The sequence below is a fragment of the Brevibacillus reuszeri genome (genome assembly GCF_001187725.1).
In the GTDB taxonomy this organism is placed as follows: domain Bacteria; phylum Bacillota; class Bacilli; order Brevibacillales; family Brevibacillaceae; genus Brevibacillus; species Brevibacillus reuszeri.
Genome location: NZ_LGIQ01000009.1, coordinates 2,126,205 through 2,183,875, shown reverse-complemented (window position 1 = coordinate 2,183,875; position 57,671 = coordinate 2,126,205). Strand labels below are relative to the sequence as shown.

Here is a 57,671-nt window from a genome sequence, read left to right as displayed (position 1 = left end):
TCCAAATAACCATTTCCTCGCACAGGCGGGACAAGTGCGTCATGATCAACGAGGAATCTGCCAAAAATTCCACGATAAAGTCACGATCACTTACCGCATCCATGCTGTTTTGATAGATGCCGTCGAATTGCAGCATTTCCGCCACAAACGTACGATCGATCGGGAAGGTAGTACCAGCCAATGCTCCTGCGCCCAGCGGCAAAACATTCACCCGTTTCCAAGTTTCTGTCATGCGCTCGATGTCGCGCTGCAGCATGGATACATACGCCATCAAGTGATAGCCAAATAATACTGGCTGTGCACGTTGCAGATGCGTATAACCAGGCATAACCGTGTCCAGATGTTGATTGGCCTGCTCAATTAATGCTTCCTGCAAATACATCGCTAGCTGGATGATCTCCATCAGCTTTTCTCTGAGGTACAGGTGCATATCGAGTGCAACCTGATCGTTGCGGCTGCGGCCGGTGTGGAGCTTGCCCCCTACCGGTCCGATTTCCTCAATCAGCATCTTTTCAATATTCATATGAACATCTTCGTGAGCAACCAGGAACTCTGCCTGCCCACGTTCGATTTTATCTTTTACCTTCTTCAGACCCGCAATGATCTGTCTTACTTCCTCCATCGGTACGATGCCGCACTTACCCAGCATAGCTACATGTGCTAGGCTACCGACGATGTCTTGTCGCCACATTTTCTGGTCGAAAGAAATAGAAGCAGTATACTCTTCTACGAGCTGATTCGTCGGCTTCGTGAAGCGTCCTCCCCAGAGTTTCATTGCTTGATCGCATCCTTTTCATCCAAAATCTTGATGTCGGTGTTCATGTTTTCGTGCAGAACACCTTCATTTACTTGCGCGTATACCTTGGTTGGCAGACCCCACAGCTTGATGAAGCCAAGCGCTGCTTTATGATCGAACTGGTCGCCTGCATTGTAGGTTGCCAGCTCATGGCTGTAGAGCGAGGAAGCGGATTTGCGGCCTACGACGATCGCATGTCCTTTGTGCAGCTTCACGCGTACTACGCCTGTTACGTGTTTTTGTGTCTCTTCGATGAATGCTTGAACCGCATTACGAATTGGCGAGAACCACAGTCCTTCGTAGATCACTTGCGCCAATTTTTGCTCCACGATTGGCTTGAACACAGCTACTTCACGCGGTTGCGTCAAGAATTCCAGCTCACGGTGAGCCAAAATCAATGTAGTTGCAGCAGGTGTTTCGTATACTTCACGGGATTTGATACCAACCAGGCGGTTTTCTACGTGGTCGATACGGCCTACACCGTGGTTACCAGCGATTTTGTTCAGCTTCAAAATGAGCTCGGACAATGATAGCTCTTCACCGTTCAGTGCAGTTGGCTTCCCTTGTACAAACGCGATTTCGATCTCTTCTGCCTGATCAGGCGCATCTGCGATGGACTTGGTCAGATCGTAAGCACCTTCTGGTGGCGCTGCCCATGGATCTTCCAGTACGCCGCACTCGCAGCTTCTGCCCCACAGGTTTTGGTCAATACTGTATGGATTGTCGAGGTCGATCGGAATTGGAATGTTGTTCTTTTTCGCATATTCGATCTCTTCATCGCGCGTCCAGCCCCACTCACGAACAGGTGCCACGATTTTGATATCTGGGTTCAATGCTGTGAAAGAAACGTCGAAGCGTACTTGGTCGTTTCCTTTTCCTGTGCAGCCGTGCGCAACCGCAACAGCGCCTTCTTTTTCAGCGATTTCAACCAATACGCGAGAAATCAGGTAACGCGACAGAGCGGATACCAATGGATATTTGCCTTCGTACATCGCGTTTGCTTTCAATGCTGGCAGAACGAACTCCTCAGCAAATGCTTCTTTTGCATCCACTACGATAGATTTCAAAGCACCTACTTGCAGCGCCTTTTTCTGAACGAAGTCGAGGTCTTTTCCTTCCCCTACATCCAGTGCTACTGCGATGACATCAAAGTTGTATGTTTCCTGGAGCCATTTGATTGCTACAGATGTATCTAAACCGCCCGAATAGGCCAAAACAATTTTATCTTTTGCCATTATTCTCTCTCCCCGTTTCGAAGTATCTCTTATGTGAGTAATTATACAAACGGATTAATAAAAATACAACCCCTTTTCTTTGTTCTTTGTTTTATTTTCAAAGACAATTTCAGGCAAGCAAAAATAGAAAAAAGCCGAACAAGAGCATCGTCCTATCCGGCTACCGTTCGTATTCATTTTAGTGACCTGCGTAACTCACTTGTGGTACAAATTCCGCGCCCTTATGCTTGCGAATCCAGTCCAGCTCAGCTACAGCCAAGCGCTCGAAATTCTCTGCAATATGAATATCTCCCTGTGCTCTCCAATCGGCAATGATCGGGTACATCTTTTGATAAAAACCGTTGATGAACCACATATCAAACAGCAAATCGGGATGTATAAGACCGTTTTTATGCAACACACCCACCATCTCAAAGAAGCCATACAAGGCAACAAAATGGGTATAGCCCTCGCTCCCTTTTGGGAAACGGGTCCAAAACGCTTCTGGATTGATCGATTCCGATGAAAGCTCTCTGCCAAACCACACTTTTGCGGCACGCAAGCGCTCTGATTCAAACTGGTCATACAATTTAAGAATCATTTCTGCATCCTGATAGGTAGGTACCATCTTTGTTACACCTCTTCAAAAAAATGGAATGTACAAGTAGTATGGATGCTTTTCACCCTAGTTGCAAGCGAACAGAGCCACTTTTCTTATGAGAAAAAAAGATGCTACACTATGAATAGAGATGGCTCCCTATCGGATTGTCTTCATAAATCAAGAGCAGGAGGATTTTCATGAAGCAAATCTATCTGGTACGACACTGTCAAGCTACTGGTCAAGAAGCCAAGGCACCCCTGACAGAATTCGGTACCAAGCAAGCCGAGCAATTGGTTTCGTTCTTCGAAGGTATTTCGATAGATCGAATTGTTTCTAGCCCCTTTCATCGGGCGATTGCCACGATTCAACCTGTTGCTGCCAAGCGAGGCATCTCAGTTGAGCTCGATCAACGCCTGGAGGAGCGCGTATTGTCTTCGCAGCATATGGAGGATTGGCTCGATCGCTTGCGAGATACGTTTCAAGATCTCTCCCTCTGTTTCGAGGGTGGTGAGTCCAGCTTGACGGCTATGCAAAGAGCGAATGACGTATTGAACGAGCTTCTTTCTAGCGTAGCCCAGCATATTGTCATCGTTTCCCATGGGGGCTTGCTCAGTCTGCTCATGAAATCCATTGATGATCGATTTGGCTTTTCGGAGTGGCAGCAGCTGAGTAATCCCGATGTCTTTTTGTTAACCTGCGCGGATACAGAGCGTCAGCTGAAACGAATATGGGCTTAGCCCTTCTCTTACGCAAAATAAAAACAGTTACTAGGAAAGGGACACCTCTAATGGGTCGCCTCCTGTAACTGTTTTTTTGCGTTTGTTTCTTGTCCGATAATGCTTTCTAATTCCCCTCGTGGCAGTCTCTCCACGAGCTCGATAAAATGACCTGCCAGCACTGGATCAAACTGGGTACCGGAACCGCGTCTGATTTCCTGCAATGCTTCTTCTACTGGCAACCCTTTTCGATACGGCCTGTCCGCCACCATGGCATCGAATGCATCTGAGATCGCCAAGATTTTTGCCATCAACGGAATCTCATTGCCAACGAGTCCATCCGGATACCCTCTTCCGTCAATTCGCTCATGGTGAGAGCGTATGGCTGGAAGCAATTCATTAAACATGCCTGCCTGTAAAATAATCTCGTATCCAATCACCGTATGCTGTTTGATCTTGTCGTATTCCTCTGGTGTTAATTTTCCTTTTTTATTGAGAATCTCATCTTCTATGCCGATTTTACCTATGTCGTGCAAGATTCCACCAACGTAAATCTCTTCTACTTTATCAGCCGGCAATCCAATTTCCTTGGCTATCTCTCTTCCCCAATGAGCTACCCGCTGAGAGTGGCCGCTCGTATAGCGATCTCGGGCGTCAATTGAAGCGGCCATTGCAGTAAGGAATTTGTGATTGAAGGTTTTTACTTCCTCCATGTTTTGCGCGAGCTTGTGCATGCTCTCATAATATTGACGCAAAACAACACTAATAATGAGGAAGATCGCTACCAGCGGGATTAGTGAAAGAATCCCGTAAGCATCTACAAGTCTTGCTCCCAGTCCACCTACCACAAGCAGCATGATATACGTGGCGGACCCGTTTTTGAGCATATTCGATATCGCATTTACCATTGATACTTTTCCGTAATAGGAAACCAGAATCGCACAAAGCAATGTATTCACACTAAAGTATGTAAAGGCAACGAATAGATCCGAGATTGGCCACGGTATGTGATAGCCGCTTAAGCTGGTTTGAATCCAGCCTACAATCAATACCGTACAGAGCATTTGCCCTGCATTTGCAAGCGCTCTCGTTATAGATGAACGAAACAGTACGCCTAAGATCAGAGCCTCCAGTAAACAGGACCAGATCGCAATCCAGCTGCCCCAAAGGATTAAGCCTGACAAGATCACTGCATTATTCAAGGTTAAGGTTGCATTCGGAGTCTTGAACGGCGTAAACGAACAAACGATTGTCAGGAGAGTAAAAGCCACCAAAACAGGAATGTTATTTTTTACTTCCCACTGAGGCAGCACTAAGAAAACCACGAAAAAAACGAGTGCGGGAAAACCTAGATATATAATTAACTGTTTGAATATCTGATCACTTTGAATGTTTAACCGCATAGTTTTTTCCTTCTCTCAGCCTTATTAGAGATATGGGTTTATTCAGCAGGCGCTGCACCAATAAGAAGGTTCCCAGCATAATAAATATATCACCGATACTAATTACACGAGGAATGATAAACGGCTTGAATATGATGTCTGCCAGAAAAGATAGTTTTGTTTCTGCAGTAAGCGCGATGTGTTTGAAATCGGTACCATTTATTAACGCGTCAATTGGATAGGACAGTTTACTCGCCTGTTCCAAATCAACCGGCATCTTCCCGCCATTCGCCCAGATAACGAGTGCGTTTAACAGCCAGCCGATCATAAAAATTCGCATATCCTCATGTTGGCGATTGCTGATGAAAAAAACAAGGACAAACAAATAGGACAAGCATACGAAAAAGCCTGACCAGCTTGGAATGAGCTGCGAACAGAATTGCAAGGCAACACTGACAATCAGGGTCCAAATAAAGTAGAACTTGGGGAAACTACTAATCTTGCCTCTTCGGATTAAGGCTATCGCAAATGACAGAACTACAACGTCGGTCATACAAGCCCTCCCAATAATAGTGAAAAAACACCACTAAAGAGCGGTGTTTTTCCGCAATGCCACTTATATTCTACCAAGAAGTCCAGTTTGCAGAAGTAGCTGCTACGATCGCTGCCACCATCATAATTGCTGCAACCCATTTTTTCATAATTTATTTCCCCTCCTTTATTTATAGTGGAGAAAGCTGGCTTCGCTACTGTCCAAAATACCAGAGGCCAAGCGACCAGATACAGCCCCTGTTCTTCTTTCCTTTCTCCAATACGAAAAAGGGCGGATTCGCTACTGGCTCCATACGGACCAAGCGACCAAATAAAGTCCGTACTTCTTTGCTACTTTCATACCTATATTTTACACATAAGTGACAAAATTCGGCAATCATAGTTTCATAGTCTATTCGATTTAATTCACAGTAGTCCTAAATAACTAGAACTATGTTCACACCAGCGCAGCCAGAATAGCTTTTTGCGCGTGGAGACGGTTTTCCGCTTGATCAAAAATGACGGAGCGAGATCCATCGATTACCCCTGCCGTTACTTCTTCTCCGCGATGAGCTGGCAGGCAGTGCAGGAAGAGGTAGTCGCTATCTGCATGACTCACCAGATTCTCATTTACTTGATATTCGGCAAAAGCCTTCAAACGAATTTCGTTCTCCTCCTCAAAGCCCATGCTGGTCCAAACATCTGTATAAACAGCATCAGCGCCTGCTACTGCTTCGATCGGATCGGTTGTTGCCATCATGCTTCCGCCGCTCTTTTTCGCGTATTCACTTGCTGTAGCGAAAATCGCTGCGTCCATTTCATAGCCTGCTGGTGTAGCGACACGTACATCCATTCCCAACAAGACTGCTGCCAACACGAGCGAGTTTGCCACGTTGTTTCCATCGCCGACATACGCCAGCTTGATGCCTTTCAATCTGCCCTTGTGCTCCCAGATTGTCAGCATGTCAGCCATCGCCTGGCACGGATGGTACAGATCGGTCAAACCATTAATGATTGGAATCGATGCGTGCTCAGCCAGCTCCTCCACATACGAATGGGAGAATGTGCGAATCATGATTGCATCTACGTAACGGGAAAGAACCTTTGCCGTGTCGCTGATCGGCTCACCGCGTCCAAGCTGCAGCTCTTTTCCACTCATAAACATACCCAGGCCACCCAGCTGGTGCATCCCTACCTCGAAGGAGACACGTGTACGGGTAGATGCCTTGTCAAAAATCATGCCGAGCGTCTTGCCCTGCAAAGGCTGGAACGGCTGCCCCAGCTTTTGCAATTGCTTGATATGTGCCGCCAGATGAAGCAGCTCCATCAGTTCTTCTCCAGAGAATTCATCGACACGCAGAAAATCTTTTCCTTTATGCTTGTTGAGCGGTAAGTTTTGAAAGTGTTCCAATATCTTCACAGGCTGCATGCGAGCCACCTCTTTTCTTCATAATGGACTTCACGTACAAATCGAATGTATCAACGGCAAAAAATTGCTGAACTCCCTGCTGGACCATCCGACTGCGCAAAGCAAAGCCGGTACGTCCCGGGCGATTTCCTTTGGTTGCAGTGACTAAGGCAAAGGCAGCCTTTTCTTTTTGCAAAAGCTCAATAAATCCTTGCTCTTCCGTAATCACATGACTAACTTCTACTCCGTTGTTTCTCAGCCAGTCAGCCGTACCTTGGGTTGCTGCCAGAGCAGCTCCGTCGTCTTGCAGCTGTGCCATAGTTTGAGCCAGCTCATCCTGTTTGTCGCCATCTGCGAGGGACACTATGACCAGACCGCCCTTTTGCCAATCCCCGTAAAGATTATCCTTAAAGGCGAATGCCTTGCCTGCCGCCTCTTCTAACGTTCTTCCAAGGCCAAGCACTTCACCGGTTGATTTCATCTCCGGTCCGAGGACAGGGTCGACTCCATTCAGCTTCACTGTCGAAAATACAGGTGCTTTTACAACAGAGAAAGGAATGTCAGGCAGAAGCCCGGTGCCATAGCCCATAGCAGACAGCTTTTCTCCCAATTGGGCCCGCACTGCCAGCTGAACCATTGGAATTCCTGTTACTTTGCTCGTGATTGGTACGGTACGCGAAGCACGTGGGTTTACTTCCAGTACATAAACGGTATTGCCGCTAATGACAAACTGGATATTGATAAGACCGACAGCTCCCATTTCATGAGCAATCGCTTCTGTGTAGCTGGCGATCTTTTGCTTGATTTCTTCGGTTAATTTGGGTGCCGGAAACAACGCCACGCTATCTCCAGAGTGAATTCCCGCTTTCTCTACATGCTGGAAAATACCTGGGATAATGACCGACTCTCCATCGCATACTGCATCGACTTCTGCCTCTCCGCCTGGTACATATTTGTCGACCAAGAGCGGGAAAAATGCGCTGCTTTCCGGATGATTCAGCCAATCGTTGATCGTTGCCGTAAGCTCCTCGATATTGTGAACGACTACCATGCCTTGACCACCAATCACGTACGATGGGCGCATCAGTACAGGAAAGCCAATCTCTTCTGCAATCGTGGTAGCGTCCTCTAGAGAGGTAACCCCTTTACCCGGGATGTGCGGGATGCCCAGCTTGCGCAGCATCGCATAGAACAACTCGCGATCCTCTGCTCGCTCAATCGCGGCAAGCGAAGTACCCATGACTTTAAGCCCTGCACTCTCCAGCTTTGCAGCGAGGTTGATCGCGGTTTGTCCACCGAACTGCACCATGACGCCTTCCACCTGCTCACGCTCAGCAATATGCAGTACATCCTCCACATGAAGCGGCTCGAAATACAGGTGATCCGCTGTTTCATAGTCGGTACTGACTGTTTCCGGATTGTTATTCACCACAACAGCAGCAATTCCACTCGCTTGCAAGGACTTCGCCGCATGTACCGAGCAATAGTCGAACTCGATCCCTTGTCCGATGCGGATGGGGCCAGAGCCAAGCACAAGCACCTTGCGTCCTTCTAATGACTCTACTTCATCTACTCCCTGCCAATCCGAGTAGTAATATGGCGTTTGCGCATCGAATTCAGCGGCGCATGTATCTACAATTTTATAAGTCGGGGTAACCCCTGCCTGCTGACGCATTGCCTTGACCGCAGACGGTGTGCTGCCTATTAAAGAAGCAATCGTTTCATCCGCGAAGCCGCGTTTCTTTGCTTCCAACAGCAGTTCAGGCGATAACTCCTCCGCGGTGCTTTTGGCCAGCTCGACTTCCAGATCAACGATTTTGCGCAAGCTGCGCAGGAAAAACGGATCCACGCCAGTCAGGCTATGCAGTTCCTTTTCCGTGAAGCCCCTGCGAATCGCTTCAGCAAATACAAACAAGCGAATATCTGTCGCATCTTGCAATGCTTGGGTAAGCTCTTCACGAGTCCAATCTGCAAGCTCCGGACGAGACAGATGCGTGCAGCCCTGCTCCAGGGAGCGAACAGCTTTCAGAAGTCCCGCTTCGAGATTGCGCGCAATGGACATAACCTCGCCAGTCGCTTTCATTTGCGTGCCTAGCTTGCGATCTGCGAGTGGGAATTTATCGAATGGGAAGCGTGGAATTTTCACCACGATATAATCAAGTGCAGGCTCAAAGCTTGCATACGTATAGCCTGTAATCGGGTTTAATACCTCGTCTAATCCGTAGCCCAGAGCCAGCTTGGCAGCGATACGAGCAATTGGATATCCGGTAGCCTTGGAAGCCAGCGCACTGGAGCGGCTCACCCGCGGGTTTACTTCAATCAAAACGTAACGATCGGACAATGGATCAAGAGCAAACTGAATGTTACAGCCGCCCACTACACCCAGCGAACGAATAACCTTTGTCGATACGCTGCGCAGCATTTGATATTGACGGTCCGTTAGCGTTTGGGATGGTGCAACGACGATACTGTCTCCGGTATGAATGCCTACCGGATCAAGATTTTCCATGTTACACACGATGATGCATGTATCATTGGCGTCACGCATGACCTCATACTCGATTTCCTTCCAGCCTTTGACACTGCGTTCGATCAATACCTGACCGATTGGGCTTGCTGCAATACCGCCAGCTGCGACTTTGCGCAGGGACGCTTCATCCCCAGCAATCCCGCCACCAGCACCACCCAGCGTATACGCCGGACGCACGATGACCGGATAACCAATCGAATTGGCAAATGCAATCGCAGCTTCCACAGATTCTACTGTGTCACTCTCGGGTACCGGCTCTCCGATTTGTTGCATCAATTGCTTGAACAGCTCACGGTCTTCCCCGTTTTGAATCGCTTCGAGCGGTGTTCCCAACAATTGAACGCTGTATTTTTCCAGAACACCTGCTTCCGCCAAAGAGACAGCAAGATTCAGTCCTGTTTGACCACCTAATGTCGGGAGGAGACCATCCGGGCGCTCTTTTGCGATAATCGCTGTCACGGACTCCACCGTGAGCGGCTCCAAGTACACTTTGTCCGCTACCTGCTCATCTGTCATGATCGTGGCAGGGTTGTTGTTCACCAGTACCACCTGCACGCCCGCTTCCTTTAAGGAAAGGCATGCCTGAGCACCTGCATAATCAAATTCTGCAGCCTGGCCAATGACGATCGGCCCCGAACCGATAACCAATACTTTATGGATGTGTGGCAATTTAGGCATATGTTTTCGCTCCTACTTCACGCATAGACTGGATAAATTGGTGAAAAATGTGGGAAGTGTCACTAGGTCCAGGATGTGCTTCCGGATGGTACTGCACACTGAAAACAGGCAAGCTTTTGTGGGTAAGCCCCTCTACCGAGCCATCGTTAACATTTCTGTAGGACACATTCAGTTCAGATTGTTCCAGCGACTCCTCTTTCACTACATATCCGTGATTTTGTGAGGTCATATATACTTTGCCTGTCTCCAGATCTTTGACAGGATGATTTCCACCGCGATGGCCATAAGCCAATTTTTCCGTTTTTCCTCCGTACATCAGAGCAAGCACCTGATGTCCCAAACAAATTCCCAGCGTCGGATATTGTTCAGCCGCTTTGCGCCACTCGCTGCAATAGGCAAGCAAATGCTCCGGATCGCCAGGGCCATTGGAGAACATTAAGCCATCTGGTGAAAGCGACTTAATCTGCTCGATTGACGTATCGAAAGGAACGACCGTGACACGGCATCCCAGTGCCAGCAGTGCATCCACGATGGACTGCTTCATTCCCAGATCGACCAAGACAACGTGTTCGCCTGTTCCCGGATAACGCTCAATTCTCTGACTCGACACCTCCGCGACCAGCGACTTTTTCGCATGCTTGTTACGCAGTGACACGACTTCTTCGGCTTGCATAGGCTGATCGGAAATAACACCAAACAAGGGACCGTTTTGACGAACACGCTTTGTTATTGTTCGTGTATCAATGCCAGCCAAGATAGGAAAACCAAATTCCTCGGCTGCCTCTGCCAAGGTTTTTGTAGATTCATAGTGGCTCGGTTCCAGGCACAGCTCGCTGACGATCATTCCGGTAAGAGCTGGCTTTTGCGCTTCAAAATCTTTTGGGTTGATTCCGTAGTTCCCAATCAAGGGATATGTGAAGGTAACGATTTGACCTGCAAAGGATGGATCAGACATGACTTCCTGATAGCCAGTCATTCCTGTAGTAAATACGACTTCTCCAAATCCGTTCACCGGAGCTCCGTACAGCGTTCCAGTAAAAACTTCGCCGGACTCCAGCGTGAGATAACCTGTTCCAAATGCTTTCTCTTCTCTATTCATCTATGAAGCCACTCCTCTCCAATGGGAAAAAAACATAGATATATGGCGACGTCATGTGAATAAATCATTCACATATATCCGTTTCTTATTGCAAATCTATGCAACTCTGTGTATTAATATACATTCAATATTATAAAAATGCAACGAGTTTTTTGAACAGATCAACTCGTTGCATTTTTCCAATGTGTACAATTTTTACATTACTGCGTGGACAATGCCTCACGGAGTACTGCGATGGCGTGCTTTACTTCCTCCTCTGTCGTTACAAAGGAAGGCAGGAGTCTGACTACCTGTGGCCCAGCCATGAGGAGAATCACTCCCTTTTCACGTGCATACGCCACAGCGTCGGCTGCTGGTATCGTCAGCTCTACGCCAAGCAGCAAGCCTTTCCCGCGAATCGTGGAAACCTTGTCCGGGTGCTCTGCCTTAAGCTGCTCCAGCTCCTTCATCAAAAGTGAATGAATATGAGCAACTTTGTTGAGAATATTTTCTTCTTCCATTGTTTCCAGGGTAGCGATTCCTGCTGTTGCAGCAAGCGGATTTCCCCCAAAGGTCGTACCATGCGTACCTGGCGCGAATGCTTCTGCAACTTCCTTGGTTGCAACGACGGCTCCGATCGGGAAGCCGCTTCCCAAACCTTTTGCCAGCGAGATCGCATCTGGCTTCACATCGTATTGCTGAAAAGCAAACCAGGTGCCGGTCCGGCCGACTCCCGTTTGAATCTCATCGACGAGCAGCAGGAGACCATGGGCATCACATAATTCACGCAAGGCTTTTACCCAAGCCTCTTCAGCAGGATGTACTCCGCCTTCCCCTTGAACCAATTCCAGCATAATCGCGCATGTCTTATCGGTGATTGCTGCCTGGACTGCTGCCAAGTCATTGTAAGGAACAGTCACGAAGCCTTGAGGCAATGGAGAGAAGCCGTCCTTTACCTTGTCCTGCCCGGTTGCTGTCAGCGTAGCCAGCGTACGACCATGGAACGATTGCTCAAAGGTGATGATCTCGTAGCGGTCATTTCCTTTTATTTTTTGCGCGTATCTGCGGGCCAGCTTGATTAATCCTTCGTTCGCTTCAGCACCGCTATTGCAGAAAAAGGCTTGGTCCAGTCCGGATAAACGGCTCAGCTTTTCTGCAAGTACACCCTGCTGTGGAACATGCACGAGATTCGAGCAATGCCACAATGTGTCCAGCTGCTCATGCAGCTTGGCTGTTACTTTTGGGGGTACGTGTCCCAGGGAAGTAACCGCAATACCCGAGGTAAAATCCAAATACTGTTTTCCAGTATCATCCCATACCTGGTTGCCTTGTCCTTTTACCAAGCTGATGGGCCATCTTGCATAGTTATTCATGAGATGCATAGGAGCTGTTACTGTGCTCATCTTTTTCCCTCCTTATAGGGCTTGATTTACATTCATTGTTACGGTTGTACCGACCGCTTCCCCGTTGCATACCGATACGAGGTCGCTGGCATTGCCCCGGCATATGACGACCTGCTCCACACCTTGATTCAAGGCATCCAGCGCTGCTTGCACCTTCGGAATCATGCCACCAGTAATAATCTTTGCTGCGATCATCTCTTTGATCTCGCCAGTACTTGTCTGCTCCACTACTGCCTTCGTACCATCCGCTTGTGGACGCATGATTCCAGGTACATCCGTCACCATAATCAGCTTTTCGGCAGACAATGCAGCAGCAATCGCTCCGGCAGCTACATCGGCATTGATGTTATACGACTGCGTCGCATCTGCACTGACAGCCAGTGGAGCGATGACTGGCACGAAGCCCTGATTCAGGATCGCTTTTGGAATAGTCGTGTCTGCTTTCGTGATTTCCCCTACCCATCCCAGCGGCTTGGCTGTTTTTTCGGCCAAAAGCGTTTGTCCGTCAATTCCGCTAACGCCCCACGCCTTTGCCCCTGCTTGTGTCAAACGACGTACCAACGCTTTGTTGATACTGCCGCATAGCACCATTTCGACGACACGCAATGTATCTTCACAAGTAACACGCAGTCCGTTTACAAATTGGGGTGTGATCTGGACCTGGTCGAGCATGCTATTGATCGCAGGTCCGCCTCCATGAACGATCACGAGCTGTTTACCTTCTTCTTGCAGCTTGGCTATTGCCCCAAAAAACTCATGTGGCAGCTGATCCATCGTGCTGCCACCGCATTTGATGACGATGATTCCTTGCATCCGTACTCCCCCTCTTACGGAAATGCCGGTACGAGCGGCAAACCAGCATTTTCAGGCAGTTGGAACATGACGTTCATATTTTGGATCGCTTGACCTGCGGCGCCTTTTACGACGTTGTCGATAACGGACAGAAGTATCACACGGCCTGTACGCGTATCGACATGAGCAGAAATATCACAATAGTTGGAGCCATACACCTCTTTTGTATGAGGGTTACTTCCTACAGGACGCACCCGAACAAACGGTTTATCTGCATACGTGGATGTATACAGCTCTTGAATTTGCTCTGCCGTCACATCAGCTGTTAATTGTCCGTATGCCGTTACCAGAATTCCTCTCGTCATCGGTACCAGATGCGGTGTAAACTGCACAATCGCGGATTGACCACTTTGTCTAAACAGCTCTTGTTCAATTTCCGGTGTATGCTGATGCTTCGATACTTTGTAGGCATGGATGCTTTCGTTGATTTCACTGTAATGAACCCCGAGGGATACTCCGCGTCCCGCACCGGATACACCTGACTTCGCATCGATGATCCAGCTGTTCGGCTGTACCCATCCGCTTTTTGACAGAGGAAGTGTAGCAAGCAATGCCGCAGTAGGATAGCATCCAGGATTGGCGATCAGCTGTGCACCAGCTACCTCTTCGTGATTCCATTCTGTCAGTCCATAGACTGCTTTTTGTACCCATTCCGCTGGGGCTGGCTCGCGCTTGTACCACGTTTTATAAGCTTCTCCGCTCTCCAAACGGAAATCACCGGACAAATCGATCACCTTGACTCCTTGCTCCATCAGTTGTGGTGTTAATTCAGCACTTACACCAGCCGGAGTAGCCAAGAAAATGACATCATTGTCTGCGCCCATCTTGACTGGGTCAATCGCAGTAAGCAGCGGCAACCCCAATCCGGTTACATGCGGAAACGTTTTCTCCAATGCCTCTCCCTCAGATGAGCTTGAATATAAATTCGCAATTTGCGCATGAGGATGTCCTGCCAAGAAGCGGATTAATTCTGCTCCGCCATAACCTGTAGCTCCAACGATTCCGACCCGAACCATGCCCCTCTCTCCTTTTCCAACGTTCTGTATTTTTATACATGAATAATAATAAAAATTCATACAGAATACAACCTTAAAAATTTTCGTCACGACTTTTGAGCACGCAAAAAAGCGCCCGATCTGCTCGGGCGCTCTTGTGTATTACCTGCTTATTTTTTATCCGCCAGCCACGCAGCCAATGTTTCGGCGTCGGCACCTTTTACCAGTCCAGGTGGCATTGCACCCTTTCCTTTATCCAACACTTCCAGGATTTGATCCTTGTTCAACTGGCTACCAATCTTTTGGAGATTAGGGCCAACTGCACCCTCCAGTGTTTGACCGTGACAGGCTGCACAAGTGTTTTTGAATAGCGCTTCTGCAGTTGCTGTGTCATAGCTGCCGGATGGAGCAGTAGTCGATGGCGTTTCCGTAGAAGGTGTTTCAGTCGAAGGCTTGTTAGCTGGTGGTTGCGCGGTCTTTCCGCCTCCACAGGCACTTAGCGAGAACACGAGTACAGCCGCCATTATTGCAAATGGAAAACGTTTCATGGCTGTTCCCTCCTTTTTCGGATATTTCTTAGCTAAGTATGCCACCTGTGCAGGTTTATCATTCCTGCGCGAAATGGAAATTAGTTCAAGGGAAGTTCTAGCGGACTCCACTCACGCAGCTCCAATGTACGTGCTCCCTCGACTATTACTGGGTCAGCCTCTGCCAATTTACGGGCTTCCTCCTGCGACTCCGCCTTGTAAATAACAAGACCGCCCTGTTTATCAGTGAATGGACCTGCCATCAATACTTTTCCTTGCTTGTACAGATCGTTTACATACTCCAGGTGAGCTGGTCTTACCTTTGCATTTAATTCCTGATCAATAATCGTCAAAAATGCAGCGTAAAGCATACGTCCCTCTCCTTTTATGTAGCTTGTTTGAATGAAGTATATCACATTTTTCCATCGGACCTTTTCAACGAATTCCAGACACAAAAAACGGCATGAAATATCATGCCGTCTTCAAGCTTTGCCTCAAGTATATTAGCGATTAATTTGTGCTCGCAGGTAGGCATCAATAAAGGTGTCGATTTCCCCGTCCATGACTGCCTGAACGTTCCCTACCTCGACATTCGTCCGGTGATCCTTTACCAGGCTATACGGGTGGAAGACATACGAGCGAATCTGACTTCCCCATGCGATGTCTTTTTGTTCGCCTTGGATCGCCGCCAGCGTTTTCTCCTGCTCCTCCCGTTTGCGCTCAAACAGTCGCGCTGTTAGCATTTTCATAGCCCGCTCCCTGTTTTTGATCTGCGAGCGCTCTGTTTGGCAGGTCACTACAATACCCGAAGGCAAGTGCGTAATCCGGACTGCGGAGTCTGTCGTGTTGATGTGCTGACCACCCGCTCCACTTGAGCGGTAGGTGTCAATTTTGAGGTCCTCCGTGCGAATATCTACAGCCGTATCATCCTCAATTTCCGGCAGGACGTTGCAGGAAACAAATGAGGTATGACGGCGTCCTGAAGCGTCGAACGGAGAAATCCGAACAAGTCGATGAACCCCTTTTTCTGTTTTAAGATAGCCGTATGCATTATACCCCTTGATCAGAAGCGTCACACTTTTTACGCCCGCTTCGTCCCCAGGCAAATAATCCAAGGTCTCCACCTTGAAGCCCTTGGCATCGCCCCAGCGTGTATACATACGCAAAAGCATGGACGCCCAATCCTGGGACTCGGTTCCTCCTGCACCTGGATGCAGTTCGAGGATCGCATTGTTCTTGTCGTATTGATCGCTCAGGAGCAGCTCCAGCTCAAAGCTCTCGAACGATTTTTTCAGCTCTTGGGTACTGTCATACACATCTTGAATAAGAGAGCTGTCGCCTTCTTCGATGACTAGCTCCAGCATGAGCTGAAGATCTTCATATTGAGAATCGAGCTTTCCCATTGTATCGACGAGGTTTCTGATTACGTTCAGCTCACTGATCGTTTTCTGGGCTGCATCGTTGTCATCCCAAAAGTCGGGAGCGAGCATACGCTCCTCCAGTTCTCCGATCCTCTCCTCTTTTACAGGGAGGTCAAAGAGACCCCCTGATATCTGCTAAACGTTTAGCCATACTGGACATCTCTTGTTTGATGTCCGCAATATCGATTAATGCCATGCTGCGAATCACCTTCTCTTTACGTAAGCTTACGTTTTATTGTAACGTAATTTGCCAGATGCGCAACCTGACGTACGTTTTCTCGCTGTAAATGGGGATTCGCCCTCGACTATGTTCTCGCTTACGTTACTGTTTCCCTTGGTGGTGATAACGAGTTTTTCACGTATCGGATATCACGGGGTTGTTTGCTTTCCGCCTGCGGAAATGGAAACAGCATTGCTTTTGTCTGAGGAGCATTTTTGATTCTCTGACGAATCGGTCGCATCGTTCTCACTTGTTTTGCAGCTCGTTTGCCTTTTTGACCAACTGATCGTCCTGCTTGTGTGATAAGCAGCTTGGGGTGAGCGATGGCTCCGGACTCCCAATTTGGCTCCGGAATTTCCTGTATCACTCTCTCCTCATAGAAGACGGCATCCTGTGCAGTAAAAAGGTCTGCTTGCTCTTCGCCTGTCTCCTCACTGATTACTTGTATGTTTTTATTTTCTTTTCCTTTTCTCAAAACGGCTTTTAAAGTAGCCGCGATACACTCCAGCATATTTTGTGCTTGTATGCCCATCACGTTGACTGACGTTTTCATTTTATTCATCCCTCGTCTCCGTGTATTTGGTAGTGTGCCCTGGTAAAAAGTGTTGTACCTATGATTCTATGGATTTTTCAAAACATTTCCACCTGAATCGTTCGATAGCTTTTTCCAGTGTTAGACAAATAGATCTATCAGATCGGACGAGGAACAAGGGATTGGGACGAACGCTGTCTAGCGAGTAGGAATCCACAAGAAAAAAACATTCCTCTCGTACCGAATTTGACGATACAAGAGGAATGCTTATGGTTCGTACGTATTTGATATTTAGTTGCGCTTGTTTTGACGACGACGCTCCTGCTCCTTGGCACGGCGTTGTGCGCGGTTTTTCGGATCAGCGTCACCAGAGGTTTCCGGATCAGGACGATCGGATGGTCCGGATGTTTGCAGGTCTTCTGGATTGATGCCTTGGCCTCGGATTACATCCTGGCGCTCCAGGTTTTGGCTCACTTCTGCTTTCATGATGTACATCGCAACTTCCTCTTGTACAGCAGCCAGCATAGCCTGGTACATCTCATATCCTTCAAACTGGTATTCGCGCAATGGATCGTTTTGAGCGTAAGCACGCAGGTGAATACCTTGACGCAATTGCTCCATCGCATCAATATGATCCATCCATTTGCTGTCGACAGCACGCAGGATAACTACTTTTTCAAACTCGCGAATCATCTCGCCAATTTGTTCTTCGCGCTGTTTGTATTGTTTCAGAACTTCATCTTTCAGAAGCTGTTCGATTTCCTCGGCTTCTTTGCCTTTCAGCATCTTAACCGTAATGGTTTCTTCATGCAGGAACGATTGGTTTGCTGCATCCGCCAATGCTTGCAGATTCCAATCCTCTGGCACATCCTCTTTTGGACAATGAGCAGCTACATTACGCTCAAGCACAGTGTTGATCATGCCCAGTGCCACTTCGCTGAGGTTTTCCTGTTCCAGAATGTCACGACGCTGCTTGTAAATAACCAGACGCTGCTGGTTCATCACATCGTCGTACTGGAGGACGCCTTTACGTGCATCGAAGTTGGAGCCTTCCACTCGTTTTTGTGCGGATTCGACAGCACGGGTAACCAGACGGCTCTCGATTGGCATATCTTCTTCCATACCCAGACGATCCATCATGTTCATGATATTGTCTGCTCCGAAACGGCGCATCAGCTCATCCTGCATCGAGAGGAAGAATTGCGAAGAACCTGGGTCCCCTTGACGACCGGCACGTCCGCGCAGCTGATTGTCGATGCGTCGGCTCTCATGGCGCTCTGTACCGATAATATGCAGACCGCCCAAATTAGCGACACCTTCGCCCAGCTGAATATCCGTACCACGACCTGCCATATTTGTTGCAATCGTAACCGCTCCGTATTGACCTGCGCGAGCTACAATCTCCGCCTCACGCTCATGCTGCTTCGCATTCAATACGTTATGCGGCACGCCTTTTTGCTTCAGCATTTGCGCCAGTCGCTCGGAGTTTTCGATCGAAATCGTACCCACCAAGATCGGCTGCCCTTTTTTGTGACGCTCAACGATATCATTCACAACAGCCCGATACTTTGCTGCCTCTGTTTTAAAGACAAGGTCAGGAGCATCAGCACGAGCAACAGGCTTATTGGTTGGGATAACCACAACATCAAGTCCGTAAATCTTTTTGAATTCCTCTTCTTCCGTTTTTGCCGTACCAGTCATACCGGACAGCTTTTGGTACATACGGAAGTAGTTTTGCAGCGTAATCGTAGCAAGGGTCATGCTCTCGCTTTGAACGCGCAGACCTTCTTTTGCCTCGATCGCTTGGTGCAAGCCATCGCTGTAGCGGCGTCCGACCATCAGACGACCGGTAAATTCGTCAACAATGACGACTTCGCCTTCCTGCACCACGTAGTCCACATCAAGTTTAAACAGAACCTGCGCTTTCAAAGCAGCAGTGATGTGATGGTTAAGTGTTGTATGAGCCGCATCGTACAGGTTTTCGATATTGAAAGCCTGCTCGACTTTACCAATTCCGTCATCTGTCAGGTTGACGATTTTCAACTTTTCATCGATGGTAAAGTCTTTTTCCAGTTCCAGACGCTTCACAAAATGAGAGCAAATGTAGTACAGCTCCGTCGATTTGTTCGCCGATCCGGAAATGATCAATGGCGTACGCGCTTCGTCGATCAGGATACTGTCGACCTCGTCAATGATCGCGTAGAAAAGCGGACGTTGTACCATTTGTTCTTTATACAGCACCATATTGTCACGCAGATAGTCGAAGCCAAACTCATTGTTTGTACCATACGTGATGTCACAAGCGTATGCTTCGCGTTTTTCTTCTGCGCTCAAACCGTTTTTGTTCAAGCCGACAGTCAGACCAAGGAAATTGTACAATTGTCCCATGATCGTCGAGTCGCGCTCTGCCAAGTATTCGTTCACGGTTACGACGTGAACCCCTTTGCCTTGCAAAGCGTTGAGGTAGGTTGCCAGTGTTGCTACCAGCGTTTTCCCCTCACCTGTTTTCATCTCAGAAATACGGCCTTCCTGTAAAACCATACCACCGATCAGCTGCACGTCGAAATGTCGCATGCCCAGAACCCGTTTAGATGCTTCGCGTACTACGGCAAACGCTTCATTCAGGATTTTGTCCAGATCTTCCCCTTTTTCCAGGCGGGCTTTAAACTCAGTCGTTTTTTCCCGCAGCTGTTCGTCAGAGAGCGCAGCTATGCCAGTTTCCAGCGCATTGATGGCTTCTACGCGCCTAAACAGTTTTTTGACCTCGCGTTCGTTGCTGTCGCCAAATATCTTTTTAACGAGTCCTAACATGAGGACACCCCTTCCATATGCTCCCAAACAAAGATAATGACTACTCCGTAAGAGAGGGTTCCACATATCCCTAAGGAGATATTGATTGCGAATAAAAAAATAATACTTTCTAAAAAGCTATTTTATCAAAAGAAGCCTCACATACACAAGTAAAGGGAGTTGCCAATAGCAACTCCCTAGTCTTATACGAGTGATAGGCTATAAAGTTTCGTTATTTGGGCTCAATTAATCCGTAGCGTCCGTCATTGCGGCGATACACCACGCTCACATCATTGGTGTCACTGTTCTGGAAGACAAAGAAGCTATGTCCTAGCATATCCATTTGCATGACGGCTTCCTGTGCATCCATCGGCTTGAGATCAAATCGTTTCGTTCGGACGATGTTAATATCTACATCTTCCTCATCCGTGTCTGCCATCATGACAGCAACGGGCGTGCTCTCACGCTGCCCTACCTTGCCTGTGGCATCGATTCGCAGCTTGCGCATCAGCTTTGTTTTGTGCTTGCGGATCTGACGCTCGAGCTTTTCTGCTACCAGATCAATGGCAGCATACATGTCCTCATTTGTTTCTTCGGCGCGAAGGATCACTCCGTTTAGCGGGATCGTGACCTCGATCGTGCCTTCACCTCGATGTACCTGCATAGTAACTTGTACATCGGCTGGCTGCCCAGTTTCAAAATATTTTTCGAGACGGCCGACTTTCTTTTCCACATACTCTCTAAGTGCTGCGGTGACTTGAATGTTTTCTCCACGAATGTTAAATTTCATGGTTCCAACCTCCTTCCGTCTATATATAAATATTCGGCACGTTTGTAAATAATCCTCCTTCTTATCTACAAAAAATCTTTACAATTTTTATATAATCCAACAAATAGCGACAGAATATTACCAATACTTGTCGTCTAAATGCACCTAGTTTAAAGATTTCTATGACGAAAGTCAGCTCAGCACATCTTTGATTGCTTTTTATTTTTGGTTTTTTGTGGAAACTGATATAATGCTTGTAAGAAACAAGAGTATAGACGTCAGTACAGCAGGAAACGTACCATGTAAAACCGTAAAGTGTTATTTGGAGGAACAATAGAAATGAGGTGAACAATGCAAGCTTTAACTGTTAAGATTCGCATATTTCCAAATCAACCAGATGTTCTCCGGCAATTAGGACAAGAGTATATTCAGATAGTCAATAAACTAACTGAACAGGCTGAACAACATGGTACCTTTCCAAAGGTGACTACCAAAGATGTCGAAACCCTTCTACCATCTGCTGTATGCAATCAAGCCATTCGTGACGCCAAAAATATATACAGAAAAATCAAGAAATTGAGCACTCGTCCGATTCTAAAGAAACCTGTATACTTCGTTAACAATCAAAACTATACGATATCCGAAAATATAGTCGCTTTCCCTATCGTTGTAGATGGAAAGACCAAAAAAACAGCATTCCATGCTATTACTACTAGCCGAGACATGGTACTACTCGGAAAAGCCAAGACCGGCTTGATGCGAGTCGTTGAAAAGTCAGGTAAATGGTACGCCCAAATTTCATTAGAAGTACCAACAGCCGAATCAAACAACGAAAATGTCATGGGAATTGATCTTGGATTGAAAGTGCCTGCTGTATCTGTGACTTCTACTGGAAAAACACGTTTCTTTGGGAATGGCAGACAGAACAAGTACACACGCAGAAAGTATCAACAGCGAAGGCGTAAATTAGGAAAACTCAAAAAGATGTCTGCTATTCTGAAATTTGGCAATAAAGAACAACGGTGGATGAAAGATCAAAACCATAAGATCAGCCGTCAAATTGTCAATACAGCTATTCAAGAAAATGTATCGCTAATTAAGTTGGAACGATTAACAAATATTCGCAAGACGGCAAGAACAAGCCGTAAAAACGCTAAAAACCTGTACAGTTGGACTTTCTATCAGCTTCAGCAGTTCATCTCCTACAAAGCTAACCTTGTCGGTATTCGTGTAAGTGAAGTCAATCCTGCGTACACATCCCAAATATGTCCTGCATGTGGTGGGAAGAACAAAGTAAGAGATAGAAAGTACGAATGTTCATGCGGCTTCAATGCTCATCGTGATTTGGTTGGAGCAATCAACATCTTAAACCAACCTTTGGTAGATGGTAATAGTCTGCCAGCCTAGTCAGCTTTATGCTCTGGACTAGGATGGGCTGATGAGACAGCCTTGAGCTTGGGGGAACTACGGATAGTAGAAATACACTTCCGACTACCACCCAAGGATCCCACTTATGTCGAAAGGATCAGTTTATTCCTTTAACGTGGGAGTCTCAATAGTTTCCCTATGCTATAATAGATGCTAGTCAATCCAATATATTTAGCATGCCAACACTCGCACAGGAGGAATCCTCATGGCCGAGGTGAAACCTTCCCATTTAATCATCGGAACTACACTCGCACAAGATGTATACAACGAGTATGGCCTGCTACTATTGCCCGCTGGAGCGATTCTGCATCAGAGTGACATCCGCCTACTGGAATCCCATAAAGTGATGGCCGTTCAAGTAGCTGCAGCTCCATCGACTATTGACATGCCCTCGCCTGTATTACACTGGAGCGAAACTGAAGCAGCACGCCAATATGTAGATGCTGTTCAGAAGACTGGGCACTTGTTTAGACAGATTGCCTCCGGGACGATCCCTCCGCTGAATCGATTTAACGAAGCTTTTTATCCTTTACTCGATCAAGTTTTACAACGCTTCGGATTTCTCCAATTTATTTATTTAAAAGAAGGAACGGACAACTACACGTATCGTCATTCCCTCCATGTTGGCATTATTTCAGCCTTAATTGGCAAGCTGTTAGGTAGGTCTCATGAAGATATTTACTTTCTGGGACAGGCGGGTCTTTTGCATGACATTGGAAAAATGAAGATTGCAGATGAACTGCTGTCCAAGCCTACGCACTTAACCGACGAGGAATACTCGATCATGAAGCTTCATGCAGAGTACGGCAGCCAGCTGCTCCTCTCTATGGAAGGCGCAAATGAACAGCTTGCTTTGTGCGCGCTGCTACATCACGAGCGACTGGACGGTACCGGTTATCCTGAACGGCGGACAAAAGAGACGATTCCTTTTGAATGCCAAATCATTAGTGTCGCCGATGTTTTTGATGCGATCTGCACCGATCGTGTTTATCGCAAGGGCTCTTCTCCTTTTGAAGCAGCAAGCGTTCTATGGGAGCTCGCGTGCAATGGCAAATTAAACCCGTTAATCGTATCGCACTTTATCCAGTATATTGTTCTATTATATGTCGGTTCTAGCGCACTTCTCAGCAATGGCGATCAAGTCGAAGTAATCATGATTCATACCGATGAGCCAATGCGCCCGCTCGTACGTCGGGGAGAAGAATTCCTCGACCTTCGCGAGCATCGTTCCCTCCGCATTCATAAAATGATTAGCTAACATAACAAAATCCCCCTGTACCCAGTAAAAGCTGGGCAAGGGGGATTTTTATACAGATAGGAATTCATGAAACTCCGACTCAGTATAAGTTCAACCGCGGTACTGCCAAAAGGCATGTCGCAGCTGGAATTTCCCATTGTTCTACAGTTTGACGACATTGGCTGCCTGTGGACCGCGATCACCTTCCACAATATCAAACTCTACCGATTGTCCCTCATCCAACGAACGGAATCCATCAGTCTGAATGGCTGAGAAGTGAACAAAAACATCGTCGCCACCCTCGCGTTCAATAAAACCAAACCCTTTTTCTGCGTTAAACCATTTTACTTTGCCTTGCATGAAACAGCACAACCCTTTCTTTTTTAGGAAATCAGGATAAGTATCCCGTGTATTCACACATAGCTTGCCCAAAATCATCACGAAATTCCATTACCTTGTAGAATATTTTTTTTCTAGTCCCCTCACTACGATCCGTGACAGGAACAAGGTCAGTACCAAATATACCGCCGCCTCGGTCAGATATGGAGGATATCGTTCAAACGTACTTTTCGCCACATTCATGGCTGCATAGTTTAATTCTTGAGTGGCTATAACGGCACACAAGGAAGAATCTTTTAAAAGGGCAATAAACTCGTTTCCAATCGCAGGCAGCATACGCGTAAACGCCTGTGGAAGTACAATCAAGCGCATCGACAAGCCTTTGCTCATGCCAAGCGACCTTGCCGCCTCCATCTGTCCTGGATCAATCGATTGAATACCCGCACGAAATATTTCCGCTATGTACGCTGCTGCATTCAGGGATAAAGCGACAAAACCGGAATAGATCGCATCCGGATTCGGCTGTCCCGGGAATATGAATTCCCAAATGGACGGTATCACCGCAAAGTGGATGAGCAAAATCTGAACCAGCATCGGTGTCCCTCGAAACAGCTCTACATAAATGGAGCAAATCCATCTCAAGTAGCGTTTGCTCGACATTTTGCCCAAGCTGATGAACAGACCGAGCAATGTTCCACAGACAGTGGCTACCGCTGTTAGTAAAATCGTATTAATAACGCCTCGAATAAACAATTCGCGATAATCATAGATGACACTCCAATCCAAAGGTAGCTCCTCCTTTCGCTTATTCCTGCTGACCACCTTAGAAAACCGGCCTACGCCAACATGTTGGCGAGCCGATAGACGAGCATATAGCCGACCTGCTAGAAATTCCAACTATGCCTATCCATAGCACAAACACCGGGTACGCCCTAGAGACGTACCCGGATCACGAATCGTCCTACTTATTACCGAAGTACTTGTCATGGATTTCTTGCAGCTTTCCATTTTCCTTGATCTTTTTCAGACCATCGTTAATCTTGGTCATCGCATCTGTGTTACCCTTTTTGACCATGATGCCGTAGAATTCTTTTTCAAAGGAATCGTCCTTGATCAGCTTGAATTTCTTGTTCTGTATTTTCTTCACGTAGTATTGGAGAACGCCGTTGTCGCCCACGACCGCATCTACCCGGCCATTAAAGAAGTCATCCACGGATGACGGCATGTCATCATACCCCTTCAAGCCTTCGTAGGTTTCTCCAAATGCTTTTTTGACGACTTCTTCACCTGTTGTTGCAGCCTGCACCCCGATCTTCTTGCCTTTCAAATCAGCCAGGGTCTGTACAGGCGAATCCTCGGCTACCAGAATCAGCTGGTTGGCTTCGAAATAAGGTTCAGAAAAGTCGTACTTTTCTTTGCGCTTTTCGGTAATCGTGATAGACGAAATCCCAATATCGACGGTTCCTTTGTCCAGACCATCAAATAACGGGTCCCAGCCAGTGTTTTTCCACTCCACCTTAAATCCGCCCGCTTCAGCCACGGCATTCATCACATCAATGTCATGCCCGCTGATCTTGTCTGCTTCCAGCATTTGAAATGGAGGGTATGCGGCGTCTGTACCAATTACATAGACCTTGTCCCCTGATCCTGTCGCTGCTGGCTGACCACCCGATCCACAGGCTGAGAGCATAAGTCCCATCCCCACGGTCAGCGCAAGCGAGGTGTACCACTTTTTCCCGAGCTTCATTTGAAAATCCCCCTTGTTTCTATCTCTTTTTATCTGTGTTTGCCCCCAACAATGTCCACAAGAAAATCACGGGTTTTTTGCGTTCTCCACAGAGTTATCCACATTATCCACATGACGTTGTGCACAAGCTGGGAATAACTATTTCCTGCTCTCCATGCCTTCTCAAGCCCTTTTTCGCAAAAGGACAAAGGTTTGGCCAGAACAGGAATTTGCCTAAAAAAGAAAGATTCTTACATGTAAGATATATTTCGATCTTACATAGAAGAATCCTTCTTCAAAACCATATTATTATCAGAAAAATGGGAATTATTCTTTTTCCGCCAAAATAATTACCTCTACACGACGATTGCGCGCTTGGTTTTCCTCGTTGGAATTATCCACAAGTGGCTTGTTTTCCCCAAGGCCAGCGACAGTAAAGCGTGTCGCAGGTAAAGAATATCCATCAACCATTTCCCGCATTACCGCAATAGCGCGTCCCGAGGATAGCTCCCAGTTGGACTTGAATGCACTGTGCTTAATCGGCACATCATCCGTGTAGCCCTCAATTCGCACCATATGACCATATCGCTGTAGTACCCCCGCAATCGTCCCAACGACCTTTTTGCCCTGCGCTTGCAGCTCAGCTGAACCGCTGGAAAACAAGATACTCTCCGGCAAACGAATGCGCAAGCCCTCTTCTGTTTCCTCATAGTCCAGATTCAATTCAGCCAAGGCAGAGGACAGCTGCGTCCGCACCGTGTCCATATCGCGCTCACCCTTATCAGCTGCGCCTGTTGGTGGTTTTGGTAGACTTGGAGATTCGGTCGTATTCTCTTCCTCTGCTGTCCCCAAGAGTGCTTTTTGGCGCGCTTCCAGCTGATGAACCTCGCGCTGCAGCTCCAGCTTTTGCAGATTTAACAGATCCAGGCTTTCATGCACCTGCTGCATAGCCGCTTGCTGCTGTACCGCTTCCTTTTTCGCTTCCTCACGCTGCGACTGAATGTTAGAGGTATACGTCGCCGCGATAATAATCACGATAACAAACAAGAGCGTAATTAAGTCACTGTAGCTGAGCAGCCAGCTTTTCTCCAGCTCCTTTTCGTCATACAGCCGGTCATCATGCATAACGGTCCTGCCTTTCAATCGTTCCCTTCATACTGCCTGCTTCTTTAATAAGCACCAGCTTCTGGTCACCTGGCAGGAACGAGTTCAGTTTTTCAAACAACAGGCGTGGCGTTTCCATCCGCTGCAAACCGACACACCCCTCAACGTAAAGGCGCTTTTCAAACATTTCCCGGTCATACAGGTCCATCATCCGGTAGTAGCATGGCAGAGCAAACAGGTTGGCTAAAAGAGCGCCATAGAGCGTCGCCACAACAGCCGCACTCAGGCTATGACCCGTCTGCGTGAAATCAGAGAGGGAGCGCAACACGCCTGTCATGCCAAGGAGCGTACCGACCAGCCCCATTCCAGGTGCGAGCAAGCTAATAAGGCGAAAGAAGCCGGCTGCTTGCTGGTAGCGATACTGCTCGCCCTTGAGCTCGTTCTCCAGAATCATGCGCAGCTCATCCTCTGGAACGCCCTCGATCGCGAGCAAGCTGCCACGCTGCACGAATGAATCGCGTTCACTTTGCAGCTCCTTTTCGAGCGCGATATAGCCCTGCTCTTTCTGGACGAGCGCGTAGTAATAGAAGCGCTTGATCGTTTCCTCTACATTGCTTTCCCGTCCGTGGATCAAGAGGCGGATCATCTTTTTCAGATCCAGATGCTTGCGCTTGATCGCGTAGGAGATTACTACGGCCAGCGCTACCAGCTCGATGGCGGTAATGTTTAGAAGATCAGCGAGGTTGCCGTTTAAGTATACCGCGTGGATGAAGATGAGGAGGACGGCTCCGATTAGGAGGAGCGAGCGGCGTTTTGTGGACAATGTTGTCACCTTCCTAGTCTTTCGAAAAGATGTACTTAGTATAGCAGATGGTGGGAATGAGAGTAGTGAGTCTGGATAATGTTGGTGTAGGATTGTATCCAAAATGTCGATAAAGAAAGAGTACTCTCAATCTAATAAAGAGGTGACATCCATGAATGCAATCCAATTGCAACAAGCGGTGACGATTAGCCTGACAAAACAAGTACAGGAAACTGCACAAGCTCAAGCTGCTACCATGTTGGAAGATTTCGCGAAGACGCAGCAAAATATTCAGGCGGCGCAGGCTGGGCATCCAACGTTGGGGAAGGTTTTAGATGTGAAAATTTAGCTTTACGGGCCGGGTTTTTCCGGCTTTTTTAATAGAAATAAATAGGAGTGTTTTCTGTGGCAAAAGATTATCAAGTAAATTGGTCAGCACACCCTAATATTTACAATAACTACAGTGAACGTTCATTTAATGTATACTTTTCAGAGCCTGATTCTGGTGTTAATTCTGAGACGGGGTTGTTATTACTTATTCCTGGCTTTGATGGTCATGCTAACTCTAACGTCTATCAAAAAATGCGAAGAGTTTTTGCAGATCAATACAATTTAGTAACTGTACAGTGCGATTATTTTGGGCAAGAATTCATGCAGAGCTATAGATCACCTCACATTAACATTTCTCCCCAAGATGTGGCATCTGTGTTTCAGCCAAATGAGATCGATTTGATTTTTAAAGAAGGTTTTAATTCCGCTCATTTTTTAGACATAGCCAGTAAGTATAAAATTTGGGTAAAGGCATATGAAGTTTTAAACGAAAGTAATGAAAATTTTAATGATATGGGACTGATGCAAGCGTTAGATAACATTACAGCGATTTGCTATGTAATCCAAATTTTAAAAGATAACAATCTTGAGTTTAATACTAATAAAATTATTGTTTATGGCCAATCTCACGGAGCATATTTAAGCTATTTATGTAATGCATTTGCCCCAACCCTGTTTAAGCTACTTATTGATAACTCAGCTTGGTTATTCCCTGATTATTTGTTAAATGAAAGGTATTTAAAACACGAAATAGGTGATATGTTTTTAGACATTTCATTTACATACATGGCATCGAAACTAGATAATGATTCCGAAATTCTCCACTTACCAACACTGTATAAAAGTTTTAATAATCTTTGTCACATTCAATCATTTCATGGAACAACTGACAGTCTAATAAGCCATATAAAAAAACGGCAGTTTTGTAATACACTTGCAAATTGTATGTACCATGAAATCAGTGAAGACAAACTTGACGGTTCCGCATTCCAATCAACCAATCACGGCTTAAATTCAGACTTCCTAGAGTTATTTCATTTCGTTCTTAATAATAAGCATTTTGAAAAATCTACTGATTTACAATTAAATCCTATCCAAATACTAACGGAGAGTCATCATTATCATTTTGATTACAGCTCAGGCGTTCCCGCACTATACATATATAACACCTGATAAGGGCAAAACGGCTTGTGACGATACCTGTCATCAGCCGCTTTGTCTTTTTAAAAATTCTAAAATCATTTACTTTTTATGATCTAAAAATGCCCCATAGGCATTAGGGCCGTTTTCGTTGTATGTGTCCATTGCCTGTTTACTGCGTTGGATATTATTGAGTTGAGTCTGAACGGCTCCTTTGCGATCATCCATCTTAGAAACTAAGCGTTGGTTTATTTCGTGTACCTGCCTAAGTATATCTAAATTAGACTCTGTTATAGTTGTATCATCCATTCCCATTTGTTGCATTTGTTCAATCAATTTTTCACGTTCATCAAGAATAGCTAACCACTCATCAGAGTCCGATGCGTCTTGGAGCACTTTTTGCTCAAGACGCATCGTATGTTGCAGTAATTGTTGCAAAAGAACATCTGGTGATTTTTCCATTACTTCAGCCCTCATCCTTGGTTTTTCGCCAAGATCATTGCTTCTTTCCACGTATCACGAAACTGAATGAAATACTCCTCAACCTCAGTAAGAATCGTGATCTCTTTTTGAATATTAGCTTCTATCATACGATGAAGCATATAATCGTACATCTTGACCAACTCTTTTGAGAGGGGGATGTCATTATTCAACGTAGACATCAACTCGTACAAAATGTTTTGTACTTTTATGCTGGCCTCATGAGCCTTCGCTACATTTTTTTCTTCCGTAGCTATTTTCGCCTGTTTAATAAATTTGAGTGCCCCATTATACAACATGAGAGTGAGCTCGCCAGGAGTAGCGGTTGTTACCTGATTAGATTGATACGTCTGAGCAGCATTTTGTAACATCTGCATCACTCCCTATTATTTTTGCCCTAACATTTGAGCAAACCACGAGCCCTGGGACTGGGCTTTGGACATTGCTTTTTCCATAGCGGTGAACTGCTTCCAGTAGCGGTCTTCAATTGTTTTTAAACGGTCTTCCCAGCGACCAATGTCGTCTTCCGTTTGTTTGAGTTGCTTGCCAAGCACGCTTTCAGTGAATACAGAACCTGTTGACCCAGCTTCCTTGGTCACTTTGTCCATGACCTTATTCACTTCGCCATAGAGTCGTTCAAATACACCACTCTCTTTGTACTTCGTAGCAGCGTTGCTCTCGCTACTGTAGTTGGTGAACAGCTTAAGCACATCGTCACCATTATTGCGAATCGCATCACGAAGCTTCGTTTCATCGATATACAATTTCCCATTTTCCGTGTAAGCATTTTTACCTGGAGGTGGACCACCGATCCCAATCTCAGAGAGCGTATCGAAAGCTTTATTTACTCCTGCGACTTGTAGTGGTGTACTTAGTGCCCGTCTTAATTCAGTTAATCCGCTCGTTAAAATTGGATCACGCAACAAAATGCCGCTTTTCGCCATCGTGTCCATTTTTTCGGCTGTTTTTTCAGGAAGTGCTTCCTTTTCTTCATCCAATAAAGGTCTATAAGATTTATACTTTGGCTCTGATATTTTTTTATTCATTACATCGATAATCGCATTATACTTATCGACGAAATCTTTAACGCTTTTAAAAATCGAATCTTCGTCGGTTTTTGTATTGATAACAACTGGAGTAGTAGTCGGTTGTTTTAAGATGAAATCAATTCCGTCAAAAGTGAACGTATTAGACTTGGACGTATATTCAACACCATTGATTTTGAATTTGGCGTCAGCACCGCCTGATGCCGGAGAAGATGTGGAATTACCTATTTTGAAAATATTTCCTGCATTATCCGTTGAGAAACTAAATGCTTGTTCATCTGTTGACGTCATAACTAATTTTCCATTAAAAATGCTCGCCTTAATACCTATGTTAGAGCTGTTAATTTTGCCAATCGTTGTCTCAATAGACTCATCTTGCATAACATCTATGTTTACTGTTTCAGAGCCCTTATTCAGTGTCAATTTAAATTGTGAATCGTTTTTCGTGGAAACCGGACTGAACTCAGCCTTTGGAGGTGTACCTGCCACTGCTAGCTTTTCTACTTCAACTGTATACGAAGACAACGCAGGTCTACCCTTTGCATTAACGGAAACAATACTGTCATTATCAGAAGAAGCCACTTGTTTGTTAAAGGTGCTAGACAAGCGGAGAGTTTTCAAAGAATTCTGCAGGTCAGCCAATAGTGTATTCATCTCTCTATAGGCATCGCGCTTCCATTCAATTGCATATTTACTACGTTGCAAACGGTTGATTGGCTCTCGCTGTGCTTTCATTATATCTTTGACCATTTTCTCCGTGTCCATCCCTGATGCCATACCGCTAATACGTAAACCCATGTTCTTAACCCCCTATCTTTTTTCGTCCACAAGCAGACCGATCATTTCCTGCATCTGAGCTACCATATCCATCATTTTCTTTGATGGAATTTCTCGGACCACTGTGTTGTCATGATCGCTGATGATCTGGACATAGTATTCATTCAGCTTGTCATGCAAGGTAAACTTGAGATGTGTTGTACTCGACTGCATGAATTTGTTTAGACTTTCAATTTCGCGCTCCAAGTCTGCACGTGTGTGTTTTCTCTCTGACTGGTATCCTGCGACTTGAGAATCTCCGGTTTGGGTTGTAGGCTTGTTCTCCATTCCTTGAAGCTTTTCTGTATAGAGTACTTTAGCATTCCCAGTTAAATTGCTCCCTTGGATGCTCACACTTTCTCCTCCTCTACTGGTTCCCTTTACCATTAGTATCGGAAAAAAATCTCAAGGTGTTTACATATCTTAAGCATGCCATTTCTTTTCGTTCAAAATGGCTTCTGCAACGATAAAATCATAGTGTGAGTCTATATCTAACGAGCGTTCTTTCGGCATGGCAAAGCCTATTGTTTCCTCATGTAAAAATGAGCGTGTCTTCTGTAGCCAAGATGATCTCGCCACATAAACCGCCCCATTTAAAACAAATACATCGGGTGTATCTTGTCTTCTAAGAACTGGCTGTTCGGAGCTGAGCACTGGCTTTATACACTTTTCTTCAGAAAGATGATACATCCAGTACGGAGATTTATCTGTCAGTGTTACAGATATGCATGCATTAGCCTTTTGACTTAAACATTGCTCGATGCATCCATCTATATCTCCTGTATTGCGAAGTGGCGATGTCGGCTGTAGCAACATCACATAATCATAACCATGAAGCACCGACATTGCGTGAAGAATGGGTTCAATCCCAGGTGTATTGTCCTGAGCAAGTTCTTCCGGTCGAAAAAAAGGAACCTCGCATCCCCACTGTCTAGCTACATCTGCTATTTCCTCGTCATCAGTAGAAACTACCAGACGATCAATATAGGAAGATTTTTTTGCTGCTTCAATTGTCCAGGCGATCAGAGGTTTTCCCGATAGATTCCGGAGGTTCTTTCTAGGGACTCCCTTGGAACCGCCTCGCGCAGGTATGATCGCAAGCACTGATTTATTTTGTATCATCCAAATACCTCCGCAAACTCAATATTAGCTCTCTCATAATCAGCTATCCTCCCAATATCTAGCCAATATTCTCGTATCGGGAAGGCAATCGTTTCCAAGTTTGTTTTCATCAAATTATCAAATAAACTTGGCATGTCAAAATATTGGTTATGAGGGATAGTATCGAGTACATCTGGACTGAGCACATAAATTCCGGCATTAACGAAGAATCGCTGAGTTGGTTTTTCTTCAATGGAGGTGAGTCGATGTTTATCCAATCTGACGACACCATAAGGAACCTGATGATCATATTCTCTAACACACATCGTCGCTTGGGCTTGATACGCTTTATGGAAATCGAGCAACTGCTCAAAATTCACTTTGGTTAATAAATCTCCGTTCATCACAAAAAACGGTTCTGCTGGTATTTCTGGTAATAGACTCAGTGCCCCTGCAGTTCCCAATGAATCCTGTTCCTGCAAATAACGGATTGATATCCCCCATTTTGAGCCATCTCCAAAATACTCACGAATCATTTCCGCTTTATACTTCACGGATATGTAAAATCGATGAAAACCTTGATCAATAAAACTTTGCAAAATCGTTTCCAACAACGGTTTATTACCGACTTTGAGAAGTGGTTTGGGACAATCATGTGTTAGTGGATGAAGTCTTGTACCTAATCCACCTGCCATTAGCACCACCCAATTGTCTTTCCGTTTGGGCCGCAACAGTTCATTTAGTACCTCAACGTGAATGATCCGCCCCTCTTCGTCAACAATCGGAATCTGATGAATCTTCTTGATCTTCATTAGCGCCAAAATATTTTCACGTGTCTCATACGGTGAAGCAACCGTTGGAAACGAATTCATGATCATAGAAATCGGATCTTGAAGAGCCTTGCCTTTTAACAATCCTCTACGGATATCTCCATCGGTTACAGTCCCTAAAAGCCTATCGTTCTCATCTGCTACCAAAGCAATTTGACGGGCATTCTTATCAATGATTTCCAACGTATGAAGGATCGGCGTATTCGGTGATACCAACAGATTTCTCCAGTCCATCATTCGTCACACCTTCCTGACACTAATTTCTACATATTTCGTGCGGGGACACCTGCTACTTTTGAATCGGCTGGTACGTCTTTCACAACAACAGCCCCTGCCGCTACCATGCTGTTTCTACCAATCGTTAGCCCTTGAATGACGACTGCTCCCGTCCCTACATGGGTATCATCCTCTATAATGATTCCGCCAGATAAAGTGACACCTGGAGCGATATGGACATGCTTCCCAATACTAGTATCATGATCAACCGCAGCTCGAGTATTGATGATGGAGTTACTGCCAGTTCTAACCCCTGCCTGAATGACTGCTCCCGCCATAATTTGTACACCTTCATCGAGAATGGCATTTGTTGAAACAATGGCAGATGGGTGAATGACATTTGCAAAAGAAAAGCCTTTTTCCTTCCAGAAATGAAATAACCTTTTTCTTCTTGTATTGTTACAGACCGATCCCAGACCGTTAACCAACAAAATATCTTCTGGCGAGTACGTGTTGACAATCTCGTCGTTACCCAACCAGGAAATGCCCAAGATAGTAGACTCGGTTAGAGGATCTGTAAATCCAATGATTTCCTGATTACGTAACTGTAAAACTTCCATGACAACCTTGGCGTGGCCGCCGCCACCTAACACGATGATCGGCTTCATGATCGAATCACTTCATCCGCCTCGTAATCTCGGTCTGCTTCTTTTCCGATCCATTCCCAATACAACATAGGGGAAAGTCCTGTTCCAGGTCGTTTTGTTGTTAAATTACTGTGATTAAATCGTTCTCCTTTTTGAATACTGCGTGCAGCTACCAAACTTTTACGAGCAATCGACTTGTTTTTATGCTCCGACAGTGTGGGGAACTTCAATTTTGAACCTAAAGCCATCTCTACCTGTCGAATCGCTTGAATCATTTGCTTTAATTCAGTCGGCTCTAATGATGCCATGTGATCTGGCCCAGGCAAATTTTTATCTAAGGTAAAATGCTTTTCTATTACCTTTGCGCCACGAGCTACCGCAGCAATAGGGACAGCAATTCCATCCGTATGATCAGATAACCCTACAGGCAATCCAAAAGCAGTAGCCAATGTATCCATTGCCCTTAAGTTAACGTCCTCGTAAGGGGCAGGATACTCCGTTGTACATTGAAGAAGCGTAACTTTCTGTCGTAATACTTGTTGCGCTTCAAAACTAGAGTATGTTTCCATAAACTTCGAAAGAGAAGGAACCTCCTCAATCCCCAAATACCCATAAGAGAGAACACTTAGTGCTCCTTCTATTTCACTTAAATTAGACATACCCGTGGAAAGAAAGATAGGAAGATTTGTCTGAGCCGCCTTCAAAAGCAGAGGAGCATTCGTGATCTCACCCGATGGAATCTTTAATTGATCTACCCTAATTTCACTAACAAGCATATCAATGCTCTCTAAATCAAACGGTGTTGAAAGGAACTGAATATTACTATTTCGGCAACAATCCACAAGTTCTTCATGCATCATTCGACTCAATTCCAGTTTTTTGACCATCTCTAACTGGGACTCTTCATTACTTGTTCTTTTCTTCTGATAATCAGCCTTATCTGCGTACTTACTAATAATGCTCTCTGCCTTGAAGGTTTGAAATTTTACCGCATCCGCGCCAGCCTCGGCAGCGTTATACACTAACTCTTTTGCCATTTCCAACGATCCATTATGATTAACGCCTGCTTCGGCGATGATAAATGTTCTAGACATTACTACACCTCCAAAGAAAGGTCATAAAAAGATTTTTTGAGTAATAGTGAGAGATCTACTTCTTTCAATACTTTTTTTACTTTCCCAGATACATAGTCCTCTCCATACGGCGAATGTATTTTTTGAAGTTGTCTATGAAACTCATGAGAAAGTGCCATTTTAATTGCATCGCAAATAGATTCTTTTGTCTCCATGCAATCAATAACGGAAGCGGCTTGTATCCTTCCTTTTTGTCGATCCCCGAGATTCACTGTCGGCTTTCTAAAGTAAGGAACTTCCAGAATTCCACTAGACGAATTACCAATAACCACATCTACATGCTGAATTGCACTCAAATAACGCAATTGTCCGAGCGAAACAAAAGACTTGCATGTTGAAGGACGTTGATAGACATATTCATCTATCATTTTTGAAATAGTGCGTCCTTCCATATCTGCATTTGGCTTCGTAAAAATACACGTCGCATTGGGAAATTCGTCTAATGCATGGAACAATTCTTTTATCGCTGTCTCTGAGTGACCTTTTTCCAAAGTTACCGGATGATAAGTTATCAGAAAACTCGGCCTCTTTAGTGAAAAGTTAATAGATCGCTCAATTGTTGGACGATCCATCAAGTCCATCTTTCTAATATTATCTAGACCAATAGCACCCACAGTATATACTCGTTCAGGTTGTTCACCCATTTGAATGACTCGATTTCTATATGTTTCTGTTGAGACAAAATGTAAATGAGACATCTTCGTTACTGAATGTCTGATTGCTTCGTCAATTACGCCTTCTGTGGTTTCACCCCCATGCAAATGAGCAAGCGGAATACGGGCGACCATCGCTGCCTGAGCCGCTGCTAATATTTCGAATCGATCCCCCAGGACTACTACGATATTTGGTGCTAATCTATCAAAAACCCCGGCGAATCCGATCGTCCCCAACCCGAGAGAAGTTGCAATCCCCACAGAAGTATCGCTTGAAAGAAGCATCTCAACTTTTTCATCAATGACAAAACCATCTTGTTCAATCAACTGATAGGTGAGCCCATATTCCGGTGACAAATGCATGCCTGTAACAACTATTTGCAGTTGCAATTCAGGATCATCCTGAATCTCTCTCATTAACCAATATAAAAGTCCATACTCCGCCCGCGTCCCTGTCACCACACATATTTTACGTTTCGACATGCACTGCCCCCAAACTAGCGCTACTTGGGATGTTAATAATACAGCTTTCCAATTGCTTAGCAACAGATAAATCCATCCGTGGTGTAGCTGCATACATGGGAAGATCGCTTAACAATTTCCAAACTGGTCTAGTCATTATTCCCTGCTCATTCGTTGCTTGTAGGATGTCGTCACGAAGATGACTCCATTTTGGCGACAACATAATGGCATTCAGCCAGTAATTACTAGAACCAAAATCCGGCTCTGTTACAAAGGAAACGCCATCAACTTTGGAAAATACCTTGTGGTAACGAGCAGCCAGTGCTCTTTTCCGAGTCAAGAAATCCGGCAATTGCTCTAATTGAGCACACCCCAAAGCAGCATTGATATTTGGCATGCGATAGTTATAACCGACTTGGTCATGCACAAACTCCCAGTTGTGCGGTTTTTTAGCTGTAGTAGTCAGATGCTTTGCCCATTTTCCCAACTCTTCATCGTTGGTTAAAATCGCTCCACCCCCACCAGTTGTCATTATTTTATTCCCATTAAAGCTAAGTGCTGTAGCTCGTCCCCAATTGCCTGTATGGCGCCCTTTATAATACGATCCTAGTGATTCTGCGGCATCCTCTATTAGCTCCAAATGATAGCGTTGGCACACGTCAACGAGAGTATCCAACTCAACAGGGTGACCGAATGTGTGCATTGGTACAACAGCTTTTATTCTTCTACCGGTTTGTTTGTTGTAACAGCTATTATTCCGTACCTCAGTAATCTCTAGTAAATAGTCTGCCAGTTTATTTGGGTCTAAACCTAGCGTTTCTACCGAACTATCTACAAAATGAGGGATCGCCTGACAATAGGAAATGGCGTTAGCAGATGCAATAAAGGTAAGTGTCGGCACAATCACCTCGTCATCGCTTTCAACTCCAACTAATTTGAGACAAATATGCAAAGCGGCTGTGCCATTAACAACGGCTACAGCGCGCTTTACACCTGTATACTCACTAAGCATTTCTTCAAAACGATCTACATATTTCCCAACTGATGAGACCCAGCCAGTATCTAGACATTCTTTTACATAGGACCATTCATTCCCTTGAAAGCTTGGTTCATGCAAAGCTACAAAGTCTTTGTTAGAAGGAGCAACTCTTTTTAAGACAGATACAATCTCTTCCATTATGAACGGCTGTTTCATAAGTTATAAATCCCCGCTTTATAATGACTTAGATTGGATGGATTCGTAAACCATTCAATTGTTTCTCCTAATCCACGCTTAAATCCCTCTATGTTGCCATACATGGGCTCCCAACCAAGTAATTGTTTCGCCTTTGAATTATCTGCCCATAAGCGTTCTACTTCACTCTTCTCAGGGCGAAGACGCTGGTCTTCCGTTTCAATGCTGATCTTTTGTCCCATCAACTCAGCAATGAGTTCAACGGTTTGCCCAATCGATACCTCATAGTTACTGCCGATATTGATTACCTCGCCTATGGAATGGTCTGATTCTGCAACAGCTAAAAATCCATTCACAGTATCTTTTACATAATTAAAATCACGAGTCGGATGAAGTGACCCAAGTTTGATTGATTGCTGTCCACTAGCTATCTGTGTAATGATAGTAGGGATAACTGCTCTAGCAGATTGCCGAGGACCGTAAGTATTGAATGGCCGTATCACTGACACAGGAAGTCCAAACGAACTATAAAAAGACATTGCCATTTGATCAGCGCCTATCTTGCTCGCAGAATAAGGAGATTGACCTTGGAGAGGGTGCTCTTCTGTTATTGGAACGAAACGGGCTGTCCCATATACTTCGCTCGTCGAGGTATGCACAACCTTCTCCACATTCAGTTCGCGAGCTGCCTGAAGGATATTCAAGGTTCCTTTGATATTCGTATCCACATAGGTATCAGGAGAGTGATACGAAAAGGGAATGGCGATCAGAGCTGCTAAATGCAAGACGATATCGCAATCCTGCATTGCCTTTTTGACACCATGAGGATCACGAATATCACCAGTGAACACCTCCAACTCGTTTACAATTTCATTTGGAACTGTATCTAACCATCCCCAGGAATTAAATGAATTGTAACAGACAAAAGCTTTGACATTGCTCCCGCTCTTCACCAATTCTTCTGTTAAGTGGGATCCAATAAAGCCATCTGCCCCAGTAACCATAATTCTTTTATTCTTTAATCCCGTTATGTTATTTCCCATTGTCACTACCTTCTTCCAAAACCTGTGTGTGTATGCTCTCGAGCAAAGGCTTCATCATTTGAGTTTGTGCCCTACACTGGGTCAGATAATTTGAGAAAAATTCCAAGACTCTTTCCGCCTTTTCAACGGGATCTTTAAGAAAGCGAGCCTCTTCAAATGATTTCATTACCACGTCAAAATCGAGATGATTCATGATTTGAATAAAAAACCAATAAAAATTATTTGCCTGTAATTTATCAAATTTACGGTCAAATTTATTGAACAGTTTTTCAAGCTCTCGTTTATTTGATCTCATTATAGAACTCTTCATCTGATCGAACAGTCTAAAAAAACTTTTATAGATACTTTCCAGCTTCTCACACTCTTCAATCAATGTATCAGATTTACTAGAGAAGAAATCCCTACTATATTTGACAGAGTAACGATCAACCCATTCATGTTCAACAATATTTTTTTCTTCTAGCCTCTCCTCGATCACTCTGTCCATCGGGATATATGTGGTGCCAGCTATATGAGCTCCACCCTTGGTCGTATTAATCACTTCCACCTCGGAAAAGGAATGGATAAATGACTCCATTTCCTTTCTGAAAGAGTCGTATGCTTTTATCGTATACATATCGTTTCCTTCGACATCCTTCACGATATGTGCTTTCTTCATGAGTTCTTCATTTACGTATACGTTATCTACGCTACCCGATGCATAATAACGATCTTTTGTATACCCCAGATTCTGACCAACCAGTATGATTGGATTACACCCAAGTCGATATAATAATTGCAACGTAATGATAGCAATTGATTCGGCGGAATGCACAACTTCCAAGTTTTTTCCATCTGTTCTCTCTAAATAAAATGGATTCACAAAGTCTCGATCTACCAAGTAATGAAGCAATGGTCCAGGATAATTTTGAATCGTCTCAAAACCTACCGTACTTCCGTAAATAAGAGGGATAGAGTCGATTCGTTTATCTTTAATTCTTTGAAAAACTTTTGCATTATTTACACTTGGGTCATAGGTGCATGCTCCATCTGGATAAATATTCCTTTCCAATAAAGCATTTATTGCTGAACCCACTGAAAAGATATATGCCAAACCGTTTTCTTTAATATAACGCAAATTTTCATATTCATAATCCAAAGATGGCCCAGCCGCCACTAGTATAGCTGGCTTACCCTTAAAAGAAGTAGTGTCCTCATGAAGAATATTAGGAGTTTGATAAATAGTTGGCAAGTTCATAATTCCGCTAATCACCGTGCGCTTTGAAAAAGACATCGCAGCATAGTTATACTTTCTACGCTCAAAGATGGCGTCAGAAAAACGATTCATAAAATCTTTTGTTTGCTCGTCAAATATCCGTTCATATGCAGGCAATATAACGAGCAGCACATCTTCCTTAACTCTACTAACAAAATGCATTAGATTATCTTGAGAGCCAGCTTCGTCTTCAGAATAGAAATACTGGAGGTTACTTGCAACCATTTCCTCTGTTGATACCATTGACATATATTGTTTTAGGATGGAGATATTTGGCTCGTACATGGAATATTTTTTTTGAGGATATCTTCGTGTAAATTCCTTGATGTGATATCCGAGACCAATGCCATAAAAAAATACTTGGCTATACTTCTCTAAATCTTTGATCGTATCTACCCAACGTGACGCTTCCCCTTGTGGGTCATACTTGCTGTGAAGATAATTCCAACCGTTTGGTGTATGAATAAGCAAAGTAGCCTGACCTTTGGCATTCGATTCTAATTTCACTTCTTCATCTGATAGAACTAATCCTGTCTTATTCATGATCGTAGAAATTGAAAATTCTTTAGTTATTTTCCCACGAAGAGTATAGTCAATTAACAACATTATTTTCTACCTCTTTTTTTGGCTTCAATACTTTTCCAACTGCGTGCTCAATATCTGTGAAACGGGGAAGTATTTCATATTTCAATATATCCCCGACTAACACCAAATCATTCTGGAATACTGCACCCTCCAATAATTTCACTTCTGATGAAATGTTGAATTTCTGCATCATATGATCGTTCTTTTCACTTGAGCCATTGTTTGCAAAAAACATGGCGACGTTTTCAATCCATTGAATCCCTTCTAACAGGTCGGAAATCCCGTTCCAAGCACTAGTATCGGGATTTATGTAAAACTTCTCTGATAACCGCTCTAGTTCCGGGATCGCTCGAGTGACATATTCCTCAATAGAGCAGAGTAAATTCTCTTTAAACTGCTCTTCGCTGATTGCTTTGATCTCGACAATTTCAACAGTTTCCCTGCCTGTAAACAAGTTCTCCAGGGGATCTTCGTAAATCTCTATACCATCTATGGTAATATGACTATATACTAGTCCTTTATCGGCAATCAGTGTATAAGCATGATTAAAAATATCGGTTATTTGGCTGATATTTGGTCCGTCATAAAGAATTTCATTAAACAGCATAATTCTCATTTGTATTGCCTCCATACCACATGATTTAATATATATATCGGCATGTAAAGGCCATTCTGTTATATGAACAAAGACGGAAAAAAGCATGAACCTCTGGTAAGAAGCTCATGCTTTTTTCATACATTATTGAATTAACGGAGCAATTGCAGAACACCTTGTGGCAATTGGTTAGCTTGAGCCAACATTGCTTGAGATGCTTGAGTCAAGATGTTGTTTTTCGTGAATTGCATCTGCTCTTTCGCCATATCTACGTCGCGGATACGGGATTCAGCAGCAGTCAGGTTCTCAGAAGTTACGTTCAGGTTGTTGATAGTGTTTTCCAGACGGTTTTGGTTCGCACCCAAGTAAGAGCGCGCACGGCTCACACTGTTAATGATGCTGTCAATGCTCACCAACACGCTGCTAGCACCAGTTGCAGTACTAACATCAAATCCGCTCATGGCGGTATTTGCAGAAGTCAAGTTGAACTTAGTAGCATCCAAAGACAGTTTTTGACCTGCTTCTTGACCGATTTGCAAAACGATTGAGTTGGCACTCGCACCAGAACCATTAAGCAAACTAATACCATTAAATTTAGTGTTGCTCATGATGTTGGATGTTTCTTTTCTCAACTCAACAATTTCTTCTTGCAGACGCGCACGGTCATTAGCGGCATTGTAAGTATCGTTAGCGGATTGAGTAGCCAGTTCTTTTACACGAACCAACATGTTGTTAACCGTTTGCAGGGCACCCTCAGCCGTTTGAATCAAAGAAATACCATCTTGAGCATTACGGGAAGCTTGTTCCATACCGCGGATTTGAGCACGCATACGCTCAGAGATAGAGAGACCAGCAGCATCGTCAGCCGCACGGTTGATGCGGTAGCCAGAAGACAGTTTTTCTACGTTTTTACCCAGGTTACCACCGTTTACACCCAGTTGACGGTGGGTGTTGATAGCGGACATATTGTGTTGGATAATCATGTACAATTCCTCCTTGAGATATCGACAGTCACGTCCCTGTGACTGTTGCTAATTTTTGAGACTCATCGCAATCGCGCGCTTGCGATTTTGTCCCTACATTTTTATTATCGGAATCTCGTTATCTGGTTGTTAGCATTTTTAGAGTTTTTTCTTCTTTTTTCTGCAAAAAAACAAAACGAGGAGAATTGGTCCAACTTTATCGGGGAGTGGATGGATTCTATGTCATAAAACCCCTCTGCATTTGAAAGATACATTAGGTTCTATAATCATGAACGATTCCAGAAAAAATCAAGCCAGTGTGCTCCGGTAGAGTACCGATACACACTGGCTGCTTTTTTAGTTCTATCTACTTGACAGGAGTAAGATCACGATCGATCATCTTCCCGTTTCTTATTCATTTGCATCAACTGTTTTACAGCCTGCCAGTCTATCTGTTTAGTCGTAGCCAGCTTATTCTCCTCCTGAATGGCATCGTAAATTTCTTTGCGATACACATCCAGATTCCTTGGCGCATCAATCCCAATCCTCACCTGATCCCCGTCAACTGAAATAATCTTAATTTCAATGGTGTCACCAATTATGATGGATTCATTTTTCTTACGAGAAAGGACCAGCATTTGAACACCACCTACTCTACATCCGCAGCTTGTTGCTCGAACAATGGCTGACGGATTGAATACGAATCTTCCTGCAAAATTACCTGTTTACTCATTCGGTTGGTGAGATTAATTACGATAGGGGCTTTTAGGTTAATAGTTGCTTCATTTTTCCCCCGAATAGTAACGATAGAAAAAATAGCTACAGATGATTCTTCTTCTAGATGCAGCGCGTCTTGTGATACCTCGGGGAGTGTAAACTTGTAGTCAGGATAGAAAGAAAAAGGATTTACTACCAAAAAGCCGACATCCTTTTCTTCCGTCGACTGAATCAGATAAAAGGGACTTTCCTCTTCCTGCATCAACTGAAAAAACTGCAAATGAGAAAAACCCGGGATGCCATCTTCGAAAAATAGCTTGCCCAATTCCACTTGTTGACTTGCGTTCATTTTTTCCCCTCGCTTACATCATTTGATCCAGTTGACCGCCTACCGCTTCTATTTTCAAACTATTATATTGTATCATATACGGCTCCACCTTGCCTGGAGTATATGAAAACTCTGGAGGCCTTGTAACAGGATCTATACTCATCCCGTTGCGCTGAACGCTAATCACGACAGGCTTGAGTTCAATGCTGATCTCGACCCCTTCATCAGTAGAAGCAGCCGGAGGAGTGTACCCTCCCTCAAGGGCTCGCAGGCCTTTTTCCCTGCCTATAGAGGCAATGACATTTTCTTTTGTATAGATTCGCATTAATCGATCGCCTTCTTGGCTCTTTTCCGCGATCGCCTGAAGAGCTTTCTGCTTGCCGTAATCAGCAGAGCTGTCGCTAAATTGCACATTGGTCATGATTCCAATATTAGCACGAGCCTGACTGGAATCGATCTGTAATATCGTACGGGCTTGCTCGATATTCAATATCGCCGGTACCTGGCGTAAGTTCATTTCTGCTTGTGGTTGTTTGATTTCATGGACTGGCTTGTTGATGTTGAGACCCAACTGAGCAAATGTGCTCTCCATCCGAATTTGCGGGATTTGCATCTTGTTACTTCCCTCCTCTTTTCTAACGCAGGAAGTCCAGCAGAGTCGGTTGAATAATACGCGCACCAGAACCTAATGCAGCAGAGTGCACACTTTCTTGTGTTTTCAAATTGGTCATGACTTTTGCCATATCAGCATCTTCGTTTTTGGACATCAAGCCCGTAATGCTTACCTCTGATGTATTCAAGCGCTCTGCAATCAGTTCTACCCGATTGACGCTTGCCCCTAACGTTGCACGTTCAGCCAGGAGCTTGTCAAATTGATTATTCATCGCTGTCTGGAATTGCGTTGCTGATCTACCGTTACTTAATTCCGTAATGATGCCATTCAGTAATGTGAAGATATTATTGGCGTTATCTGGGTAGTTAAATATGTTCTGCGCATTCGTATTCGAAGTTACAAACACATTTTGACTTACTTCCAAATTAATTGGAGAGCTGTTTGTACTGACGAAGTCTCCTGCTCCACCTTTAGCAGTTGCATCAAAAGGCGCCTTGTCCGTATCCGTACCAGCAAAAATATACTTCCCATTGATTTGTTGGTTCGCTAATGTCCCCATGTGCATTTTTAATTCTTGTACTTCTGACGCCATCGTCTTCAAGTCATCTGGTGAAACGGCCCCATCTCCGGAGTACACAAGAAGTTCCTTCACTCGCTTCAAGATACTACCCATTTCATCCATTGTACTATCCGTCATATTCATCCAAGACTGCGCCTCATCCACATTCCTCTTATACTGATCATTCTCCATCAAGGAAGAACGATAAAACATTCCACGAGCCGCTACTACCGGATCCTCTGAAGGTTTGGAAATCTTCTTCCCAGAAGACAACTGATCCTGCAACCCATCCATATGACGCATCGACTTATGCAAATTCCGCAACATATTACTATTCAACATATTTTGCGTTACACGTACTGCCACAATCTATCCCCTCCTATTAGCGTCCAACAATGCCCATGCCATTGATGATTTTGTCCAGAATTTCATCCACGCTTGTCATGACACGTGCAGATGCGTTGTAGGCATGCTGGAATTTCACCATTTCTGCCATTTCGTCATCGATCGATACACCTGAAACCGATTGGCGTTGGTTATCTACCGTACCAACCAGCATCTCGGAGTTCAACTGGTTACGTTCTGCTTCCTGAGCATCCACACCCAATTGGCTGATCGTGTAGCGGTAGTAGTTATCCAAAGTCGAGCTTTCGGGCAAATCGTTCGGACCTGTACCCGCAGCCAGAACCTTGAATTTAATAGAAGCAATCGCCAGTGCGCTCTCGTTGTTTCCTACTGGCGTACCACCGGCTTCTGGCTTCGCTGCCGCAATTGCATCCAGACTTTTCAAAATTTCCGGATTGATCGAGATGGTTCCCGCACCTTTTGGATAATCTCCGTTAGCAGCAAGAGAGCTTGAATCCACAAAGAACGGCAGTCCTTGGGCAGTACCATTTTTAATATCTGTCAGACTAACACCTTGTCTGTGCAGATCGTTGATTTCCTTAGTCAAATTAACAGCCAAAACATCCAGGCGTTTCAGCATATTCGGTACGATCTGATCACGCGATTGAAGCACACCCGCCATGTATCCAGTCGTTGGGACAAATTGAGCTCCGCCCAGTGTCATATCACTAAGTCCAGTAGCGGGATTTTGCTGAGTGGCAACTGGCTGCGAAGTCACTCCTGTGACAAAATCTCGTCCTTCAATGGTTACGTTAACCATACCTGCAGTAGTTTGTGTGACTCTGGTTTCAACCAATTTGGAGAGTTTGTCTAGCAGGACATCTCGCTGATCGTACAGATCATTTGGCTGATAGCCGTGTGGTACCACGTTCGAGATCTGATTGTTCAAGTTCGCAAGTTGCTGTCCGAGCGAGTTGATTTCCAACGCCTTCACGTTGACCACGTTATCCAAGTCTGTGCGAACCTCTTGAATATGATTAGTCAGTGTATTAAACGTATCGGCAACCGCCTTGCTTCGTTCCCGCACAACGGCACGAGCCGATGTATCTGTTGGGTCTTTGGCAAGGTCTTGCCATGCTTGCCACATTTGGTCCATTACTTTTTGCAAACCAGTGTCGGAGGGCTCGTTCATGATACCTTCCAGCTTTTCCAATGTCTCAAGACGACCTTCCCAGTATCCTTGGCGCTTGTATTCATTGCGATACTGGATATCCAAAAACTCTTCACGTAAGCGCTGGATGCTTACCGCTTGCACACCCGTTCCAAGCAGTCCCGGTTCGATGCCCGCCTGCAAGCCTACATACGGCAACCCAGTCGTAGCCTGCATGTTCACCCGCTGACGAGTGTATCCTTCTGTATTCGCATTTGAAATATTATGTCCGGTCGTATTGAGTGCAGATTGTTGGGCAAACAATCCGCGTTTACTCACTTCAAGTCCATGAAAAGTAGAGCGCATATCGACACCTCTTTACGCTTTTTTGTTGAAAAATGTTCGGTTCGCTTGTCGATACGTGTCCGCTGCCGGTTTGCCATAAATGAAATCGTCCTCTGGCGTATCCGTGATCAGATCAAGCGTCATGTTTACAAATGAAAGGGATTGCTTCAGCAGCTGCTGGTTCAACTCGTTCGCATCGCGCAGCTCACTGACGATTCGGCTAAGCTCGTTGCGATAGGATGTGAGCCGCAGCTTCTCTTCCGCACTGGTCGTCAACTTGATCAGCTCAGCCAGCGTGCCCTCTTGCAGGGTCAAGCCCTTATCAGCAGTTAGCTCTCTTACCGCATTCATGCGGGCTGTTTCTACTGCTGTGACACCCTTGATCAGCTTTTGTTCCTGGTGGGTAATGGCCACCAGCTCATCCACATCCCCTTTTACTAGCACATCCTTCTTTTGCATGGCTAATGTATACAAGGCTTTGTGCATTTGGATCAAATTGTCGAGCAGATCGTAGAGTGTTTGCATATTTTCAAGTTCTCCTCATTTTCCCTAGAGAGGTTGTTTATAGGGGATGTTCCAAAACCCCGGGAACATCCACTTTTATATCTTTTTCCAGAAGGACAAAAGCTTCTCGGCAATCTTTTCACTGGAGACGCGATAGCTGCCTTCCTCCACTTGCTTTTTCAGTTGATCCACTTTTTCTCTGCGTTGCGGGGAATTCGGATCTTCTACCTGTCTTTGCATTTCCAACGCTTCTGTAGAAATGTCTACTTTGTCTTTCCCCATTGGGATCTTACCGCTCTTTCCGACAGGCGTATTCCCTGACTTGTTATAAGCATTGATCATCCCTATACGGTTGGGCTCGTTAATGCGCATGTGCTAACCATCCTCTCAAACCACCGGACATTTTATTGGTTACTGGCTGGTCTGCTCGACCCGCTTTGACAACGTTTTACCGTTCATCTAAACATAAAAAAGCCGATGATACCTTCTAGTAGTATCATCGGCAAATTCGCTGCTCTCGATTAGTTTTTTTGAGCAAAACTATTCGTCACTATTCTGCTTTCTTCGATAGGCAGCAGCTTCCGCCAAGCGTGCACGACTGTCCGCTTCCAATCGCTGATCAACGTCAAGCTGCTGATTGATTTCGTGTTTTAGGCCCTTCATGCAGGATTCACACATATTGCCTGTCCGAATCATAAAACCACAAACTTCACACGGATAACCAAGGTTTGGATTTCCTTCAATAGAGATCCGGCCTTCTCTAATAAATTTGGTAATTTGCTTTACACTCACGCCAGTTTCTTCGCTCACGACGTGAATATTTGATCCGCGATTTTCACGTTTACGCAGAAATTTGGCGCATTTCTCATATTCTTGTTCCACTATTTGACTGCACTTGGGGCAAATGTCGCGGACTACTTGTACAAAAAGAGCATCACACCGCGAGCAATTTGCGAGTTTACCCAGAGACATAAACGACAACCCCTTTGCTCATTCGAAAAGTTCGCACCGATTCCAGACTGTTGTTTGCTTCCATGATAACGCAATTTTACCAACCTGGCTATCGGTATATTGTCAAGGAGTAAATTTCACAAAGTGCCCCCAAATGTGCTCGTAGAACACTTGCACATGAACGCAGTGTTGATCCTGTTGTAAAAATATCATCCACAAGCAAGATTTTATACGGCTGATGGCATGAATTGTGTAAAGTCGAGAGTTCTTTATCTCCAACCCAGGCAAAGGCTTCTCGCATACTGTCCTGACGTGCGGTACGCCCTCCTTGTTTGCTTAGCTTTGCGGTCTCTTTGGTTCGTTGCAAAAGCGTTCGTACAGGAACGCCAATTGCTCTACTAAGTTCAGCAACCAGCAGATCGACCTGATTAAAACCGCGTTCATACAAACGCTTGTTATGTAGAGGGACTGTAGTAATACACACAAAGGAGGAAGGGTCATGATAGCGAAAGAAAGTAACGGCGAGAAGCCCACCGTAAAAAACTGCAAGCCGTTCATCCCCGCGATATTTATATAGGCCAAGTAGATTTTTTCCCCAATCGTTATAGTGCAGTAGACTGCGATTACTGACGAGCGTCTCCTCCTGAACGATCTTACAATCGTGACACAGGTTATCAAAAGACATATCCTTTCCCTGCTCACGCCCACATCTTTGGCAGATTAGATCTCCAATCACAGGGAGGACCTCCAGGCATTCTGCGCAGAGAGAAATGCCTGCTATTAACCGATAAACGACCGGGTAGCGCGCTTGGTTGCTTAATTTCCGAGCCCATTTACGAACAACCGCTTCTTTTGCGAGTGAGGAAATATGGCCTCCGCAGCTAACACAGGTCTTGTTCTTCAAGTCATTGCCTCCTGTGCTCGCAGTTTATCCGCCAGCTGGTTCATCCGGCAAATTTGTTTGACAGCCGCCCTGGGGGAACTCGCGCGATCTGCCTGTAAAAACAATACCGTCCCCGTCGTATCATCGAAAGATCTTCCAACCCGCCCAGCTATTTGCACCAATGACGCCTCATCAAACACAGGAGCCTCAGCTCCCAGTACTACAACATCACTACGCGGAATTGTGACGCCCCGCTCCAAAATCGTTGTGGTTACCATAAGGGTATATCGTCGTTCTCGAAATGCCATGACCTTTTCCTCACGTGAGGAATCCGCCGCGTGAACTCCTGCCATCTGCGATGCATGTGCGGGTATCTGCTTTTGTATATAAACGAGCACTTTTTCTACATCATCAATTCGAGGAACAAACAGAAACACTTGGCGTCCATTGTCCAGTGAACCGCGTACCATTTCAATGAGCTCTGCAACCGGCCGATTCGATTGAACACGCTTATGCAACCCTTGGACAGTGATCACTTTTGGGACAGGTAACGCGGAACCATGATAGCGACCTGGCAGCAGAACGTGTGATGCTGATGACAGAGGTATGCCAGAAGAGTGAGTAAAGAGTCTCCCTTTGCTTAGAATCAGTCGCTTTTTTAAATAGCGTGGTGGTGTTGCGCTCAAGTAAAGCATCTTCCCCCCTGCCTGCACCGCTCTGGCCACCGCCCGATACAAAACCAGATTATTGTGATAGGGAAAGGCGTCTGCTTCATCGAGCACAACAAGCGGAAACCTGCGATAGTAACGCATGACCTGATGTGTCGTCGCGATAGTAATATCACCGTCTTCCCATTTTTGTGCACTCGACCCATGCACGGCTATAACCTGAGCATTTGGAAACACTTTTTGTATACGCGGTGCAAGCTCTAGCACAACATCTTTTCGCGGTGTAGCAATCAAAACCCGCCCTCCTGCCGACAGAGCCTCCGCAATTGATGGGAACAATAGCTCCGTTTTCCCTGCTCCGCAAACCGCCCAGATCAAAAACTCATCCAACCCGGGGCGTGGGCTGGCGACAAAGCGTCGTGCCAGCTCTGCTGCTGTAGCCTGATCTTTGGAATAACTGCCCTTCCACTGCAATCGGGAGACATCACGAACGCGTCCTTTCGCCTTCTTCACGGATGACACGCCAGACTGTGCGGGCACTAATAGATAAGGCGTGCAGCACTTGCTTCTTCCCATCCCGAGGCATACTGTACAGTACGCGCAGCCTTGTCCGCAGCTATGGCACACAGTCAGCTCCAAGTCTCCCCTCCCGCTTCCGCATCGCTCACAGCTCAGTTCCAAGTGATTGCGCCACCAGCTTTTTTTCACAGATAGACGTATCCCTGGCTGCCACTCTGCCTGTTCCGCCAGAACCATGCGTTGCAGTGCAGCTGTGCTGTCATGATCATCTAACCCTCGCTTTTGCCGCAGCGTCTCTACCTCTTCCCACAAAAGCGATCTCCCTGCAAAAGCTACTCGATGTGCCTTTGCAGAAGAACTCAAATTCTCCTTATCGTCATTCATTGCTTGTACTTTTTTGCCTGTTAAGTGAGCATCAGCAAAGTCGCTCATCTCCCACATAAACCACTCATCTCGTAATGATTCTTTACCCGCTGCCTCACGCCTATATAAATGACTCACTTCTCGTACATATTCCAAAATCATCTGCTTTATCTTTTCAAGCCCTTGATCGTTGATTCGTTTATCCCTACCGTAAGACACTTGAAAGTAGGAGTTCATGATTTCTCGCAAAGAAAATATCAGTGCCAGAGAAGTGCTTTTTCCCATTATATGCAGTTTGCAGCCTTCCCGATCTCGCCAATACATCAGATCAACCTCAAAGCAGGGGGAAACATAAGCCTGTATGGATCTCGCTTCTTCCTTGAGATAGAGCAAATACTCTCGCACATGATCACTCCCGTTTCCTTTTGCTTGCATTCAGTTTGCAAAAAGATAGCGATAGCCTGCAAGAAAAAGAAAAAAGAGGCACATGGCCTCTACATTTTAAAACGGACAAAAAAGATCGTTCCGGTATGATCTGTCTTCACTTCTATTTCAGCATGATGGCGGTCCGCTACACTGTAGCAAATAGCTAGCCCCAAGCCTGTCCCTGTCTCTTTTGTCGTAAAAAAGGGCGTTCCGATTTTTTGGATCAGCTCAGGCTTGATACCTGTTCCTTCATCGTGAATTTCCAGTACCACACGTTGCTGCTCTGTATGTGTTTTGATCGACAATCGTCCCCCTGCGGTCATTGCCTCTAATCCATTCAAGGCAAGATTCAAGATCATTTGCCGAATTTCTTTTTCATCCATAGCGAAATGGGTGCATTCACCCAGCTCCAGACTTATATATTTATCAGAAAGCAGAGCCTCTGCTTGTATCAACGGAAACAGCGATTCAATGATCGCATTCAAATCCTGCACTTGTTTGTCATTTACTTTGTTTTTTGCCAGAGTAAGAAACTCGGTAATAATGGCATTGGCACGATCCAACTCATTTAACATTAAATCGATGTATTGCAACGGATTTTGGGGACTGTGATTGGACAATTGCAAAAAGCCGCGGACGGTTGTCATCGGGTTTCGAATCTCATGGGCAATGCCAGCCGCCATTTCCCCGATCAAATTCAAGCGATCCAGTCGAATCATTTCATTCTCCAGGCGAACCCGCTCCGTAATATCGGTAATAAAACAGAGTACACATGTCTCGCCCTCGATATCCAAGATTTTTGTGGACAATAACCCTTCACGCTTCTCATCTGATTTAGTTACGTAGCTAATCTTGACATTATGAACGGGCCGTCGCAAATCAAGCGAATCCCCTTCTGTCGCTTCCTCGTCTGAAGCTGCGGTCATTGGCAAAATATCAAAGGCTTTTCCTGCTACCTCGTCGTACTCATAACCGGTAATTTCCAGCCACCCCGGATTCACATCCATATATCTGCCATCCTCCAAGGATAAAATCGAGATCAGACAGGGAGAGGACTCAAAAATGATGCGAAACCGTTCTTGAGACAAATAAAGATCGTTTCTGAGCTTTTGTTTCCGTCCCTCCTCCAGTTGCTTTCGCTCTGTAATATCACGGATGGAACATACGTAAATAGTCTGCTCCTCGATACTTGCATCCCCAAGCTGAGCCTCAACCGGAAACATACTGTTATTTCTGCGCACCGCTATCGTTTCAATCAGATTAGAGGCAAGCAGACAAGGATTCTCTTGTTTTAATTCAGGTAAAAGCGTATTGAACAGCTCACCGATTAGTTCCTCCGCTGAATAGCCAAACATACTCTCTACTGCATCATTTGCCGACAAAACGTACCCCTGTTCATCAAAAGTGACAATGGTATCCTTCAGCGTTTCACTGATTACCCGCGCTAATGCCTCAGATTTTCGTAAGTCAAACGTAACGCGATCCAGCTTTTGATGAACTTCCTCAAGTTCACGCTCTCCCTTGAGCAACATGCGTTCATGATTTTGGTAAATTCGAACGAATTCTTCTACCTTTTTCTGCAACGCTTCTGGCTGAAACGGCTTAAAAATATAATCGATCGCTCCGACACTATAGCCGTGAAAGACATGCTCCGCTTCCTGGCTGATGGCCGTGATAAATAAAATCGGAATATGTCGCGATTTTTCCCTTGCCTTGATAAGCTTTGCTGTTTCGAAGCCATTTAAACCCGGCATTTGTACATCGAGCAAGATAGCGGCAAAATCTTGCTTTAGAACATATTTCAGAGCCTCTTCTCCAGAATGGGCACAAACCAGATGGTATTTGGGAGAGCTAAGCACCGCTTCCAGTGCCAACAGATTTTCGGCACGGTCATCTACCAGTAAAATACTTACTTTCTGTTCAGGGACATCCACTAGCGATCGTTCATCTGATTTTTCTGTAGATTTTTTCTGAGCAGTCAAATTCCTGATAGTAGTTCGCATGGCTAGTATACTTTACCCCCTCTCTATTACCCAAACCGAGAAAGCCTGATAACACGAGACTTTCGTAAAGCAAACTATGGACGTGATCCTGCAATAATTTATTGAAATAAATCATTACATTTCTGCAAATAATGACGTGAAAATCGTTAAAGGAATGATCTGTTGCTAAATTGTGCTGCGCGAATACGATGTTTTCACGTAAACACGGTTGAAAAACGACATTTTCCACAGAAGCCGTATAATACTCGGAAAACGCCCGCTTCCCTCCCGCTTGCAAGTAATTTTTCGTATACATCTGCATGCGATCCAAAGGGAAGATGCCTCTTTTTGCTTGATCAACGATTCTTTCGTTCATGTCTGTGGCGTATAGCTTCGTCTTTTCGTAGAGGCCTTCTTCCTTCAAGAGAATCGCCATGGAGTAAACTTCTTCCCCTGACGAGCAGCCTACATGCCAGATTCGAATGGACGGGATATCCTTCAACAAGGGAACTATTTTCGTTCGAAATGCCAGAAAAAATGGCGGGTCCCTAAACATCTCGGTCACATTGATCGATAAGTCATCGAGCAGTCTTTTCATGGCCTCTGGCTCATGCAGGATCTTCTCTTGCAGGCCAGATATGCTTCTTACCTTTTCGGCCCGAATTCGATGCCAGACTCTGCGCTGCAGAAACGGTTCTGCATAATTTCTAAAATCAAATCCGTAATAGCGATAAATCGCTTCCAGCAGAATCGTCATCTCGATTTTTTCCAACTCCAAATGATCCTGCACGTTGATGTCTGCCATCCGGTTCGTCCCACCTATCTGTAAAGCCATACCCTCATTAAAGAGAACAGCTGCTCTAAATTTACAGGCTTGCTAATATAGTCGGATGCGCCTGCTTCTATGCATTGCTCCCTGTCGTGCTTCATGGCTTTTGCGGTCAGGGCGATAATCGGCAACGTTTGGTACTCTTTCTTTTGACGGATGATTCGCATCGCTTCAAACCCATCCATCTCTGGCATCATAATATCCATCAAAATTAAATCGATATCCGGATTTCCCACTAAAACATCGATAGCTTCGCGTCCATTTTCAGCAAAAACCACCTTCATGTGATGGCCTTCGATGGCTGTCGTAAGCGCGAATATATTGCGCATATCATCGTCGACAATCAGGATTTTCTTTCCGACCAGCAGCGCTTCTGCAGAACCTGCCTCTGTGATCGATTGCACAGGCTCTTCGTCATGGAATACGCCAGCCGCAGCCTCCCTCTCCCCAGACGTAGCATCCGCGTGACGAGCTGGCAAATAAAGCGTAAAGGTGCTTCCCAAGCCTTCCTCGCTCTCGATCCCAATATGTCCGCCTAATAGCTCGGCGATCTTCCGGCTTATGGACAAACCAAGGCCGGTTCCACCATATTTTCTACTCGTCGTACCATCTGCTTGTTTAAATTCCTCAAAAATGATTTCCTGATTTTCTTTAGAGACCCCAATCCCTGTATCCATAACGGAAAATGCAATGACCCTATCGTCATGAATACCCGATATTTCTTCGTTTACCATTCCGATATGGAGACGGACGCTCCCCTGTTCTGTGAACTTAAAAGCATTTGACAGCAGGTTTTTCAAAATTTGCTGCAATCGCCGCTCATCTGTCCAAATCATTTTTGGCAGACCAGCAGAGAGATCCACTGTAAACTGAAGCCCCCTTTGACGGGCAACCGGCATAAACTGCTTCTCTACTAATGTCTTGACCGTTTGAAGCGTGACTTCCTCTGGATATACCTCGTCATTTCCTGATTCGATCTTTGCCAAATCCAAAATATCGTTAATTAAATGCAGCAGATCATTTCCTGCTGAATGAATCGTGTTGGCGTACTCCACTTGCTTCGGCAAGAGAGTTTTTTCGTTGTTCTCAGCAAGCATCTGAGCGAGAATGAGCAAGCTATTGAGCGGTGTACGCAGTTCATGAGACATATTAGCCAGAAACTCTGATTTGTATTGGGAGCTAATCGCCAGCTGCTGGGCTTTTTCCTCCAGAATCAGCCTCGTTTTTTCCAGCTCTGCTGTCTTTTGCTCCGAGTTCTCGTATTGCTCCTCAAGCTTTTCATTAATGGTCCGCAGCTCCTCCTGCTGAAGCTGGAGCTCTTCAGATTGACTTTGTAGTTCTTCTGTCAGTGCCTGTGATTCTTGGAGCAATTTCTCGACTTGCATGCGGCTAACAATACTATTGATCGTGACCCCAACACTACTCATGACTTCATCAAACAGCATTTGCTGAAGGGAATTGAATTCCGTAAAAGAAGCCAATTCAACTACAGCCAGCACTTCTCCCTCAAACTCTGCAGGAAGGATCATGATCATCGTCGGTTTCGCCAAACCGATGCCAGAGGTAATTTTGATATAATCATCAGGGATATCTGTGAGGATGATCTCACGGTTTTCCAAGGCGCACTGCCCGACAAGCCCTTCCCCTAAACGAAACTCTCCTCCAAAGCTGCCCTCGTTGTCCGCATAAGCCGCCAGTTTGCGCAGTCTGGCAGCTTCGCCTTTGCCTTCCTTCGTATAAAAAACGCCGTAGCTCGCCCCAACCATTGGCGTCACCTTCGTAATAAACAGGCTTGCGAGCTCCTGAAGACTCTCGATTCCTGCATACATCGTAGCCATTTCAGCTACTTGTGTTTTTAACCAGCTTTGGTTCTCCGCAGTATCACTAAACTCCTTTACCTTCCGAATATGGCCCTCCAATGCTTCTGTCATATTGTTGTACGCATTGGAAATGGCGCCGATTTCATCCTCCGAATGAATCGTTAAACGCGGCAGCTTGTCCGTTTCATAATCCGCAACCTCTGTCATGACGGAGGTGATTCGGTTGAGACTGCCCGTTAAGCTTCTCACAACCCAGATCGTAACCCCAATCCCGATTACGACACCAACTACAACGTATATGTACGTCATTTTGAGAGTGAACTCATAGCCATTTTTTGATTGTGCAAGCTCATCTGCCATCGCTTGCTCCTCGATTTTTTTCAGATCATCGATAATCTCAAACATTTGCTCGCGAATATCTCTACTCTCGTACCAGTACAAATGGTTGGCCTCTTCTTCCTTGCCAGCCTCCCGCAATGCCTCAATTTTATATTGATTATTCTGATAAACATTGCCAAATCCTCGCAGCTTCTGGACCAGCTCGCGTGTTTTTCCCTCAAGCTCCAAGTCCCCGATATCTTCCAGTGCTTGCTTCAGCTTTATGTTGTTCTGATCGATGTTTACCTGAAAAGTCGGCAACAGCTCAGAGGGAGGGTTTGCAAGCAAACCACGCGAGTCCCTGCTAATACTATTTAGCTCATGATAAATAATATTGACCAATCGAACCTTTTCGTATCGTTCCTGGACAACTCGATTCAAATTGTGATTAAGTTGATTGAGCATACTCATCATCACAGACACGAGAATAATACCGAGGACGATAATGATACAAAAGCCTGCATACAGTTTCGTTCTAAATTTCATGACTGACTTCCCCTCGATCCATGAGTGAATAGGGACTGCTCGGTATTCTTACGAAGATCATAGTCCAAGAACAAAGAAGATTTCAATATGTATGAATCTAAAATTCAGAAAATATTTTCCACTTAGAAAATTCAGCTCTGACAATTTTTTTATCCGCATGTAAGCATCCATCGCTCAATGTGTCGAATTTGCTCGCAAAAAAATAAGGAACGCTAGAAGCGCTCCTTATGATTCATGCTGCGTAAATCAATCGTAACAATTGTTCCTGATCCCACTGCGTCTTGCCAGTCAAACAATTGACAATGCGGATAGCGGTTCAAGACTGTAGATATGTGGGGCGTATCATCTACGGACCCTTCATCTATCAACGTAATACGAATGGGCTTGCCACTCCAGTAAGAGCGAAACAACAGCTTCCGAACGACTTGTTCCAGCACCTGCTCTGAATCGCGCAGCAGCAGCCTGTAATGTACAGACGGCAGCTCGGCAATCCCGGTCATCTGCTGAATCCAGCGTTCAGCTATCATCACTAATAAAGAGGAGCAGCCAAATGCCGCCAGTAGCCATACAACCAGTTCTTCCATCACGGTCATACCTCCTCCATTAACAAGGTATGCCGGATGGCTTGAACAAGGTCACTTTTTGACAACTGCCTACAGTTTTACCCAACCGTTTTTAATCGAAATAACAACTGCTTGTGTGCGGTCTTGCACGCTCAACTTTTGCAAAATGCTGCTGACATGGTTTTTAACGGTCTTTTCACTAATAAACAAAAACTCACCAATCGCACGGTTACTCTTTCCTTCTGCCATCAGCTGCAGCACTTCTCGCTCACGGCGAGTCAAAGATTCGATCACTTTTGGATCAATCGTTTGTGAATCATCTACAGAAAAGCTGCGTTCTGTCGATCCCTCTTGCTCACTCAAGCGACGGAATTCCTCGATCAGCTTGCCCGTCACCTTGGGATGTATGTATGCGCCACCACATGCAACTACACGAACGGCATCCACCAGGTCACTCGTTCCCATTTCCTTGAGCAAGTAACCGGATGCACCGGATCGCAGTGTACGATAAACGTAGCCTTCATCGTCATGAATCGACAGCATGATGACACGAGTAGTTGGACTCACGCTAATGACGCTCTCAGCAGCGGAAACCCCATTGATATTCGGCATATTGATGTCCATAAGCAGAACATCCGGCTTGTGCTCCTCGGCGAGCAATGCTGCCTCTCCACCATCGGAACCTTCTCCAACGACCTTGAAGTCATCTTCCATCTCCAGGATACGTTTTACGCCCTCACGGAATAATTGATGGTCGTCTACAATTACGATACGGAGCTCTTGCTGTCTTTTATCCATGGTTCATCCCCCTGTGTACATTCTGTGTGATTTTACATTTTCAGTGGTATTTGGAATATCACTCTCGTTCCTTCACCTGGTGCCGATTGCAATTCTACAGAGCCCTCCAGTAACTGAACGCGCTCCCTCATGCCGAGCAATCCAAATGAATTTCCATTGGCCATCCGTTTTTCCAGATCAAAGCCAACACCGTCATCTTTGACTACGAGACTCAGTGATTCCTGTAAAAACTCTAGCTTCACTTGCACAGTAGTTGCCTCAGCATGCTTTTCCACATTATTCAGGCACTCTTGTACTAATCGGAAAATCGCGGCTTTTACTGAACTGCGCAAAGGAGGCTCTATACCAAATATTACCAGATCAATAGAAGAAGCGATACGCTCTTCGCATGTACGAATATATTTTTGCAGGGTCGGTACCAACCCCAGATCATCCAAGGCCATCGGACGCAAATCGAAAATAATTCTTCTGACATCGCCCAGGCTCATGCGGACCATTTCCTTCAGTTCATGCAGCTCCATCTGCGCTTCCAAAATCCGCTCGTTCTTGAGCATTTTTTCGACAATTTCCGACCTCAAAACGACATTTGCCATCGACTGTGCCGGTCCATCATGGATCTCTCGCGCTACACGCTTGCGCTCTTCTTCCTGCGCCTGGATGACTTTTAGCCCCATGAGCTGGTGCTGCTTCGCCGACTCCAATGCCTCTCCGATTTTGCTCAAGTCCCCTGTTAGGTAACCAAGTACGACTCCCATTTGAGAAACTAGCTTCTCAGCTCGGACGATCGTTTCCTCCAGCGTTCGCAATTGACGCTCCAAATCATTACGTCTTCGCTTTAGATTATTTTCGCGCTCTCGGTAAATAGAGAGCTCCACTTGGATGCGGCTCGCCTCTTCA

General features: G+C 45.3%; 57 protein-coding genes and 1 riboswitch (2 of these 58 cut by a window edge). Of the genes, 5 read left to right on the top strand and 52 right to left on the bottom strand.

Going from position 1 to position 57,671, the window contains the following annotated elements; genetic code table 11:
• From argH to ADS79_RS24585, 3 genes are all read right to left on the bottom strand, one after another.
• On the bottom strand, nucleotides 1-775 hold the 5' portion of the coding sequence (argH, locus tag ADS79_RS24595; protein ID WP_049740974.1) for an argininosuccinate lyase. 671 nt of this gene lie to the left of the window's left edge; only the first 775 of its 1,446 coding nucleotides appear in the window; its start codon is at nucleotides 773-775; its stop codon lies off the left edge, out of view.
• Complete coding sequence (locus ADS79_RS24590) at nucleotides 772-2,031, bottom strand: argininosuccinate synthase (protein ID WP_049740973.1); 1,260 nt, start codon at nucleotides 2,029-2,031, stop codon at nucleotides 772-774. Before ADS79_RS24590 ends, argH begins: the two co-directional genes overlap by 4 nt.
• Nucleotides 2,032-2,209: 178 nt before the next feature.
• Complete coding sequence (locus ADS79_RS24585; protein ID WP_049740972.1) at nucleotides 2,210-2,638, bottom strand: DUF4760 domain-containing protein; 429 nt, start codon at nucleotides 2,636-2,638, stop codon at nucleotides 2,210-2,212.
• A gap of 170 nt (nucleotides 2,639-2,808) precedes the next feature.
• On the opposite strand from ADS79_RS24585, the gene ADS79_RS24580 reads away from it, so the two are divergent.
• A complete protein-coding gene (locus tag ADS79_RS24580) occupies nucleotides 2,809-3,348 on the top strand; it encodes a histidine phosphatase family protein (protein WP_049740971.1) in 540 nt (179 codons plus the stop codon).
• Between the two features lie 47 nt (nucleotides 3,349-3,395).
• On the opposite strand, the gene ADS79_RS24575 is transcribed toward ADS79_RS24580, so the two are convergent.
• From ADS79_RS24575 to hpf, 14 genes are all read right to left on the bottom strand, one after another.
• Nucleotides 3,396-4,640, bottom strand: coding sequence for an HD-GYP domain-containing protein (locus ADS79_RS24575; RefSeq protein WP_236700067.1), 1,245 nt, complete (start codon nucleotides 4,638-4,640; stop codon nucleotides 3,396-3,398).
• A 67-nt stretch (nucleotides 4,641-4,707) separates the two neighbouring features.
• Entirely contained in the window at nucleotides 4,708-5,262 is a 555-nt protein-coding gene (locus ADS79_RS24570; RefSeq protein ID WP_049740969.1) for a DUF5317 domain-containing protein, read from the bottom strand.
• Between the two features lie 259 nt (nucleotides 5,263-5,521).
• A riboswitch (cyclic di-GMP riboswitch) is annotated at nucleotides 5,522-5,602 on the bottom strand.
• A gap of 95 nt (nucleotides 5,603-5,697) precedes the next feature.
• Nucleotides 5,698-6,669 (bottom strand): ornithine carbamoyltransferase, encoded by a 972-nt coding sequence (gene argF, locus ADS79_RS24565; RefSeq protein WP_049740968.1) that lies wholly within the window; start codon nucleotides 6,667-6,669, stop codon nucleotides 5,698-5,700.
• On the bottom strand, nucleotides 6,614-9,856 hold the full coding sequence (carB, locus tag ADS79_RS24560) for a carbamoyl-phosphate synthase (glutamine-hydrolyzing) large subunit (protein WP_049740967.1): 3,243 nt from the start codon (nucleotides 9,854-9,856) through the stop codon (nucleotides 6,614-6,616). The genes argF and carB overlap by 56 nt, the downstream gene beginning before the upstream one ends.
• Nucleotides 9,849-10,955, bottom strand: a complete 1,107-nt coding sequence (locus ADS79_RS24555; RefSeq protein ID WP_049740966.1) for a carbamoyl phosphate synthase small subunit — start codon at nucleotides 10,953-10,955, stop codon at nucleotides 9,849-9,851. The genes carB and ADS79_RS24555 overlap by 8 nt, the downstream gene beginning before the upstream one ends.
• Nucleotides 10,956-11,155: 200 nt before the next feature.
• Nucleotides 11,156-12,337: an aspartate aminotransferase family protein gene (locus tag ADS79_RS24550; protein WP_049740965.1), complete on the bottom strand. Its 1,182-nt coding sequence runs from the start codon at nucleotides 12,335-12,337 to the stop codon at nucleotides 11,156-11,158.
• Between the two features lie 12 nt (nucleotides 12,338-12,349).
• Nucleotides 12,350-13,150, bottom strand: coding sequence for an acetylglutamate kinase (argB, locus tag ADS79_RS24545; protein WP_049740964.1), 801 nt, complete (start codon nucleotides 13,148-13,150; stop codon nucleotides 12,350-12,352).
• 14 nt (nucleotides 13,151-13,164) lie between these two features.
• Nucleotides 13,165-14,205 carry an N-acetyl-gamma-glutamyl-phosphate reductase gene (gene argC, locus ADS79_RS24540; protein WP_049740963.1) on the bottom strand — a complete coding sequence of 347 codons (1,041 nt, stop codon included), beginning with the start codon at nucleotides 14,203-14,205 and terminating at the stop codon, nucleotides 13,165-13,167.
• Nucleotides 14,206-14,354: 149 nt separating this feature from the next.
• A complete protein-coding gene (gene cccB / locus ADS79_RS24535) occupies nucleotides 14,355-14,732 on the bottom strand; it encodes a cytochrome c551 (RefSeq protein WP_049740962.1) in 378 nt (125 codons plus the stop codon).
• 80 nt (nucleotides 14,733-14,812) lie between these two features.
• Nucleotides 14,813-15,082, bottom strand: coding sequence for a YciI family protein (locus tag ADS79_RS24530; RefSeq protein WP_049740961.1), 270 nt, complete (start codon nucleotides 15,080-15,082; stop codon nucleotides 14,813-14,815).
• Between the two features lie 132 nt (nucleotides 15,083-15,214).
• A protein-coding gene (gene prfB, locus ADS79_RS24525) for a peptide chain release factor 2 (protein WP_141260869.1) occupies nucleotides 15,215-16,328 on the bottom strand; the annotation gives its coding sequence in 2 pieces (ribosomal slippage) (nucleotides 15,215-16,246 and nucleotides 16,248-16,328; 1,113 coding nt in all).
• Nucleotides 16,329-16,449: 121 nt separating this feature from the next.
• Entirely contained in the window at nucleotides 16,450-16,914 is a 465-nt protein-coding gene (locus ADS79_RS24520; protein ID WP_141260867.1) for a hypothetical protein, read from the bottom strand.
• 261 nt (nucleotides 16,915-17,175) lie between these two features.
• Nucleotides 17,176-19,695, bottom strand: a complete 2,520-nt coding sequence (gene secA / locus ADS79_RS24515; protein WP_049740958.1) for a preprotein translocase subunit SecA — start codon at nucleotides 19,693-19,695, stop codon at nucleotides 17,176-17,178.
• 211 nt (nucleotides 19,696-19,906) lie between these two features.
• Nucleotides 19,907-20,464: a ribosome hibernation-promoting factor, HPF/YfiA family gene (gene hpf / locus ADS79_RS24510; RefSeq protein WP_049740957.1), complete on the bottom strand. Its 558-nt coding sequence runs from the start codon at nucleotides 20,462-20,464 to the stop codon at nucleotides 19,907-19,909.
• 330 nt (nucleotides 20,465-20,794) lie between these two features.
• Between hpf and ADS79_RS24505 the strand changes: the two genes are divergently transcribed.
• Nucleotides 20,795-21,850 carry an RNA-guided endonuclease InsQ/TnpB family protein gene (locus ADS79_RS24505; RefSeq protein ID WP_049740956.1) on the top strand — a complete coding sequence of 352 codons (1,056 nt, stop codon included), beginning with the start codon at nucleotides 20,795-20,797 and terminating at the stop codon, nucleotides 21,848-21,850.
• A 226-nt stretch (nucleotides 21,851-22,076) separates the two neighbouring features.
• On the top strand, nucleotides 22,077-23,129 hold the full coding sequence (locus ADS79_RS24500; RefSeq protein WP_049740955.1) for an HD-GYP domain-containing protein: 1,053 nt from the start codon (nucleotides 22,077-22,079) through the stop codon (nucleotides 23,127-23,129).
• 141 nt (nucleotides 23,130-23,270) lie between these two features.
• On the opposite strand, the gene ADS79_RS24495 is transcribed toward ADS79_RS24500, so the two are convergent.
• The 5 genes from ADS79_RS24495 to ADS79_RS24475 form a co-directional block, all read right to left on the bottom strand.
• Nucleotides 23,271-23,468, bottom strand: coding sequence for a cold shock domain-containing protein (locus ADS79_RS24495; RefSeq protein ID WP_049741132.1), 198 nt, complete (start codon nucleotides 23,466-23,468; stop codon nucleotides 23,271-23,273).
• 90 nt (nucleotides 23,469-23,558) lie between these two features.
• Nucleotides 23,559-24,233, bottom strand: coding sequence for an amino acid ABC transporter permease (locus ADS79_RS24490; protein ID WP_049740954.1), 675 nt, complete (start codon nucleotides 24,231-24,233; stop codon nucleotides 23,559-23,561).
• A gap of 175 nt (nucleotides 24,234-24,408) precedes the next feature.
• Nucleotides 24,409-25,194, bottom strand: coding sequence for a basic amino acid ABC transporter substrate-binding protein (locus ADS79_RS24485; RefSeq protein WP_049740953.1), 786 nt, complete (start codon nucleotides 25,192-25,194; stop codon nucleotides 24,409-24,411).
• A gap of 306 nt (nucleotides 25,195-25,500) precedes the next feature.
• Nucleotides 25,501-26,298: an OmpA/MotB family protein gene (locus ADS79_RS24480; RefSeq protein ID WP_049740952.1), complete on the bottom strand. Its 798-nt coding sequence runs from the start codon at nucleotides 26,296-26,298 to the stop codon at nucleotides 25,501-25,503.
• On the bottom strand, nucleotides 26,291-27,100 hold the full coding sequence (locus tag ADS79_RS24475; protein WP_049740951.1) for a motility protein A: 810 nt from the start codon (nucleotides 27,098-27,100) through the stop codon (nucleotides 26,291-26,293). Before ADS79_RS24475 ends, ADS79_RS24480 begins: the two co-directional genes overlap by 8 nt.
• A gap of 151 nt (nucleotides 27,101-27,251) precedes the next feature.
• Here ADS79_RS24475 and ADS79_RS35060 point away from each other — a divergent pair, with 151 nt between their 5' ends.
• On the top strand, nucleotides 27,252-27,428 hold the full coding sequence (locus tag ADS79_RS35060) for a putative motility protein (protein ID WP_141260865.1): 177 nt from the start codon (nucleotides 27,252-27,254) through the stop codon (nucleotides 27,426-27,428).
• A gap of 56 nt (nucleotides 27,429-27,484) precedes the next feature.
• Nucleotides 27,485-28,582, top strand: coding sequence for a DUF2920 family protein (locus tag ADS79_RS24470; RefSeq protein ID WP_049740950.1), 1,098 nt, complete (start codon nucleotides 27,485-27,487; stop codon nucleotides 28,580-28,582).
• Nucleotides 28,583-28,651: 69 nt separating this feature from the next.
• Here ADS79_RS24470 and fliT read toward each other — a convergent pair whose 3' ends face one another.
• The 30 genes from fliT to ADS79_RS24320 form a co-directional block, all read right to left on the bottom strand.
• A complete protein-coding gene (gene fliT, locus ADS79_RS24465) occupies nucleotides 28,652-29,011 on the bottom strand; it encodes a flagellar protein FliT (protein ID WP_049740949.1) in 360 nt (119 codons plus the stop codon).
• Nucleotides 29,012-29,022: 11 nt separating this feature from the next.
• Nucleotides 29,023-29,400, bottom strand: coding sequence for a flagellar export chaperone FliS (gene fliS / locus ADS79_RS24460; RefSeq protein ID WP_049740948.1), 378 nt, complete (start codon nucleotides 29,398-29,400; stop codon nucleotides 29,023-29,025).
• A gap of 15 nt (nucleotides 29,401-29,415) precedes the next feature.
• Entirely contained in the window at nucleotides 29,416-30,873 is a 1,458-nt protein-coding gene (fliD, locus tag ADS79_RS24455) for a flagellar filament capping protein FliD (protein ID WP_049740947.1), read from the bottom strand.
• A gap of 12 nt (nucleotides 30,874-30,885) precedes the next feature.
• Nucleotides 30,886-31,245, bottom strand: coding sequence for a flagellar protein FlaG (gene flaG, locus ADS79_RS24450; RefSeq protein ID WP_049740946.1), 360 nt, complete (start codon nucleotides 31,243-31,245; stop codon nucleotides 30,886-30,888).
• Nucleotides 31,246-31,314: 69 nt separating this feature from the next.
• Nucleotides 31,315-32,013: an acylneuraminate cytidylyltransferase family protein gene (locus tag ADS79_RS24445; RefSeq protein WP_049740945.1), complete on the bottom strand. Its 699-nt coding sequence runs from the start codon at nucleotides 32,011-32,013 to the stop codon at nucleotides 31,315-31,317.
• The gene (locus tag ADS79_RS24440; protein WP_049740944.1) at nucleotides 32,010-33,059 is read right to left on the bottom strand and encodes a nucleotidyltransferase family protein; all 1,050 of its coding nucleotides are present in this window, start codon (nucleotides 33,057-33,059) and stop codon (nucleotides 32,010-32,012) included. The genes ADS79_RS24445 and ADS79_RS24440 overlap by 4 nt, the downstream gene beginning before the upstream one ends.
• A 26-nt stretch (nucleotides 33,060-33,085) precedes the next feature.
• Entirely contained in the window at nucleotides 33,086-33,706 is a 621-nt protein-coding gene (locus tag ADS79_RS24435) for an acetyltransferase (protein WP_049740943.1), read from the bottom strand.
• On the bottom strand, nucleotides 33,703-34,779 hold the full coding sequence (neuB, locus tag ADS79_RS24430) for an N-acetylneuraminate synthase (protein WP_049740942.1): 1,077 nt from the start codon (nucleotides 34,777-34,779) through the stop codon (nucleotides 33,703-33,705). The genes ADS79_RS24435 and neuB overlap by 4 nt, the downstream gene beginning before the upstream one ends.
• Before the next feature lie 2 nt (nucleotides 34,780-34,781).
• Nucleotides 34,782-35,954: a UDP-N-acetylglucosamine 2-epimerase gene (neuC, locus tag ADS79_RS24425; protein ID WP_049740941.1), complete on the bottom strand. Its 1,173-nt coding sequence runs from the start codon at nucleotides 35,952-35,954 to the stop codon at nucleotides 34,782-34,784.
• A complete protein-coding gene (locus ADS79_RS24420; RefSeq protein WP_049740940.1) occupies nucleotides 35,941-37,128 on the bottom strand; it encodes a LegC family aminotransferase in 1,188 nt (395 codons plus the stop codon). The genes neuC and ADS79_RS24420 overlap by 14 nt, the downstream gene beginning before the upstream one ends.
• Nucleotides 37,125-38,150 (bottom strand): NAD-dependent 4,6-dehydratase LegB, encoded by a 1,026-nt coding sequence (locus ADS79_RS24415; RefSeq protein ID WP_049740939.1) that lies wholly within the window; start codon nucleotides 38,148-38,150, stop codon nucleotides 37,125-37,127. Before ADS79_RS24415 ends, ADS79_RS24420 begins: the two co-directional genes overlap by 4 nt.
• Nucleotides 38,140-40,011 carry a motility associated factor glycosyltransferase family protein gene (locus ADS79_RS24410; protein WP_049740938.1) on the bottom strand — a complete coding sequence of 624 codons (1,872 nt, stop codon included), beginning with the start codon at nucleotides 40,009-40,011 and terminating at the stop codon, nucleotides 38,140-38,142. The genes ADS79_RS24415 and ADS79_RS24410 overlap by 11 nt, the downstream gene beginning before the upstream one ends.
• Nucleotides 39,998-40,606 carry a hypothetical protein gene (locus ADS79_RS24405; protein WP_049740937.1) on the bottom strand — a complete coding sequence of 203 codons (609 nt, stop codon included), beginning with the start codon at nucleotides 40,604-40,606 and terminating at the stop codon, nucleotides 39,998-40,000. Before ADS79_RS24405 ends, ADS79_RS24410 begins: the two co-directional genes overlap by 14 nt.
• 131 nt (nucleotides 40,607-40,737) lie before the next feature.
• Nucleotides 40,738-41,568, bottom strand: coding sequence for a flagellin N-terminal helical domain-containing protein (locus ADS79_RS24400; RefSeq protein WP_049740936.1), 831 nt, complete (start codon nucleotides 41,566-41,568; stop codon nucleotides 40,738-40,740).
• Between the two features lie 365 nt (nucleotides 41,569-41,933).
• Nucleotides 41,934-42,185 carry a carbon storage regulator CsrA gene (gene csrA, locus ADS79_RS24395; RefSeq protein WP_049740935.1) on the bottom strand — a complete coding sequence of 84 codons (252 nt, stop codon included), beginning with the start codon at nucleotides 42,183-42,185 and terminating at the stop codon, nucleotides 41,934-41,936.
• A gap of 11 nt (nucleotides 42,186-42,196) precedes the next feature.
• Nucleotides 42,197-42,613: a flagellar assembly protein FliW gene (gene fliW / locus ADS79_RS24390; protein WP_049740934.1), complete on the bottom strand. Its 417-nt coding sequence runs from the start codon at nucleotides 42,611-42,613 to the stop codon at nucleotides 42,197-42,199.
• Nucleotides 42,614-42,626: 13 nt separating this feature from the next.
• On the bottom strand, nucleotides 42,627-43,205 hold the full coding sequence (locus ADS79_RS24385) for a DUF6470 family protein (protein ID WP_049740933.1): 579 nt from the start codon (nucleotides 43,203-43,205) through the stop codon (nucleotides 42,627-42,629).
• Between the two features lie 22 nt (nucleotides 43,206-43,227).
• Nucleotides 43,228-44,130: a flagellar hook-associated protein FlgL gene (gene flgL / locus ADS79_RS24380; protein WP_049740932.1), complete on the bottom strand. Its 903-nt coding sequence runs from the start codon at nucleotides 44,128-44,130 to the stop codon at nucleotides 43,228-43,230.
• Between the two features lie 16 nt (nucleotides 44,131-44,146).
• Nucleotides 44,147-45,625: a flagellar hook-associated protein FlgK gene (gene flgK, locus ADS79_RS24375; RefSeq protein ID WP_049740931.1), complete on the bottom strand. Its 1,479-nt coding sequence runs from the start codon at nucleotides 45,623-45,625 to the stop codon at nucleotides 44,147-44,149.
• Between the two features lie 12 nt (nucleotides 45,626-45,637).
• The gene (locus tag ADS79_RS24370) at nucleotides 45,638-46,129 is read right to left on the bottom strand and encodes a flagellar protein FlgN (protein WP_049740930.1); all 492 of its coding nucleotides are present in this window, start codon (nucleotides 46,127-46,129) and stop codon (nucleotides 45,638-45,640) included.
• Nucleotides 46,130-46,204: 75 nt separating this feature from the next.
• Complete coding sequence (flgM, locus tag ADS79_RS24365; RefSeq protein WP_049740929.1) at nucleotides 46,205-46,480, bottom strand: flagellar biosynthesis anti-sigma factor FlgM; 276 nt, start codon at nucleotides 46,478-46,480, stop codon at nucleotides 46,205-46,207.
• A gap of 168 nt (nucleotides 46,481-46,648) precedes the next feature.
• Nucleotides 46,649-47,080: a TIGR03826 family flagellar region protein gene (locus tag ADS79_RS24360; RefSeq protein ID WP_049740928.1), complete on the bottom strand. Its 432-nt coding sequence runs from the start codon at nucleotides 47,078-47,080 to the stop codon at nucleotides 46,649-46,651.
• 88 nt (nucleotides 47,081-47,168) lie between these two features.
• Nucleotides 47,169-47,963 carry a ComF family protein gene (locus ADS79_RS24355; protein ID WP_049740927.1) on the bottom strand — a complete coding sequence of 265 codons (795 nt, stop codon included), beginning with the start codon at nucleotides 47,961-47,963 and terminating at the stop codon, nucleotides 47,169-47,171.
• On the bottom strand, nucleotides 47,960-49,897 hold the full coding sequence (locus ADS79_RS24350; protein ID WP_049740926.1) for an ATP-dependent helicase ComFA: 1,938 nt from the start codon (nucleotides 49,895-49,897) through the stop codon (nucleotides 47,960-47,962). Before ADS79_RS24350 ends, ADS79_RS24355 begins: the two co-directional genes overlap by 4 nt.
• Nucleotides 49,898-49,986: 89 nt before the next feature.
• Complete coding sequence (locus ADS79_RS24345; protein ID WP_084766039.1) at nucleotides 49,987-51,921, bottom strand: PAS domain S-box protein; 1,935 nt, start codon at nucleotides 51,919-51,921, stop codon at nucleotides 49,987-49,989.
• Nucleotides 51,863-52,705: a CheR family methyltransferase gene (locus tag ADS79_RS24340; RefSeq protein ID WP_049740925.1), complete on the bottom strand. Its 843-nt coding sequence runs from the start codon at nucleotides 52,703-52,705 to the stop codon at nucleotides 51,863-51,865. The genes ADS79_RS24345 and ADS79_RS24340 overlap by 59 nt, the downstream gene beginning before the upstream one ends.
• A 14-nt stretch (nucleotides 52,706-52,719) precedes the next feature.
• Nucleotides 52,720-55,413 carry a response regulator gene (locus ADS79_RS24335; RefSeq protein WP_049740924.1) on the bottom strand — a complete coding sequence of 898 codons (2,694 nt, stop codon included), beginning with the start codon at nucleotides 55,411-55,413 and terminating at the stop codon, nucleotides 52,720-52,722.
• A gap of 212 nt (nucleotides 55,414-55,625) precedes the next feature.
• On the bottom strand, nucleotides 55,626-55,997 hold the full coding sequence (locus ADS79_RS24330) for a hypothetical protein (protein WP_049740923.1): 372 nt from the start codon (nucleotides 55,995-55,997) through the stop codon (nucleotides 55,626-55,628).
• Between the two features lie 69 nt (nucleotides 55,998-56,066).
• Entirely contained in the window at nucleotides 56,067-56,774 is a 708-nt protein-coding gene (locus ADS79_RS24325) for a response regulator (protein ID WP_049740922.1), read from the bottom strand.
• Nucleotides 56,775-56,806: 32 nt separating this feature from the next.
• On the bottom strand, nucleotides 56,807-57,671 hold the 3' portion of the coding sequence (locus ADS79_RS24320; protein ID WP_049740921.1) for a sensor histidine kinase. The gene runs 278 nt beyond the window's last position; only the last 865 of its 1,143 coding nucleotides appear in the window; its start codon lies beyond the right edge, outside the window; its stop codon occupies nucleotides 56,807-56,809.

Coding starts and splice junctions, on each gene's coding strand:
- ADS79_RS24590 (WP_049740973.1), bottom strand. CDS start 2,031: ATGGCAAAAGATAAAATTGTTTTGGCCTATTCGGGCGGTTTAGATACA.
- ADS79_RS24585 (WP_049740972.1), bottom strand. CDS start 2,638: ATGGTACCTACCTATCAGGATGCAGAAATGATTCTTAAATTGTATGAC.
- ADS79_RS24580 (WP_049740971.1), top strand. CDS start 2,809: ATGAAGCAAATCTATCTGGTACGACACTGTCAAGCTACTGGTCAAGAA.
- ADS79_RS24570 (WP_049740969.1), bottom strand. CDS start 5,262: ATGACCGACGTTGTAGTTCTGTCATTTGCGATAGCCTTAATCCGAAGA.
- argF (WP_049740968.1), bottom strand. CDS start 6,669: ATGCAGCCTGTGAAGATATTGGAACACTTTCAAAACTTACCGCTCAAC.
- carB (WP_049740967.1), bottom strand. CDS start 9,856: ATGCCTAAATTGCCACACATCCATAAAGTATTGGTTATCGGTTCGGGG.
- ADS79_RS24555 (WP_049740966.1), bottom strand. CDS start 10,955: ATGAATAGAGAAGAGAAAGCATTTGGAACAGGTTATCTCACGCTGGAG.
- ADS79_RS24550 (WP_049740965.1), bottom strand. CDS start 12,337: ATGAGCACAGTAACAGCTCCTATGCATCTCATGAATAACTATGCAAGA.
- argB (WP_049740964.1), bottom strand. CDS start 13,150: ATGCAAGGAATCATCGTCATCAAATGCGGTGGCAGCACGATGGATCAG.
- argC (WP_049740963.1), bottom strand. CDS start 14,205: ATGGTTCGGGTCGGAATCGTTGGAGCTACAGGTTATGGCGGAGCAGAA.
- cccB (WP_049740962.1), bottom strand. CDS start 14,732: ATGAAACGTTTTCCATTTGCAATAATGGCGGCTGTACTCGTGTTCTCG.
- ADS79_RS24530 (WP_049740961.1), bottom strand. CDS start 15,082: ATGCTTTACGCTGCATTTTTGACGATTATTGATCAGGAATTAAATGCA.
- ADS79_RS24520 (WP_141260867.1), bottom strand. CDS start 16,914: ATGAATAAAATGAAAACGTCAGTCAACGTGATGGGCATACAAGCACAA.
- secA (WP_049740958.1), bottom strand. CDS start 19,695: ATGTTAGGACTCGTTAAAAAGATATTTGGCGACAGCAACGAACGCGAG.
- hpf (WP_049740957.1), bottom strand. CDS start 20,464: ATGAAATTTAACATTCGTGGAGAAAACATTCAAGTCACCGCAGCACTT.
- ADS79_RS24505 (WP_049740956.1), top strand. CDS start 20,795: ATGCAAGCTTTAACTGTTAAGATTCGCATATTTCCAAATCAACCAGAT.
- ADS79_RS24500 (WP_049740955.1), top strand. CDS start 22,077: ATGGCCGAGGTGAAACCTTCCCATTTAATCATCGGAACTACACTCGCA.
- ADS79_RS24495 (WP_049741132.1), bottom strand. CDS start 23,468: ATGCAAGGCAAAGTAAAATGGTTTAACGCAGAAAAAGGGTTTGGTTTT.
- ADS79_RS24485 (WP_049740953.1), bottom strand. CDS start 25,194: ATGAAGCTCGGGAAAAAGTGGTACACCTCGCTTGCGCTGACCGTGGGG.
- ADS79_RS24480 (WP_049740952.1), bottom strand. CDS start 26,298: ATGCATGATGACCGGCTGTATGACGAAAAGGAGCTGGAGAAAAGCTGG.
- ADS79_RS35060 (WP_141260865.1), top strand. CDS start 27,252: ATGAATGCAATCCAATTGCAACAAGCGGTGACGATTAGCCTGACAAAA.
- fliT (WP_049740949.1), bottom strand. CDS start 29,011: ATGGAAAAATCACCAGATGTTCTTTTGCAACAATTACTGCAACATACG.
- fliS (WP_049740948.1), bottom strand. CDS start 29,400: ATGTTACAAAATGCTGCTCAGACGTATCAATCTAATCAGGTAACAACC.
- fliD (WP_049740947.1), bottom strand. CDS start 30,873: ATGGGTTTACGTATTAGCGGTATGGCATCAGGGATGGACACGGAGAAA.
- ADS79_RS24445 (WP_049740945.1), bottom strand. CDS start 32,013: ATGATACAAAATAAATCAGTGCTTGCGATCATACCTGCGCGAGGCGGT.
- ADS79_RS24440 (WP_049740944.1), bottom strand. CDS start 33,059: ATGATGGACTGGAGAAATCTGTTGGTATCACCGAATACGCCGATCCTT.
- ADS79_RS24435 (WP_049740943.1), bottom strand. CDS start 33,706: ATGAAGCCGATCATCGTGTTAGGTGGCGGCGGCCACGCCAAGGTTGTC.
- neuB (WP_049740942.1), bottom strand. CDS start 34,779: ATGTCTAGAACATTTATCATCGCCGAAGCAGGCGTTAATCATAATGGA.
- neuC (WP_049740941.1), bottom strand. CDS start 35,954: ATGTCGAAACGTAAAATATGTGTGGTGACAGGGACGCGGGCGGAGTAT.
- ADS79_RS24420 (WP_049740940.1), bottom strand. CDS start 37,128: ATGAAACAGCCGTTCATAATGGAAGAGATTGTATCTGTCTTAAAAAGA.
- ADS79_RS24415 (WP_049740939.1), bottom strand. CDS start 38,150: ATGGGAAATAACATAACGGGATTAAAGAATAAAAGAATTATGGTTACT.
- ADS79_RS24410 (WP_049740938.1), bottom strand. CDS start 40,011: ATGTTGTTAATTGACTATACTCTTCGTGGGAAAATAACTAAAGAATTT.
- ADS79_RS24405 (WP_049740937.1), bottom strand. CDS start 40,606: ATGAGAATTATGCTGTTTAATGAAATTCTTTATGACGGACCAAATATC.
- ADS79_RS24400 (WP_049740936.1), bottom strand. CDS start 41,568: ATGATTATCCAACACAATATGTCCGCTATCAACACCCACCGTCAACTG.
- csrA (WP_049740935.1), bottom strand. CDS start 42,185: ATGCTGGTCCTTTCTCGTAAGAAAAATGAATCCATCATAATTGGTGAC.
- fliW (WP_049740934.1), bottom strand. CDS start 42,613: ATGAACGCAAGTCAACAAGTGGAATTGGGCAAGCTATTTTTCGAAGAT.
- ADS79_RS24385 (WP_049740933.1), bottom strand. CDS start 43,205: ATGCAAATCCCGCAAATTCGGATGGAGAGCACATTTGCTCAGTTGGGT.
- flgK (WP_049740931.1), bottom strand. CDS start 45,625: ATGCGCTCTACTTTTCATGGACTTGAAGTGAGTAAACGCGGATTGTTT.
- ADS79_RS24370 (WP_049740930.1), bottom strand. CDS start 46,129: ATGCAAACACTCTACGATCTGCTCGACAATTTGATCCAAATGCACAAA.
- flgM (WP_049740929.1), bottom strand. CDS start 46,480: ATGCGCATTAACGAGCCCAACCGTATAGGGATGATCAATGCTTATAAC.
- ADS79_RS24360 (WP_049740928.1), bottom strand. CDS start 47,080: ATGTCTCTGGGTAAACTCGCAAATTGCTCGCGGTGTGATGCTCTTTTT.
- ADS79_RS24345 (WP_084766039.1), bottom strand. CDS start 51,921: ATGCGAACTACTATCAGGAATTTGACTGCTCAGAAAAAATCTACAGAA.
- ADS79_RS24340 (WP_049740925.1), bottom strand. CDS start 52,705: ATGGCAGACATCAACGTGCAGGATCATTTGGAGTTGGAAAAAATCGAG.
- ADS79_RS24335 (WP_049740924.1), bottom strand. CDS start 55,413: ATGAAATTTAGAACGAAACTGTATGCAGGCTTTTGTATCATTATCGTC.
- ADS79_RS24330 (WP_049740923.1), bottom strand. CDS start 55,997: ATGGAAGAACTGGTTGTATGGCTACTGGCGGCATTTGGCTGCTCCTCT.
- ADS79_RS24325 (WP_049740922.1), bottom strand. CDS start 56,774: ATGGATAAAAGACAGCAAGAGCTCCGTATCGTAATTGTAGACGACCAT.